Here is a 57,671-nt window from a genome sequence, read left to right as displayed (position 1 = left end):
AGAAGTTATTATAATTGACCTCTAGTTCTGAAACTTCAAATGTGACCGTGATAGCTTCAGATTCAGGGTTTGGACAGTTGTCATCAAATACAAAAAAGTCTACCACATAATTTTCTGAACTGAAATTGTCGCCCAAAAGGCTGCATTCGGGTGTCCAAACTAGTTTGGATGTAACTCGACCATTGCCTGTGCTTCTCCTCTCAAATGAGAAACCGGCCGAAGGAGGTGCGGAGTTGACTGATAGCAAGTCCAAGGTAAGCAGGTCATTGTTATTAGCATCTGTGGCCACTACATCGAGCTCAAATTCTTCATTGATGTTCAGGCTATAAAACTCTTCCACTTCGAATACCGGTTTGCTATTTTCCGGAACGACAATATTGAATTGTACTTCCAAAGTGTCTGAATTGGTCTCCTGACAATAGTCTTGATCATCGGATATGAAAAATATGGTATATGAAGTCGTGCGACTGATGTTCAGATTATCACAGCTCAAATCCCATGAGAAGGGTGAGTCAATACTACCGACACCATCCGAGTCTTCGAAGGTAATACCTCTACCACCAAGATCGAATCCATCTCCGATTGCTCGTAGTGAAATCTGATCTCCATCGTCATCAGTCGTACTAAGATCGAAACTCACGAGACCTTTGATCTCTCGATTGTATACCGCATTAGCTCCAGTGATTTCTGGTGAGGAGTTGGGCGGGAGTTCTACAGTGAGGTCATAGAAAAGGGTGTCGCCGTTGTCGAACGAGCAAGTGTCGTAGTCCTCCAAAACGATACCAAGTTCAAAAGTGTTTTTATCACCAAAGGAGTATGCTTGGCAGTCCGTATTCCAATTGAAGTTGACTCTCTTCTCACCTTCCTCGTCGAGGAGAGTGTCAAGCGACATGCCGTAGTCCTCTGGATCATAACCGTCCGCATAAAAGTAAAACCTGAGTGAATCCAAATCATCGTCCTTTCCGATGAGCAACTCATCCAGGGCTACGGATAGGCCTTCGGGTTGGGATCGAATAAGCGTGGCTCCAGACGATGGGCTATCGTAATAAGGGTCTGAATTAGGTGGGGCTTCGATGTTGAAAATCATCCGTACCGTATCTCGCTGAGGGAGTGGACAGGCATTATCAGAAGCAATGAGATCTATGATGTAAGGCTCATTTTGCAAATAGGGGCAATCGGCTATACATACCTCGACTCTCAGGGTGTCGCCATCTTCGTTGATAGGACCTGAGGTAAAATCAAAAATATCCGAACCCTCAATATTTTGATCAAAATTCACGCCCACTGCAGTTAGGGTTACATTTTCACCAGCATTGTCAACCACCAGATACTCAAAACATTTCTCCTCTGCAGCGGAGTAGTTGATGATATCGACCTCGTTGTAATACTCAGTCTCTCCTGGTAGTCGCACCTGCGCATTAGGCGGAGTAGGTGGATCACATCCATCCAATACCAGCATTTGAAAATCGCGCCTGAGTTCACCGATCTTTTCCTTGTTTCTAAATTCCTCTACCAGTACTGAGAAGACAAACAAGCCGGTGAAGCTGGGTTTCACGGTGAGGTAGCCTTCCGAGGTTATATTCAGCGATGGATTGCCAGGTATGATGTTTTCGAGACTGGTACCATTGGCGTAAATCAGCTCAATAAATGGTTTGGGCTGGGGTATAGGAAGGGCGGTCTGGGATGTACTATTGTATGGCAATTGCAGAGAATAAGCGATGGAGTCTCCATCCGGATCTTCTCCAGCGAAATCTGTGTAATAGGTCTGGTTGACACAAGCATAGTCGCTAAGTGGTGGAAACAGTTGTGGTGAAGAGTTGATAAAGGTTTTTCCATCTTTTACTACTGGTGGAAAATCTAATGTATAGGTCATTCCCTGGCTACCGGGGTTTACGATATTAGAGATGGAGGTATTTCTACAGCATCGTTCCCATACTACGTAGTACCCTTCTTCCTCATTGAAAATCTCTGGCTCAAGCGTAATTTCAGCGGTATAAAAAACACGAGAAGTCTGAAGTGACCCAATAGCACACTCTGGGTTGGAATATTCGACCTCAACGTCGCTGGCTTGAATCAGGGTTTCGGTTCGAATCAGTGAGTGGTCGCTATTTCTAAAGATGTATACGACTGCCGAAAAGTCTGGACCTGGGTTGCTGTTTTGAGCACGGTCAAAATATTGGATAAGGTTTAGGTTGTACCTAAATCCATCGATATGCACCAACTCAATCTCTCCACCCACGATATGAAAGCCCAAAGCGTGGAGGTTAGATAGAACCACAGCTAGAAATACAAAAAATAATTTTTTCATATCAAATGACAATTTAGCGACAACCCAGCAAATAATTGAGATAATACGAATGGTTTTGTTCATTCTGTCTTTATAAGTCTTTTGGTATTAAAAATTTGAGAATTGAAAGTTTACGATTCGAACGCCGAATTATCTACTTTTGCGGCCAATGGCAAGGAAGAAAAAAAATATCATTATCGAAGGTCTCAGTGTGGAGGCAGTGGCGGCAGAAGGTAAAAGTCTGGCTCGTAAAGATGGTCAGGTGATTTTCGTTGAAGGAGTAGTGCCCGGAGATGTAGTAGATGTGCAGATTAGAAAAAAACGAAAGGCTTATTCTGAAGGCTACCCAATAAAGTTTCACGAGTATTCAAACCTAAGAATCGAGCCAATTTGCGAGCATTTTGGAGTATGCGGTGGTTGTAAATGGCAGAATTTGGCTTACGCTTCTCAATTGGAATTTAAGCAGCAGCAGGTAACCGATCACTTGACAAGAATTGGAAAAGTGAACCTTCCCGAAATTGCTCCAATTATCGGTTCGGCCCGAACCGAAAGATATCGTAACAAGCTCGAGTTTACTTTCTCAAATAAAAAATGGCTCACCAAAGAGCAAATTGCCACCGAAGATAAGATTGAGCGAAATGCGCTGGGGTTTCATGTACCACGTCTTTTTGACAAAATTGTGGACATTGATACCTGCCATCTCATGGCTGATCCGGCCAACGCCATCAAGAATGAAATTCGCAGCTTCGCTCTGGCAAATGACTATTCATTCTTTGATATACGAGAGCAACACGGGTTACTGAGGATACTTATGATTCGATATACCGACGCCGGTGAGCTCATGGTACTGATTCAGTTTTTTGAACCAGATCAGAAAAAAATAGATCAGTTGATGAATCATCTGAAGGCTAAGTTCCCTGAGATTACTTCCTTACTATATGTGATCAATCAAAAGAAAAATGATACGATCTTCGATCAGGAGATCATCCTGTTTTCCGGCAAGGACCACATCATCGAAAAGATGGGAAATCTCGAATTCAAAATCGGGGCAAAGTCATTTTATCAAACCAATTCAGCTCAAGCCAAATTGTTATACGATAAGGTTTTAGAGTTTGCTGACTTTCAAGGAGATGAGCTGGTATATGATCTGTATACGGGTACAGGTACGATAGCCAACTACTGCGCTAGCCGGGTTGATAAAGTAATAGGGATTGAATACATAGAGGAAGCCATACAGGACGCTTTCGTAAATGCTGAAGTGAACAGTATCAACAACGCTGATTTTTTCGCCGGAGATATGAAAGACCTGCTCAATGATGATTTTATCGCTGCGCACGGCCAACCTGATGTAATCATTACTGATCCACCAAGAGCCGGCATGCATGAAAATGTAGTCAATATGATTTTGAAAGTGGCCCCTCAGAAAGTGGTCTACGTAAGTTGCAATCCAGCTACACAGGCCAGGGATATTGCCTTGATGGACGAGCAATATGAAGTGACCAAAGTGCAGCCTGTGGACATGTTTCCTCATACCCATCATGTGGAAAATATTGTGTTGTTGGAGTTGAAAATGTCAACAAAAAATTAAGTCAGAGTATTAATGAACTACTCCTAACTGGCAATAGCAACTAAATAAATTAAGAATCCCACAAAACAGATAGCCGTTCTGCCGTGATGAAGGCGGTCCCATTGTTTGATGTATTTCGACAGACCAATAGTGGATTTCGAGTGGAGCAAAACTTCATTTGTTTTGGCCAGTAACAACACAGTGTACGGAAGAATCAAAAAGAGAATAAGGGAACAGGCCAGCCACAGTACGTTTGAGGTAATGTACCAAACCACTAATGTCAGAACACAAGTAATTAATCCAGATGTTTTGGATAGCTTATGAGCTTTTTCAAATACCAACTTCCAATTTTTCATCTGCTCCTCTTCGCTCAATTGTTGACGAACAGGGATTTCCACCAGTGAAGAATACAGCGTACTTCCGCATAGAAATCCCGCAAGTAGTGTACAAGTTACTTTGAGTAGTACTAAAAACATAGATAAGTCATTCTGCAAAATTGGTTGGATCTGCATGCTTAATTTTGGAAGCAAAAACCACAATCGATAATCCACCAATTATCGTTACAATACCTGCAATTAATAGTCCTGTTAATGGATTAGAAATGGTATTAAGAAGCAATACAATCGCTGAGATGAAAGATGCCATTGCGGCGACAAAACGTGAGATAAGCATTCCCCAATTGATGACTTTTATTTTCATGTTTAATACCATGAAAGCAAAACTAAATTCAAGAAAGCCCGAAAGAAGTACAAAGTAAGCAATGTACGTTAGGAAATCTTCTAGCGATTGAGGCAACATGGCTACTAGCAGGCCACAAGTGGTTAATCCAATAGCCTGAATTAAATGATATTGCTTGGCTAATCTGAAGTGACTGTTTTTTGAACTAAACAGGTAAGAAAAAAAACCAGAGGCAATAATTAATACGGGCACAAGTACTTTTGCTGTTTCAACACTAATATTTTCTATTAAAATCATACTTAGTCCTGCTAATGCTAAAGCAATGCCGCTAATTCGTAAATAGTTTAAGTTCTTCATGTCTGTCTTTTTTAAATTGTTTTATAAATCTCCTTTTTCACCGTTGACCCATCTATTCATCACCACCATTTGCGCAGGCGTGGTGTGAGCTCCTCCTGCCAGAATATCCAATATTCTATCCCACAGGTTTTTCTTTTGATTGGCTTGCTGTTTCAACTCTTGATAAGCAGTTAAATATTCTTTTTCATATTGTTCAGCTTCATCTATAGAGTAATTCAAAGGAATATGCTTTAGTAGTGTTTGAGTAAAACCATCAATTTCTTCAGGCGCACAAGATTCAATAAGCGCTAAGCTAATCTTACAACTATCTGATATAGTTTCTATCTCATTGTATTCATCAAATATTCTCTGCCATTGCTCAGCCCATTTGAGGCTATGAGACTCTTGAAGATTACTTATACCTAGTTGAAACATAGAATTCAGACATGATTTAACCTCATTTGAGTGAGTAATATGCTTGTCCCATGTCGAGGTAAGATCCCTGGATTGACGTTCGTTAATTAAGTCAATGACCAAATTCAATATTGACTTTAGTTCTAAAACAGATTTTTTGTGTCTGTCTATTGTTTCAAGATATAGTTCATGAGATTCAGCACCCGTATGATCCATGAAAAAGCTAAGCGCATGCTCAACACCAACGTCAAGCTGTTTAGCAATTTCTCTCATTTGATCCGACTGATCTGCAATGCCTTGTACAGCTTTTCTGATTGAAATGACTGCTTTGATTTTTGGATTAATTGATTCTTGTGACATAGTTTATTGATTTATCTAAATGCAAACTCTTCGTCATAGATATGTGCATCTTTGACTCCTTCTTTTTTTAGCTGCTTAATCAAACTTCCCTTTAAGGCATTCGGACCACAGATAAGGTAGCCTTTGTTAAGATAGTTCTCCAGTTTCATTTTTTCTAGACTCAGATGGCCTTCTGCTTTAGATACCCATATTTTATAATCGAACTTCGGATTGATTGCTTTGATTTGATCGAGTTCATTCCGATAGACTGCTTCCTGTTCGTCATTCACACACCAATAGAGCATTACATCACTTGTATAAACATCATGACCCAGCGACAGGAAAGGAGTGATACCGATACCTCCTGCAATCCAAATTTGTTCTCTTTCTTTTATGTAAGCAGATGAGAAATGGCCATATGGGCCTTCCACAGAGGCCTTATCACCCACTTCTAGCTTTGAAAATTCACTGGTGTAGTCACCCAGGTTTTTGACGGTTATCCTTAAATGGTCATGATAAGGATGGCTACTGATAGTAAATGGGTGTTGTTCTCTAGTATTTACCTTTGGAAAGGTGAAAAAAGCAAACTGGCCAGCCAAATAATGAAGCCGGTTATCAAGCTGCTTAAGCGTAACTTCCATGATACTGTCTGACTTTTCAACAACTTCAACAACCTCGTATGGTAGCTTTTTGTTGAAAAGTCCAAATAAAAAGGCTCTGTAAAACCATGCGGTAATCCCTATAAGTGCCATTCCAAAAACATAAACCCTCACAATAGGAAGTTCTTGAATAAGGCTATGAACATTAAAAGCATGTACAATACCTATGACATAAAATACTCCCATAAGTTTGTGAATGTTAACCCATTTATGATAAGGGATTTTTCTCTTGAAAAAAGGTGCTGCTGAGATGATGACACCAATCAAAATAAGGTTAATCGCAATAATACCAAGAGGTTGTCCAATGCCAACTGAGGTCAGGTCTCTTGGAACTACCAAGGCATGAGCTATGAGTAAGACAACCGCTATTACCCCTGATCTTCTGTGGATTAGGTACATTTTATCTAATCCTCCGAAGAGGCGTTCTACCCAGGATAGTCTGGATGCCATCAAAAAATTGAAAGCAAAAACGGTAACAACCCAAGAGGAAAATATTTCACCAATGATTCGATGAGCATTTTGCCCGGATGTGTTTTCAATAGGACCGAATAATACTGTATGTGAGTCAATCTCGGTAAAAGGGCCTTGATAATTGTAAATGTCTACAGCCCAAAAAATCAAATGTATACCAACGACAATCGGAAAATAATGCTCTTGCTTAAGTATTCTCATCTTTGAAAAATCTTGTTGATAATCAAAGCTATTTCTTCAACGAATTTTAAAATTGTATAAAATGGTCTTTTTTTGACATCAACTATAATCTGAGTGAGCTAATTCAGCTATCTATTTTTGACTTTTTCTTATGTGCCTAAATATATCTCCATTGTTCTTGTAAATCTCTTTTGGAGAGACACCTGTATGTTCCTTGATTTCTCTGATGTAATGAGATTGATCGTAGTAATTTTTTGTTGGCGAAAAATCACCTTCCCGGATTTTAAAATAGGCTGAGTAGGATCTCTGAATTTTCAGATATGTTTTTAGGTTAATACCCAGATATTTATCAAAGTACCTATTTATTTGTCTAGTTGCCCAAAATGTTTGTTCTCCCACTTCCTTTACCGTCATTCCTCCTTCTGCCTGATACAAAAATTGAGAAAGTCTTATTTTATGGTTTTGAACTTCCACTTGTGGGAACACCTTGAGCAAACTATTTTCTAAATGTCGAATTGACTTTTCTACATTGATAAAGTCAATAAACCTTGCATCCAGGTAATCTAGGGGTAGCGATTCTTCACTATCTACTAAGTCACGGATACTTCTTTTGATCAAATACTCTGGAGCTAATATTTTGAACCGGCAACCTATACTTTCTGTTTTTGGAGGTACTATAAATTCTTGTGGTTTTGTCCACAAACCGGTCATAAAGTACCGAATGACTCTTTTGTCTTTTAATATTAAAATGATCTTGAAAAAACCATCTGGTACAATAATCATTTTTTCACCTTCTTCTGTTGTGTTTTCCGCCCACCAAAAGGAATGAATGAACTCGGATAGTATTGGAGATACATTAAAGTGTTTGTACATGGTATAATGCTCACTTTAAAGGATCGGCTTGATTTTAAAATCACAAACTTTCTGAAGTCTGTTAAATTAAATTTAACCACCCTAAATTCTTTGAAATGAAACGTTAATTAGTAAAATAAACAAAAGTACTTTTCCAGAAACTATAAGAATTGTAAAAAATGGTCTTTTTAATTATTTATCTCTGATTAAACTAACATTCTAAGCTAAATTTTCTGACTATCCTAATATCTGTCAAATGCGGAAAGCTATAGTCGATCAAGTACATCATCGCTGAAACATACGAGATTGTAAAACGGATGTGAAAACTCATAACATAATAAAGAAACCAAATTACAAAATCAGAAGAATAAAGAGTATGCATTATTATAGTATTAACCCATTCATTTCCTGATTTTGATAAATTAGATGAGAAATTTCCCATTCATTTCCCATCTTTTCAACAAATAGGAAGCATTTCCCTACTTTTTCTCAACTTTTCTGGGAAAAAGATGAGAAACGAACATGCTTTTGTCCGAATTTTGTCCGCGCAAGGACTTGATTAGCAAAAAAGTAGCTTCTACATCTTGAAAAGGCTGTTTTTCGGCCAAACAAACATATCATGTGGAGAATATTGTGTTGTTGGAGAAGAGAGGGTAGAAGGGAATTCCTTTGAAAAACTGAGAAAACCCTGCGTCAACTACTTATGAGTTCTATTAAACGTTGTTTGTGAGACTATAGGCAGTTTATGGGGCAGGAATGCGTATCCAGGAAAGTGGCAAAAATGTGGAATCCCTACATTTGTATTGTAAAAAAATCATTATTTGTTGCGAATGTCCTCTCATTCAGCTTATTCCTTTTTCTCGGGCAATGCGGATTAGATATTTCCTTCTTTTGCCTAGAGCATATCCTTTGCTGTTAACGTAATATTCATTCGAATTGCCACGCAATCTCGTAGCTGATGAAAGGTAAGTATATGATTTTCAACGGAGGATTTATTTCTACGGACTCAATATGTGGAGAAGTGGTCATTTCAGTTGAAAGAAATTACAAACAATCCAGAGCTAGCCCCAAAAGCAAGAAGAGTCGGAAGTTGATAAGTATTGACTTGATTGTTAGAAAAAAAATGATCAAATTGTATGAGTCCTAATTATAGATAGCTTGCTTATATCAATTAGATATGTCCTATCGGTATTCTTAATTCTTGCATGCACGTGTTCGTATTCGCAAGTCAATATTGACAGCTTGCTAGTTATTTGGAATGACACTTCACAGCCAGATACAAACAGGTTGGAAGCGATAAACACGATTAGTTGGGATGGGTATTTATTTACTCAGTCCGATAGCGCTTACTATTTTGCACAGAAGCAACTCGACTTTGCCAAGGAAAGAAATCTACAGAAGCAAATGTCGCAGGCTCTCAATACACAAGGCGTTTATTTTCACTTGCAAGGTGAATATACAGACTCACGTGAGGCTTACTTGAAATCATTACAGTTTAGAGAAGAAATAGATGATAAGAAGGGTGTTGGTGCATCGTGCAATAATCTTGGTCTTTCATACACAGCAACAGGCGACTATAATAAAGCCCTTGTCTACTTTTTAAGAAGCTTAAAAATTAGAGAGGAATTTGGTGATAAAAATGATATTTCTACAACTGTGAATAATATTGGAAATGTTTATTTACGTCAGGGCGATTATTCTAGTGCCCTCGATCACTACACCAGAGGTTTGGAACTCATTAAGCATACAACAGATAATAAAAGGCGAGCAACACTTTTAAACAATATTGGCATTATTTACAGCAAACAGGAGGAATATGAAACGGCATATGATTATTATAAAGAAGCCTTGAAAATAAGAGAGGAATTAGGTGATGCATATGACATTGCTGCTTCTCTTAGTAACATAGCAGACATCTATTCTATAAGGAACGACTATGAAAAAGCCATTGATTACTATCAGAAAAGTTTAAGAATTAGTGAAAAAATAGGTGACAAGAATGGCATTTCAGCATGCTTGAACAGCATTGGTGGGGATTTTCAATACCAGGAGAAGTATGATACAGCACTGTATTATTACCGCAGAGGGTTGCAGATCTCAGAAGAGATAGGGGACAGGAAAAGCATAGCGTTGCATCTTAACAATATTGGAGATATTTACTATGAAAGAAGTGATTATAAATCAGCACTAGAATTTAACCAGCGCTCTTTACGACTTGCTCAGGAAATAGGAGCAAATTTGGAAATCCAGCACTCAGCTGAGTCACTTTGGAAAATATACAAAAAACTGAATCGATTTAACGATGCTCTTATTATGCATGAATTAGCTGTGACTACTAAAGACAGTATCTATACCGAAGATTCTAAAAGGGGCATAATTCAGCTTAAGTATAAGTACGAGTACGAGAAAAAGGCAATTGCAGATAGTATTGCGTTTGCAAAACAACAGCAGATAACAAATCTCACCATTTCCAAACAGGAAGCTCAGTTAAAATACAGTCGCCTTTATTTGCTACTGCTCGGGACAATACTTCTTTTGGGAGGGTTATTTACGTTTTTCTTATACAAGAGCAATAAAAGGATCAGAAAGGCTCACAGGATCATCAAAGACCAAAAGCTATTGGTTGAAAGTGCAAATGAAAAAATCCAGACCATCAATGAATCACTGGAAGAGAAAGTGAGAGACCGAACAAAAAAAGTCCAATCCCAAAATGACAAGCTTACAGAATATGCATTTTCAATTTCCCATATCATTAGAGCTCCACTGGCCAATCTTTTGGGGTCAATTGAGTTGATACAATCAAAGGATATGAAGGAAGAAGAAAAAGCTGAGGTTTTTGGTTACATCTTGCAATCTGCCATGAAACTGGATGACGTGTTAAGAGATGTTAACAAGATGCTACATCAGGAAGGTGAGGTAGAATAGATTGATAGAAAATTAATTCCAGATTCAAGGTCAAATCCAAAGTATGGATGATATTGAGAATATTAGTCCAAACAGGTATGCTACTACTTGTGTTTCCATATTTTCCTTTCTTTTCAGAAACTAGGAAGGATTTCCCTGCTTTTTCCCAGCTTTTCTGAGAAAAAGATGAGAAATCCACACAACTTTGTCCGAATCTTGTCCGTAGAAAAGCCAGTACTCTTAAAAACATTCTATACGATCAATGTAGACTGTTTTTCAGGCCAATAAACCCATCATGTAGAGAATATCGTTTTGTTGGAAAAGAGAGGGTAGAAGAGAAGCTGGATGGGAGCTTTTACAATCTCAACCTAGAGGGGTTGTTTTCCTAGCTTCTTGGCTGTCTCAAAATGGCTACAGCTTTGATCTACAAAAGAGAATCGGAAAACTAATTGGCTACTATCTATTGGCTCATGTATTATAGTAAGAACCGGTGATGAGATTACCAACTAAGGTGCCTGACAGGACTGCAAAATCAAATTACGACACTCGCTTAGCTTTCAAAAAAAAAGGCCAACATTTTCATGTTAGCCTTCTTGTAGTAGCGGGAGCAGGACTCGAACCTGCGACCTTCGGGTTATGAGCCCGACGAGCTACCAACTGCTCCATCCCGCGATGTATTTTTGGTAGGCAATTTGAGAAGAGTAAGCCATAAAATCACTCCTTTTTCCCTCAATTGCGATGCAAAACTAGAAGCCCAATGATTAAAAAACAAGTACCTTTGGGTTTATTTTCTTTTATGAGCGAAACTAATTTTAAATCAGGCTTTGTAAGTATAATAGGCAAGCCAAACGTTGGAAAATCAACTTTAATGAATGCCCTGGTTGGCGACAATCTTTCGATTATTACATCGAAAGCCCAGACCACCAGACATCGAATCATGGGCATTTTGACCGGTGACAATTTTCAGATTATCTATTCGGATACTCCAGGCCTTCTTAAGCCTCAATATTCCCTGCAGGAGTCCATGATGAAATTTGTCAGCGCTTCCCTTGAAGACGCGGATCTTGTGCTTTACGTGGTTGATCTGATGGAAAAACACGATGATGAAGAAATGCTGGACCGATTGACGGCTAGCGACTCCAAAGTGATTCTTATCATCAATAAGACGGATCTAAACAAGGGTTCTCGACTGACAGACAAAATAGATTATTGGCAGCTGTTGTATCCTGAGGTAGAGATTATGACTGTCTCGGCATTGTCAAAAGAAAATGTAGATGTGTTGTTTGCCCGCATTTTGGAATTGCTTCCAACACATCCTGCTTATTTCCCTCAAGATACTTTAACAGACAAACCTGAGAAATTTTTTGCTTCGGAAATAATCAGAGAACAAATTTTTAAAAATTACAAACAGGAAGTGCCCTACAGTACTGAGGTAGAAATAGAATCATTCAAGGAAGATGAAGATATCATAAGACTACGTGCAGAAATATTCGTAGAACGCAAATCGCAAAAAGGGATCATCATAGGCAAGGGCGGTGAGGCAATCAAAAAAGTAGGGACTGAGGCTCGCTTGCAATTGGAACAGTTTTTTGGAAAAAAAGTATTTTTGGAAACTTTCGTTAAGGTGGCGCCCGATTGGCGAAAAAAGAGTAGTCTACTCAAAAAATTTGGTTACAAAGGGTAGTTTCATTTGATTTATCAATAGATAGCCCAGCAAGTAATTAGTAATAACAAGCTCCAAATTCTGAATATGAAAAATGCCCTAAGAAGGTGTTACTTAATTTATTCTATTGCCGTCTTTTTCGGCCTTTTCATCTTTTTTATACCTCTTTTTTCGATCGCCGCACTGTTTAATTTACAGTCATTTGCGGTTTCTGTTAATCGTTACTGGGGCAAACTATTCTATACTTTGATAGGCATTACTACGGCGGTTGAGAACAAGCAGTACCTCGACAGAAAAGCAACCTATATTTTTTGCCCCAATCATTTTTCCTTTCTCGATATCACACTCATGCCGATTTTGCCAGTCTCCTTCAAGTTTGTTGGCAAGGTATCGATCACCAACATTCCCATATTCGGGTATTTCTATAAGAAATTTCACATCACGGTCGATCGGGAGAAGTTGAAGGATCGATATGCCACCTATCACAAGAGTATTGAAGCGCTTAAAAATGGACATTCCATAACTATATTTCCGGAAGGCGGAATACACTCCGCGCATACCACTCAATTGAGCCGTTTCAAAGAGGGACCCTTCCGTATGGCGTTGGAAACGGGTGTTTTTATTGTGCCTATCACGATTGTTGACAACTGGGCTATTTTACCGGACGATGGGAAATTTTATATGCGTTGGAAAAGAAAAAGTCGACTTGTCATCCATCAGCCCATTGACCCAGCTAAATATTCGATGTCCAATCTAAAGGAATTTCAACAAGACGTGCGCGCAGTGATACAGCAAGAAATGAATAGATTAAATTCAATTACCTAATTCATGCCTAAAAGAGTAAAGGATTACTATATTTAAATTCTGTCAGGGTAGAGACCTGACGAAGACCTGATAATAACTAATATGATTGATTTAAGAAGCGATACCGTCACAAAACCTTCAGACGAGATGTTGGAAACCATGATGGCTGCGGAAGTGGGTGACGATGTTTTTGGCGAAGATCCTACGGTGATGATACTGGAAAACAAAATCGCTAAGTACTTTGGAAAGGAGGCAGCACTCTATTGCCCATCAGGGACGATGACCAATCAGATTGCTATCAGAATCAATACCCAACCGCAGGATGAAATATTGTGCGATCAAACCTCGCATATTTACAATTATGAAGGAGGCGGAGCTGCCTATAATTCAATGACCTCCATTAAATTACTTCATGGTGACCTAGGTCGATTTACTTCCGCCGATGTGCAAGACAACATCAATCCTGATGATATTCATTATGCACGGACTTCGATGGTAGCTGTAGAAAACACTGTAAACAAAGGTGGAGGTAGTGTATTTCCGTTAGAGACGATCAAGGAAATCACTAAAGTAGCTATCGACAATAAGCTAAAAATGCACCTCGACGGTGCGCGTATATTTAATGCCTTGGTAAAAACAGGAGACAATCCTCTGGATCATGGCAAATGCTTTCATACACTATCTGTCTGCTTCTCCAAAGGCTTGGGTGCACCCATAGGCTCAGCACTGTTGGGCTCCAAAGAAGCTATTGGCAGAGCCAAGAGAGTTCGAAAGGTCTTAGGAGGAGGGATGCGACAAGCCGGTTATTTGGCTGCTGCATGCATTTATGCTTTGGAAAACAACGTGCAAAGGCTAAAAGATGACCATCGCCGTGCAAATCAACTGGCCAATATGTTTGAAGATAAAATGTATGTGGAAAACATTATTTCTGCTGGTACCAATATTGTCATCATTTCTGTGGCGAAAGATAAACCAGTAAAAGAACTGTTAGCTGCCTGGAAGAAAAAAGGACTCTTGGCTGTGCCCTTCGGTCAAAACGACATTCGATTGGTCACTCATTTGAATTTTACCGATGACATGCTTCAAAAGACCACAGAAATTTTGGCTTGATCAGTTGTCTTCAGCAGTAGATTCTGCAAATGTCTTAAACTGATTCATAAACTGGAGAGTTTGTTTGGGAAAGGCACTTTTCATAAAGAATCCAATCAATATCATGAACCCAGAAAATTTGAACTCGTTTTCAGATGTCCACTTGGTTTGATTCTGGTTGATGGCTTCAAATCGATTGGATATTTCATTGTAGACCCCTTTAGTCTCATAGGTGCCAGCCATTTCATCAGGCAGGTTGTTTTTGGTCACTGTCTCGGTCATTACCACGTCACGTTTACCCATTTTATAGTGCAGAATAGACTTGGCTCCTGGCTGGCCCAGTGTTCCACTGACAGGCTCGAAGCTGACCAGATCCGGCTGCCATGCTTTCATATTATCGGGATTATCGAACAATTCGATCACCTTGGCCCTTGGAAGATTGATGGTAATGTCAACAGTATATTTCATGTGTATGTATTTGAATTTTACAATCACATGCTTCACCTCAGCAGAGGCATGAAATTCAGTCTGTTACTACTTCCAATGGAAGCATCAAGGGGAAGACTAATTTCAAAAGAAGCGCGTTTGAATTACCAATATAATGATTCAGCAATCAAAAAAAAAGATGACCATCTTTAGTATGTCATAGCACTACATTGATAATACGCTTTGGTACTATAATTACTTTTTTCGGAGGTTTTCCTTCCGTCCATTTCATGACAGCCTCATGAGCCAGTACCTGACTTTCAATATCCTCATTGCTCATGTCAATCGCGAAGGCAATCTTAGCTCTTACTTTTCCGTTGATTGAAATCGGATACTCGTGCGTGCTTTCAGTCAGATAACTCTCGTCATACGCAGGGTAGCTTGCTTTGCTTACCCCCTCACTATGACCCAGTAGCTGCCAAAGCTCTTCTGCCATATGCGGGGCAAAAGGAGAGAGAGTGATCACCAGCTTCTCCAACACTTCACGCTTATTACATTTCAAAGCCGTAAGCTCATTCACTGCTATCATCAAGGTACTCACCGATGTATTCAGTGACAGACTGTTAATATCCTCTTCCACCTTTTTGATTGTACGATGGATGATCTTTTGTTCATCTTTATTAGGACTTTCCTCCGAGACAGAAAACGCTTCTTCGTTTTCGTGGAATAGCCTCCAAAACTTTCTTAGAAACTTGTATACCCCATCGATCCCATGTGTATTCCAAGGTTTGAATTGCTCCAGAGGACCTAAGAACATCTCATACATACGAAGTGTGTCTGCACCGTATCTTTCGATAATGTCATCAGGATTCACTACGTTATATTTTGACTTAGACATCTTCTCCACTTCATAGTCGCAGATATATTTTCCATCTTCCAGGATAAACTCAGCATCTTTCAAATCTGGCCTCCAGGCTTTGAATGAATCCGTGTCTAATACATCATTGTCAACCAGGCCAACATCTACATGCATGGGCGACGTTTCGAATTGATCCTTGAGATTTAAGGATACAAATTCGTTGGTTCCTTTTTTTCTATATACAAAATTTGATCGTCCCTGAATCATGCCCTGATTCACCAATTTCTTGAATGGTTCTTCTTCGTTGGCGTAGCCTCTGTCACAAAGAAATTTGTTCCAAAACCTTGAATAGAGCAAATGCCCTGTAGCGTGTTCTGTACCTCCTATATACAAGTCCACATCTTTCCAATAATCTCTGGCTTCATCAGACACAAATGCATTTTCATTGCTAGCATCCATATACCTGTACCAGTACCAACTGGATCCGGCCCAGCCTGGCATTGTGCTTTGCTCGATAGGGTAGGACTCATTTGATCCTTTTGGTGTATAAGTGAAGTTCTCCGCTCGGGCGAGTGGCGGGTCACCATCAGCAGTGGGTAGATACTTATCCACTTCGGGTAGCACGATTGGCAAATCCTCGTCAGCAACCGGATAGGGGATTCCCTCCTTGAAATAAATCGGTACAGGCTCGCCCCAGTATCGCTGGCGAGCAAAGATGGCGTCACGAATTCTATAGTTTATTTTTTTACTTCCAATGCCTTTCTCTTCGAGGAAACTGATGGCCTTATTCGTGGCCTCCTCGTAAGTCAGTCCTTCGAGTATGCCAGGATTTATGATCATGCCTTCTTTTGTTGGATTGGCTTCTTCAGTAATGTCCATTCCTTCATAAATGGGCAATATGGGCAGGTCAAAATGTTTGGCAAAATCATAATCACGCTGATCGCCACCAGGTACAGCCATCACGGCCCCTGTGCCGTAGCCAGCCAGAACATAATCCGCCGCCCAGATTGGCAATTTCTCGCCACTGAATGGGTGTATCGCGTAGGCCCCGGTAAATACACCAGAAACCTTTTTGACGTGAGTCATTCGATCACGCTCAGATTTGTTTTTGGCTACTTCGATATAGGTCTCAACTGCTTCCTTTTGCTCCGAGGTGGTGATTTTTTGTATGATGTCTAGCTCAGGAGCCAGCACCATGAATGTAAGTCCATAAACCGTATCAATTCTGGTGGTAAATACAGTAATGGTATCCTCATACCCATCTATTTTCAAGGTCATCTCGGCGCCTATGGATTTACCTATCCAATTGCGCTGCATTTCCTTCAGTGGATCTGGCCAGTCAATCGAATCAAGACCCTCCAGCAAACGCTCAGCATAAGCCGTAATTCGCATGCTCCATTGACTCATTTGCTTTCTGACTACGGGAAATCCACCGCGCTCAGAATAGCCGTCTTTCACCTCATCATTAGAGAGTACAGTACCAAGCTCCGGACACCAGTTTACAGTGGTTTCAGATAAATAGGTCAATCGATATTTCAGTAGCATCTCATGCTGCTGTATTTCCGAAAAGGACTTCCACTCGTTGGCATCAAAACCTACTACATCTTCGTCGCAGGCCGCATTCAAACCGGCATTTCCATTTTTTTCAAAATGGGCAATCAGTTCATCGATATCGCGGGCTTTATTTGCTTCATGGTCATACCAGCTGTTGAATAGCTGAATAAAAATCCACTGCGTCCACTTGTAGTAGTTGGGATCGCAAGTCTGTACTTCTTTACTCCAGTCGAAGGAGAACCCAATGTTTTTTAGTTGCTCCTTATATCTTGCAATATTTTCCTGGGTGGTAATGGCTGGATGCTGTCCGGTCTGAATCGCATACTGCTCGGCTGGCAGTCCGAATGCATCAAAGCCCATTGGATGCAGTACATTGTAGCCTTTGGTTCGCTTGAAGCGGCAAACAATATCCGAGGCAATATAGCCAAGCGGATGCCCTACATGTAGCCCGGCCCCTGATGGATAGGGGAACATGTCCAGCGCATAAAACTTCGGTTTTTTATTGTCAACGGTCGCTTTAAAAGAGGACTTATCAGCCCAGTATTGCTGCCATTTTTTTTCAATGCTCTGAAAATCGTATGCTGCCATTTTTGTTTTGTACTATTTTAATAAGTGAGCAAAAATAATATGAATATTGAATTTATTGACTACATTATGGATGTTGCGATCGGATATATAATTGTAGGATTTGACCGCTCGAATATCACTGGCTAATAATGGACATTTTTTCCCTGGAACAAGTCGTAAAAACAAAAAAGGCAGTTGCCTGAAATCAGGAACTGCCTTGTGAATCTAGTAGCGAAGACGGGAGTTGAACCCGTGACCTCAGGGTTATGAATCCTGCGCTCTAACCAACTGAGCTACCTCGCCGTTTGATTTTTCGAGGTGCAAATCTAGGCATTGTTTGTTTATTCGCAAGTCTTTATAAAAACTTTTGATACATTCGAAGAAAATTCATACATTGAGCAAATTGGAAATCGATTTTTAGGATATGAGCAAATTCAAATTTGTAGGGGAATATGAGATCAGGGCGTCAAAAAAAATGCTTTATCCTTACTTGTCATCGGCAAGTGGATTAGCACAATGGTTTGCTGACGATGTCAACATTAATGAAGACAAAATATTCACCATTATTTGGGATGGTGAAGAGAACAAAGCAAAAATGGTTTCTCACCGAACCAATTCTCAGGTCAAATTCGAGTTTATCAGCGAAGAAGAGGATCCAAACTATGTAGAGTTTAAAATCGATATGAACGAATTGACTCAGTCAGTTTTCATTAGGGTCACAGATTACTCCGAAATGGATGACGAAAAAGAATTAGAAGAACTCTGGGACAGTTTGATGTCCGATTTAAGAGAGATTGTTGGCGGCTAAGATTTGGCAGGCCTTATGCATGCTCCAGCCTAACTACAATCCCTTCACATACACCACATTTTCCAGCAAATAATCCAGGCTTGCCATGCTCTTCATGACATTTAGCGCACCAGTATCTGCCGCAAGCGCGACAATGTAGGATAGCTCTTTTTTGACATTTGTTGCAACTGTGCATGGCTTTTCTTGTTTATCTAAATATAATAAATAATAGAATTACCTCATTTGTTTCTGTCAAGAGAATTCAATCGTTCATCGATTTTTTTGCAATATTCTGAACCAAATGAGTTTAATATTAGTATAGAATATGAGTCTCAGGCAAAAAACCTTATTTTTGTCTAACTCAGTAGCACAATTAATTTAAAGGTGATGACAAAAAAGACCCACACATTAGTTAGCTTCTATTTCTTGTCCGTTTTGTTAGCTTTTCAAGGTGTAAATGCTCAAGACAGCAAGAAGGATTTCGTCAATTCCGAGCACGAAGGATGGATGGTGAATGTCGAAGAAGCATATCAGTTGTCTGAAAAGACAAACAAACCAATTTTAGCAAATTTTACCGGAAGTGATTGGTGTGGCTGGTGTAAAAAACTAAATAGAGAGGTTTTCAGCCAGCCTGAATTCAAGGAGTGGGCTGCAGAAAACGTCATACTTTTGGAATTGGACTACCCACGCAGAACTGCATTACCAGCAGCTCAGAAACAGCAAAATGTTGAATTGCAACAGGCTTTTCGTGTCACAGGATTTCCTACCATATGGATGTTTGATCTCGATAAACCGGATGGCAAACGTTTTCAAATACAAGCCTACGGTAAGACAGGTTATGCAGCTGGCGGCGCTTCAGCATATATCAAGAATTTAGAGAAGATGATTGAGCTCAAAGAAAAGAGCGTGAATTAAAAATTTAAATCTTCATTTTATCTGGTATTAAACCCACGAAGTTTTATTTGAGTAAGCCTCTTCTTTGTATCCAAAGGAAAGTCGCCTTTCATCATCCAGTCGTAATACCCTGGCTCAGCTTTTAGAATGTCCTCGACTGGTTTGTGTCTGTGCTTACCAAAATTGAATACTTCCACTCCCTTATCATTCATTACAAACCTTCCGGCTAGATCTACCATGTTGGCTGCAGTGACCTCATGCAGATTTTTCATGTCATTTGCTATTGTACCCAGCTTCCGGCCCATAGCATCCACCACCGTCTGACCGTCATATCGCTCGACCTGCGCTTTGATAACTGCAGCAGTAGCCAATGTATCAGCCTCAGCACTATGCGCATCATCTAAAGACTTTCCGCAATAGAATTGATAAGCAGCGGTAAGTGTTCTTTTTTCCATCATATGAAAAATCTTCTGTGCATCTACAAACTTGCGGTTTGTAGTATCAAATTCAATATCAGCACGCAAAAATTCCTCAATGAGCAGCGGAATGTCAAATTTCAAACAGTTGAAGCCACCTAAATCACAGCCATTAAAGAACTCAACCAGGCTTTTTGATATTGATTTAAATGTAGGTGCGTCCTTTACGTCTTTATCATAAATGCCATGAATCATACTGGTCTCGACCGGAATGGGGATCGTAGGATTAATCTTCATGGTTTTTACAATTTCCTCACCATCAGGCATTATTTTGACTACCGAAATTTCAACAATTCGGTCTGTGGTAACATTAGTACCAGTCGTTTCCAGATCGAAAACAGCCAGTGGGTTCTTAAGGTGTAATTGCATTGAATATTTGCTTATTAGTGATGCCGTGCTATCCGTTATTGCACTATATGGTGAGCAATGGATGCCAGGTCGAGCCCTCCGAATGTACCGGAACTCATAAATATTAAATCTTGATCTTGCCATTGTTGACCCCTCAAGTAGGTCTCTAGTTCACCTGAGTCGGTAAAAACTTGAATATCCTTTCTCTTGAATGAGGATCTAATGTCCTCAAGAGTGATAGGCGCATAATTCTTCTCTTCAATAAGTTGGTTGTCATAATAGACAATAGCCGAGTCTGGTGATTTAAATGTTCCGGCGTAGTTTGCCAAAAAATCCTTGTTTAGGCTACTAAAAGTATGGAGCTCATAACAAGCGGTAAGTTTTCTTTTAGGATGCAATTCCTTTAAAGCCGCTGAGGTAGCGGCTAGCTTAGAGGGCGCATGCGCAAAATCGGTATATACCGCGGTAGAGGCATTCTCTGCCAATAGATTATTTCTTTTGTAAGCCCCTTTGAAGGAGGGAATGGCTTCGTAAAACTGCTCTTTTGTAATGCCAATTCTGTCCAAAACGATCCTGGCACCTTCCAGGTTTTGCATATTATGTCTACCAAACAAGGCTACCGGTATATCTCCATTAATAATAAATCGGCCATCTTTCACCTTATACTTTGGGGTTTCATAAGGTGTCGCCTTCACATCCTCTACTTCTTTCGAGGCGATTTTTTTTGCGTGTGAATCTTCGTTGCAGTAAATCAGTGAACCTGCCTTCGGTGTATTGTCAGCGAGCTTTTTAAACTGTCTCAGGTAACTATCTTCGGTAGGATACACGTTGATATGATCCCATGCAGTACCGCTGATCAAAGCAATATGGTGATCATATTTCAAGAATTTTGGTTCAGGGTCAAGAGGCGAAGTAAAGTACTCATCCCCTTCAATAATTATTATCGGAGCATCTGACAATTGAATGGTTTCGTCGATGCCTTCGATTTTGGCTCCGATGACATAGTCGAAGGAGCGGTTCCAATAATTCAAAACATGAATAATAATACCAGTGATAGTAGTTTTCCCATGACTCCCGGCAATTACTATTCGTTGTTTCTTTTCAGATTGAGATCTGATAAATTCAGGATAAGACCAAATTTTGAGCCCAAGAGCTTGTGCTTTCACCAGTTCGGGGTTGTCAGCTTTGGCATGCATGCCTACAATCACAGCATCGAGAGATTCATCTATATTGTCTGCTTGCCAACCCACCTGTTCTGGAAAGAGGTCATGCTTGCTCAGCAATGAGGCAGCGGGGTCATATATTTTGTCATCAGAACCAGTCACATACATTCCCTTCTTTTTAAGAGCTACGGCCAGACTGCTCATAACCGCTCCGCCGATGGCAATAATGTGTATTCTTTGATGGTTTTGGCTCATGCTGTTCTTGAATTTTTCCAAAAATAAGACAATTAGTAAGGTGTGCAAATTAAACCTGTGCTTAAAATTCGTGCAACAATAATATTGGGGATTCTCGTTTATTTATGTGTCGATTTTAGTGGATTAAATCTATTGTGGAAATGTTGTTATTAATCTACTAGAGATTTTGAAAAAATAGACCACCTGTTTGCATAAGTTTGTTCTTGAATTTGAGATAGTGATTCATCCAAAATATTACGTCTAGTACATTATGGCCAATATAGATTCTCCAGACCAGGGAAATTTTAAAAGCAAGGTGAGCGCAAGAAAAAGCACTCAGTCAAAGACTGCATTAGTACCATTGGGAAAAATGCAACCGCAGGCTGTCGAAATCGAAGAGACTGTACTTGGTGCGTTGATGCTTGAAAAAGATGCGTTGACCACAGTCGTTGATATCTTGAAACCACAGAGTTTTTATGATGATCGCCATTCCAAAATATACGAGGCTATAGTACAATTATTCAACAAGTCTGAGCCTGTTGATATTATGACCGTGACCGCCCAGCTGCGTAAAAATGGAACGTTGGAAATAGCTGGAGGTGCCTATCATATTGCCCATTTAACCACTCGGGTAAATTCAGCTGCTAACATTGAATATCATGCAAGAATAATCACTGAGCAAGCCATAAAACGTGATTTGATTAGAATCTCTGCTAAAATCCAGGAGGATGCCTTTGAAGATACTGAGGACGTTTTCGAATTGCTGGATCGAACGGAACAGGCCTTGTTTGAAATCTCAGAATCAAATATCAAAAGGAATTATGCTGGCATGCAGCAGCTCATGCACGAGGCTATTATGGAGATTGAGGCTCGAAAAGAGCACAAGGATGGACTGACCGGCGTACCAAGTGGATTTACAGAACTAGATCGTGTGACCGCAGGGTGGCAGTCGTCAGATTTGGTAATCATCGCTGCTCGACCCGCCATGGGTAAAACTGCCTTTGTAGTGTCGGCCATGAGAAATGCTGCCGTTGATTTTGGTGAAGCGGTGGCTATTTTTTCGCTGGAAATGTCTTCGATACAGCTAGTTAATAGATTGATCTCCGCAGAAGCAGAGTTAGAAAGTGATAAAATAAAAAAGGGAAATCTTGCTGAACATGAGTGGGAACAATTAGTCCATAAAACTGCCAGGCTCACGGAGGCGCCCATTTTTATAGATGATACGCCCGGCTTGAGTATTTTGGAGCTGCGTGCAAAGTGTAGAAGGTTGAAGGCCCAACATGATATCAAAATGATTATCATTGACTATTTGCAGTTGATGTCAGGTGATTCATCCAAATCAGGTGGAGGCAGTGGCAACAGAGAGCAGGAAATAGCATCAATTTCGCGCGCCCTAAAGGGCATAGCCAAAGAGTTGAACGTGCCGGTAATCGCACTGTCACAGTTAAGTAGAGCGGTAGAAACCAGAGGAGGAGACAAACGCCCACAGCTATCAGATTTGAGAGAATCAGGATCGATAGAGCAGGACGCAGATATGGTAATGTTTCTCTACCGACCAGAATATTACGATATCACAGAGGACGAAGATGGATTGCCAACAGCGGGGACAGGTGAGGTAATAATCGCAAAGCACAGAAATGGTTCTTTGGAAAATGTAAAACTAAAATTTATTGGACGCTTCACTAAATTCGCCAATCTGGATGGATCCATTATGGGCGGAGATTATAGCGGAGGTGGCTTTCCTTCCACGGGCGTACCTGCAGAATTTGACACCAGTCCAAATACGGTCACCTTCCCGTCAAGAGCTAATGAAGGCGGTGAGGCAAACTCACCTTCAGGTGAAGCACCATTTTAACCAGTAGAATTCTATGAAAGCTTTATTGTTAGTTGACGAAAGTCAAGATAAAATAGCCATTCGCGAGATGGAAATCCCGAAACCTGGAGCCAATGAGGCGCTGGTTCAAATAAAAGCAGCCGCTTTAAATCATCGCGATCAATGGTGCCGAATCGGGATGTATCCGGGTATAAAGTATGACACTGTATTAGGGTCGGATGGCTCCGGAGTAGTTACGCTATTGGGCGAAGGGGCAGATGCTGGCTGGATGAACAAAGAAGTAATTATTAATCCTAATATCGATTGGGGCCCTGATGAGGCTGCACAGCATACGGCCTATCATATATTGGGTATGCCTACGAACGGAACGTTCGCTGAGTATGTAGTAGTCAACACGGATCGGCTAATGGAAAAACCTGCGCATCTCGGTTTTACAGAAGCAGCGGCCTTGCCTTTGGGTGGACTTACTGCTTACAGAGCTGTATTCACGAAGGCAAAAATTGAAGAAAATCAAAAAGTACTGATCACTGGTATAGGAGGGGGCGTGGCTCAATTTGCCTATCAATTTACCGCCGCCACTGGAGCACAAGTCTACGTCACCTCGGGAAGTCAAAACAAAATAGATCAGATCATTAATCATGGAGCCACCGGCGGATTCAATTATAAAAATGATAATTGGGCCAAGGAGGCATTGAAAGAGACAGGAGGATTCGATGCAATCATTGATAGCGCCGGGGGCGAAAGTATGAATGATTATCTAAAGATAATTCGCCCGGGCGGAAGATTAGTACATTACGGATCTACTACTGGCGCGCCAAAAAAACTGGATATGTTTCGACTCTTTTGGAGTCAGGCAAGCATCCATGGGTCTACTATGGGATCAGATTCCGAATTTGTGAAGATGATCGAATTTGTTACTAGTCATTCTATAGTTCCAATTGTAGATTCTGTTAGAGGTTTTGATGATATCGTCTCTGCATTCGATGATATGCATGTGGGCAAGCAGCTGGGCAAGCTGGTCATCACTATTTAGTTTTCTAATATCACAAATTCCACTCGTCTATTGAGTGCTTGATTCTGAGGACTGTTGTTGGGTACTATAGGCCTCGAACTCCCAAGTCCTTTGTATTCCAAACGAAATTCGCTGAGCCCCTTGGCCACCAGATAGTCGACCACGGCTTTGGCTCTGGCCTTGGATAGTTTCATGTTGTAGTCGGCAGAGCCCACATTGTCTGTATGTCCCTCGATCTCAATTTTAACTCGTTTATATTTCTCAAGAAAAGCGAGTAGCTTATTTAGTTCTAAGTAGGAAGATCGTAGCAAAGTGGCCTTATCAAATTCAAAGTAGATATTTTGAAGGGTAAATTTTTTACCTACCTCGGCAGGACCGAAATAATCATCGACTGGATCTATTCCTGCGATAGCAGGATCAGGCAAGATCGATTCGTTTGGATCCACCGGGCGTACCAGCACGTCATCAACAAAGTAATAGGCAATCTGTGGCTGCAAATGCTTTGGAGTTCTTTTGTCCCTTACTTCTGAAAATTTACGTTTTGTCTTTTTTGCTCTAAGCGATGAGTCGGGATAGAAAGTACCGATAGTCAATGCCAGCTCATCTCCCTTGGCTATGAATGTACCAGAAATTTTGGTCCATCCTTCGATATCATCCAGTAGTAAGTCGGGAGGACTGGACACCTGAGGTTTGTAATGTTTGAAATTCATTACCTGCCAGTCGAATGTAGGCATATCTCGAGTGAAATACATTCCTAAATGATTGATCGCAAACTCGCAGTTGTCAGCTAGATTTACCCACATCTCAGCATAATATTCATTGCCGGCTACAAGAGGTTTTGAAAGTTGAACCATAGCAAACTCACGATGATTTTCGGGTATTCTCCAGCCACGACCACTTTTTGAGGTCAGATATGAGATCATACCAATATATCCGTCACCGCTATGGGATTCCTGATAGCCAAATATATTTTTGGGTACGCCCATCAGGTCGTTTTCACAACAGGCGTGAAAAAAATCTGGTGAAGGATCTGCGGTACCGAAGGGAAACCATGATTTTGTGAACTTCAACTGGTTCATGGAAAAAGGACATTCCCATACTTCTTCGAAGCCTGGGTTCACCACCATGTTCTGACTATAACCAGCGTGCGCCAGTATAATAAAATATAGACCCAGCCACTTGATTCTTTTGACCATAATTGCAATATACATTCCTGACACGATTTCTTTATGTCAGGAATGTATAATTCAAAAGAGAAGTGCTAGAATTTATTGTTAATTAGATTTCACACCACATAGAGGTAAAATCGGAATAGTTGTTAGCCTTGCAGTGAGAGCCTCAATGTTTATATTCTCAAATTCTGGTATTTTCTCATTTAGAAGTCTTGATGAAGGCAGGTCAAAATCAGCATATTGCCATGCCTTATCCAACTGTGCCTTGACAGCCTCAGCTTCAGTTTCTTTTTGCTGGCCTTCAAGGCTGAGAAGCAGCCCCTTGAGAGCCCAACCATTATTTGGGTAAATCTCGAGGTCTTCCTTAAAAACAGCCTCTGCATTTTCGAATTGATTGTTGTCCAGATACACCGCTCCTAAGGTATGACGCACGGAGAAAAACCAATCCGGTGGTTCGTTGTAGTTCAATTGGTCTTCTATGTCTACAGCTGAGATCAGTTTTTTGATTGCAGATTGATACTGACCTTGTCTATTCTCAATCTCTGCCTCTAAAATGAGTGTTGCGATTTCCACCAAGTGATCAACTGTATTTAATTCCCAAATGGAAATTTTCTTCAGCTCATCCTTCTCACCAATCTGTTTTAGAGACCAAAGCTCTTCTATAGAATTATCTATTTGATTGAGCCCAAGGTAGGCCATGCCACGGGCATAGTGCCTGATTGCCTTTGGATATAGCAAGTCTGATTCTGGCAATTCTAATATTTTGTCCCATTGCCCAAATTTGACCAGAATGTAATGTGGGGTAATATAATAGTGCTGTAGTGTAGCCCATTCTGGCTGATACATGAGTTGTGCGTCGGCATTTTGAGCGACTTTGAAAGCTGCATCTATGGCTTTTTCTCCTCGTCCCTCTAAAGTAGCCGTAGCTGCCAGAAAATGATAATTGTGCGGATAGTACGCCAGTGGATAGATGCCCTGGGCTTTGCAATTGGTGATGTAAATGCTATCAGCTTCTACAGAGAGTTCGCCTGCCATAGATCCAGCGTGGTAATCTCCGGTTCTGATGAAAATATGTGCCGGCATGTGTACGAGATGTCCAGCTCCAGGTACCAAATCGGTTAAAGTATGAGCTGCTTTTAATGCACGCGAAGGATTTTTTGAAGCTTCTATGGCATGGATATAATAGTGATTAGCCCCAGGGTGATTAGGGTCTCGATTTAGTGTGTGCTCTAGCATATCTAGTATCTCACCCGTCCAGGCTCGTGGATTGCCATCTATTGTATTCCAATAGTCCCACGGATGTAAATCCATTAGTGCTTCTGCGTATAAGGTGCTTATATCATTATTTTCAGGGAAATTAGATTGTATTGATTTCATCTCTTCAGCATATGCCTTATAGCAAGACGCCAATGATTGACTTTCCTTTTTTGGATACCTTTTGTCCAATGCCAGGATCATTTGTTGTTCATATTCCTGGGTATTACCCAAATATTCCTTCGCTTTTTCAATATAGCCATTGGCTTCGACCACCATCGTGGAGTCCATTGCACTATTGATATTTGGGCCCAGTACATATGCCATACCCCAATAGCACATGGCGCACTGATCGTCCAAACGAGCGGCCTCTTTGAATGAGCGCAGAGCTTCAGCATGGTTCAATCCATAAGTGAGGGTTAGACCCTGGTCGAAGAATTTTTGACTCCAGGGATTGTCAGTTGAGATTTTAAAATGATTGTTACCCAGATTGTCAAACAGTGGAGCTTCAAACTTTGGCTGCTTTTCTTGAGGAGTACATGCCACAATGGTCATTCCAAATAGAATAGCAATTGCGGATGATAATTTTCTTGTTGTCATATTATAAATTTTTGATCAGGACAAAATTAGAAAGAGGCAAGAGGCGTCATAAATTTGATAGGTGTACAAAATGTGAACAATTATGAATTTACATCGGATTGAATAACCAAAGCTAGAATGCTAAAAAAAATCTTTCATATGAACTAAGTTTGCAATATGACTAAGACATTTTTTTGGTTGAATAGAAAATCACTTGTACTCGTGGCTGGATGTCTGGTGGCCATGGCAACCCTTTGGGCTTGTGAAGAAGAGCAAGAACCTGTGGCAAGGGACCCTTCAGTTGGTATTTTCTTTTTGAATAAAGATAGCCTGGATCAGGTAAGCGTGATCATCGATTCGCTTGATACAGAGCTGGAAGAGTTTGATGAACTCATTTCAAGTCTTGAAGAAAGTGCAAATGATCTTGCTGATAGCCTGATTACACTCACTGACCTGATAGCCGACGGCAGTGATCTAACCGAAGAAAGGGATCAGGTAATCCATGATTTAGATACCTTGAATGTCTATATTGATGAGAAAGAATCAGAGGATTCTACAATTAGTGTCCGGCAAAGTGAATGGACATCAGTATCCACGGTGATAAATTCAGGCGAGGTATTGGTCACTTCAATAGAAAACAATAAAAATGGGCAGAGCGTGATGTACGAAGACAGCAGCGTTTCGTGGAATTTACCATTGGATATGCAATCAAATGATGTAGATGTAAATATTGCACTTGGCAATGAGGTGTATCGTTTGGTTGTACGATATGAGTTATCAACGCTAGCTGACGAAAAAAATAAAGTAATCATTAGAACATCAGACTTCGAAATTGAGGATACAAACTTCGATAATGTATCCTTGTCCTGTAGTGATTGTGATGATACAGAAACGACTATTTATGTTGAATTCTAAGTTTATATTTCTTCTAATTTTATTGCCTGTATTCTCAGCCAGATCTCAGGACTCACTTCAATTAGACGTCGAGTCAAAACCTATCTTGTCAGCATTTGCAATTGGAGTAGACTATGGCAAGTTAGCGGGGCAATTTCTGGATAGTGAATCCAAATTTGAATTGGGAGGTCAGCTTGAATTCAAAAATAGGATCATCTTTGTAAGCGAATTTGGTTTGGCCACGCTGACATCTAATGGAGCCTATCAAAACACCAACTATACTTCAGACGGCAACTACTTCCGATTTGGCCTTGGTTACAAAATAGACATGTCCGCCAAAAACAACATTTACTTTTCTCTAAGATATGCACGAGCGTCGTTTTCTGATCGAGGAGTTATTGATATCACAAGCAGCTCAGGTATTTATAATGACCTGGAAGAGCCGTTTAGCCGTGATGGACTCTCTGCTCAGTGGTACGAGGTGGTTGTGAGTTCGGAAACACGATTGTGGAAAGGTTTGTACGCAGGCTTTCATGTTAGACTTCGTATCATGGACAAATATGATGAACAACAACCACTGGATGTTTACACCATACCTGGATATGGTCGATCCTTTGATCGCACAATCCCTGCGCTCAATCTATATATAAAATACGCGATTGAGCGTTTTTAGAGGTGGCTGATAGCTCTCATTTCTATTCTTAAAATAAATCAAAAACTTAATTGCTCTGAGGACTTGCAGGTCTGTTAGGCTGTGTTAATTTTGCGCATGGCAGAAAAGATTATCATCCTTGATTTTGGTTCTCAGTATACACAGCTGATCGCTCGACGCGTGAGAGAACTAAATGTTTATTGTGAAATTCACCCTTTTAGCAAAATTCCGGAAATTGATGACAACGTGAAAGGATTGATCCTTTCGGGTAGCCCGTGCTCGGTTCGTCAGGAAGACCATCCCGATATCAATCTGGGGGCCCTAATAGGCGAAGTGCCAATACTTGGAGTATGCTACGGGGCGCAGCTAATCGCACAAAAATCTGGTGGTGATATTATGCCATCTAAAATTCGTGAGTACGGCAGAGCAAACCTTTCTAAGGTTGATACCACGAACGAATTGCTCAAAGAAGTCAACATAGATTCACAGGTGTGGATGTCTCATAGCGACACGATCAAGAGTATCCCGGACAATTTCGAGGTAATAGCAAGCACCCCGCAAGTTGAAGTAGCCGCCTTCCATAGCAAGACTCACCCGGTTTGGTGTATCCAGTTTCATCCAGAAGTCACCCATTCTACCGAAGGTAAAACTATCCTTAGAAATTTCGTGGTTCATATCTGTAAGTGTAGCCAGGATTGGACTCCGGATATTTTTGTCGATGCCACAGTATCGAGTCTAAAAGACCAACTGGGAGATGACCAGGTAGTACTAGGATTGTCAGGTGGAGTAGATTCTTCCGTTGCAGCTATGCTTATCCATCATGCCATAGGAAAAAATCTCCATTGCATCTTCGTGGACAATGGCCTGCTTAGAAAAGATGAATATACTGATGTCCTAAAATCATACGAAGGCATGGGACTCAATGTAAAAGGAGTAGATGCCGCTAAAGAGTTTTACAAAGCACTAGAGGGACTTACAGATCCTGAAGAGAAGAGAAAAGCTATTGGCCGGGTATTTATAGAAACCTTTGACAAAGAGGCTAAAAAAATTAAGAATGTAAAATGGCTTGGCCAGGGAACAATTTATCCTGATGTAATAGAGTCAGTATCAGTCAATGGTCCTTCGGTGACTATCAAATCACATCACAATGTAGGAGGCCTGCCAGCCAAGATGAATCTCAAAGTAGTGGAACCACTCAACACCTTGTTCAAAGATGAAGTAAGGAGAGTCGGTAGAGCATTAGACATTGATGAGAAAATTTTAGGCCGTCATCCATTTCCAGGACCCGGATTGGGTATCAGAATCCTCGGAGATATTACAGCAGAGAAAGTCGAAATTCTGCAAGAGGTAGATCACATTTTCATCAATGGTCTCAAGGATAGAGGATTGTACGACGACGTCTGGCAAGCTGGTGCTATGCTGCTGCCTATTCAGTCTGTGGGAGTCATGGGTGATGAGCGAACTTACGAACGAGTGGTCGCCCTCAGAGCGGTGTCCAGTGTGGATGGAATGACCGCCGATTGGTGTCATTTGCCCTATGAATTTCTGGCGGATATTTCCAATGAAATTATCAATAAAGTAAAAGGGGTCAACCGCGTGGTCTATGACATTAGCTCTAAACCACCAGCCACTATTGAATGGGAATAATCTAGAACTGATCCGACTCGATCAGTTTGTTCAATTCATCCAAAATCAAATCGCAGAACGCACGCAATTCTGCGATTTGACCAGGGATCAATTCGATGTTTTTTGGCGCCTTAGCATTGCTCTCCAGTTCCCTAATATGAGCAGAAAGGTTCTCAATATTTAATAGTAGAAGAGACGGCTTTAGCTTGTGCATTAGACGCCCAACAGCATACCAGTTTTCAGCCTTTCCTTCCTTTTCAATTTCATCTATCATCTCAGGCGTATTCTTCACTATCGTCATGATCATTTCATAAATGAATTCTCGATCATGGTCACTTATTTCATATAAGTAGGAGAGATCCAGTGGAAGCTTGATTTTGTCTGATGACATATTGACGTCTTTATTTATGGGTAATTTCAAAGCTCCAAAATAAAAAGAATTACTCATTTGTTTGCTACTATTTAGAAGAAATGAAAAGTTTTAAGGGAGTACATATTGCTGATAGATAAAATCTATGTGTCATGTTTATATTATTATAAATCAATTGCTTAACATGGTTTGCTTTAAGTATAAAATGAAACAAATTTCGAAACAACTATCGAAAACCTAGAATTGCATAGAAAAGTGGTGCCAGGGTAGAATCTGCTCGTTGCGGTTTTGGCTATCGAAGGCGAGATTAGTAATTGTATTAGCGGTACGAACGATTTAGTTAGCTTGAATTTGTATGATTAAAATTTTGCTTCCCGGATACGGACTCATATTAAAGCGCAGATTTATGGCCATGAAATAATCCTAATTGGTAAATTGCAAAAGGAAAAAAACAGCTCTTATGGACAAACCAGAATTCGACGACATCTATATGGAATTGGCAGTCAATCTCGCCAAGCGTTCTCACTGTATAAAACGACATGTCGGTGCCGTGCTGGTCAAAGACACTCGCATAATTTCTATTGGGTACAATGGTCCGCCTGCACACACTCACAATTGTGACGAAGAGTTTCCAGAAAAAGGCTGCGATAGAGATTCAAAAGGAAGCTGCACGCTGGCAATACATGCCGAGCAAAATGCTATACTCTATGCCGTAAAAAATAACGCCTCTGTAGAAGGGTCCAAATTATATGTGACACTTTCTCCCTGCTTATCCTGCGCAAGAATTATTTTTTCTATGGGAATCTCAGAGATCGTATACCTTAAATCTTATGCAGAATACAAAGGACTCAAATCTGATGAAGGGATAGATTTTCTTGAAAAGTTTGGAGTGCCTTGTAATAAGTATGAGGGTGATATTGCAGCAGCGACTTCTATGATATGATCTGAATTTGGTTGATTGAAAACTCCTCTCGTTGCAATATCTTAAAGGGGTAAAAAAAGGAAGGGGCTGCCTTTTGACGTGCAACCCCTAAACCAACCTAACCTAAACTTACCTCAACAACCTTAAATGTTGTAATTGAATGCTTATCTCAATATAACGATTATCGTGCCAAAAAGATATAGCGATTCGAAATATTTTTATAACAATACAAAGATAGTAAGCCGCAACTAGACAAGAAAGTATTGTGTCAAAAAAAGTAAAAATTACGGGTATTCTTTAATATTAGGGGAATTACCTAGTTGTGCGGAACTATATCCTCATTATTTTTATTTACCTCTTATAATTGACCTTTACAATCTATGCCAGACAACAAACACGTTGTAATAATTGGAAATGGAATTTCCGGTATCACTGCAGCAAGACATCTAAGAAAGCACAGTAAATGCCGCATAACGGTGATATCAGGAGAATCGGATTATTTCTACTCTCGTACAGCATTGATGTATGTCTACATGGGGCATATGAAATTTGAAAATACCAAACCTTACGAAGACTGGTTTTGGAAGAAAAATGAAATAGACTTGGTCAAAGCATGGGTGCAAGAGGTAGACACTAAAGAAAAGCGACTCAAACTTGATGGGGTTGAAGATATTACATATGACGTGCTGGTACTAGCAACTGGCTCAGTTTCCAATAAGTTTGGATGGCCCGGGCAAGAGGCCAAAGGCGTCAGTAGCCTCTATCATAAGCAGGACCTGGAGTACATCGAGGAATACTCCTCAAAAATGAATCGAGCAGTCATTGTTGGTGGTGGTCTAATAGGTATAGAACTCGCAGAAATGCTACATTCCAGGCAAATCGATGTGACTCTGTTGGTCAGAGAAGAAAACTTTTGGGATGTTGTGATGCCTCTCGAAGAAGCACAAATGATCAATCAGGAAATCAGAGATCACCACATAGACCTGAGATTGACCACTGAGCTGAAGGAGATTAAGATTGGTGAGGATGGCGCAGTAGTTGGGGTTGTGACCAACCAAGATGAACAAATAGAGTGTCAATTTGTAGGATTGACAGTCGGAGTGTCTCCAAACGTAAAATGGCTTGCCGCCAGTGGTCTAGAGATCAAAAGAGGTATTGTGGTAAACGAATTTCTTGAAACCAATATTGCGGACGTCTATGCCATCGGTGACTGCGCTGAGCACAATGTCCCTTCACCTGGAAGAAGGCCTGTAGAGCAGGTATGGTATACAGGTAGAATGATGGGAGAGGTGGTAGCACAAACTATACTTGGTAATCCTACAGCCTACAAACCCGGTATATGGTTCAATTCAGCAAAATTCTTCAATATCGAATATCAGACCTATGGTACCGTTACACCAACTCTCGCCGAAGGACATGATCAATTCTTCTGGCAGACCGATGACGGCAAAATAAGCTTTCGCGTGGTATTTGATGCCTCTGACCGATCTGTACTTGGGTTGAACGTTTTGGGCATTCGGATGCGTCACGAGGTCTGGGACGAATGGATCCGGAATGGGGAGAAAATAGAAGTGGTAATGGCGCAATTGGAAAGAGCCAATTTTGATCCCGAGTTTTTCAACAAATATGAATATGCCATTCGGGAGATTTTTAATCAGAAATTCGAACATCTGGCAATTGAAAACCAAAAACCTTCACTTCTTAAAAGAATATTTTCATGAGAATTAAAATCATCCAAAATATAGGACTTATCCTCTTTCTGATCGGGTTCGGTTTATTCGTAATGAGCTTTGCCTCTGAAAAATATGTTCTGACCCAATCCTCAATAGATAGGATGGTAGATGATTCGGCCAAAGCTGGGTTGATCAAAAGCTTTGGTGAAAAGCATTTGAATACTGAGCTTTCAAATGCTTTTGCCTTCAACAGTCTTTTGGATCAACTTTTTGCTGATATTAATAATTATCAGCTGGAGCGATTTGGGCTCAGCGATGATCGATTAGAGCGGATGGTCAAATCATTGTCCGGGACCGAATTCTCGATGGACAAAGCCAAAGCCGAGTTTGGTGAGTCCGATGCGCTGACCGCTTTCCAATGGGAAGCATTCACCTCCTATGGAGGCTGGTTGGAAGGGAAGACCTTTGGGTCAGAGCAAGAGCTCCGAGACGCCCTGCAAATCGTGCAGACCAACATAGCCAGCTATGGCGTACTCAACGAGAAAGGATTCAATGAATATGAAATAAAAGATCTGAAGTATGGTTTGACAAAGGCGTCATCTGTCGGACTGGTCTCATCGAGTCCCTTACAGGTAATGCTTGCGATTTATGCACTTATCATTTTTGGAGCGTTGATATATATTTTTCCAAACATAAAACTGTTGGGGCCCGCTGGAATAAAAAATGATGGGATTTTTCATAGCAAGGTCAAAAACAAAGGCTGGATTGGCATTCTACTGGGCAGCTTTCTGATTCTTTTTTACATCATTTTGTATTTCTATCCCGAATACATGACCACTTGGATCTTGATGGTAGACCCGGTTAGCCAATGGCTAAAAGGCTCTGATGCTGGGCGATTTTTCCTCTATGGCTTTATTTATACCTTAGCTATACTAGTGATGGGTGTTAGAATGATGATCAAATACCGTCATAGCAAATATCAACTCTGGCGTACCGCTTCAGTGATGTTTTTTCAGCTCTCGCTTGCTTTCCTGATTCCAGAAATATTGCTCAGACTAAATCAACCGTACTTCGATTTCAAAAATATCTGGCCTTTAGACTATGACTTCTTTTTTGATAATGAGCTAAATACCCTAATCAACCATGGAGGTATAGGACTATTTATGCTCGGCTGGGGAATAGGATTGACATTACTTGGAGTTCCGGTTATGGTTTACTTTTTTGGCAAACGCTGGTACTGCTCATGGGTATGCGGCTGCGGTGGCCTCGCCGAAACCTTAGGTGATCCTTTTAGACAACTGTCCGACAAATCTCTTAAAGCCTGGAAATTTGAGCGAATATCAATTCATAGCGTACTCGTGTTTGCTATAGTCATGACTGGAGCTGTCCTATACACCTACTGGACAGGTAATAGTGAGGTATTTGGCATAAGTTCGTATCATCTCAGATCTGTATATGGTGGCTGGATAGGTGCTGGATTTGCAGGTGTGGTAGGCACAGGTTTCTATCCCCTTATGGGTAATCGCGTGTGGTGCAGGTTTGGATGCCCGCTAGCCGCCTATTTAGGTTTAGTACAAAGGTTCAAATCCAGATTTAGAATAACTACCAACGGAGGACAGTGTATATCATGTGGCAACTGCTCCACTCATTGTGAAATGGGGATAGATGTACGCTGGTATGCTCAGCGAGGAGAGAATATCGTAAGATCTTCTTGCGTTGGCTGTGGCGTATGCTCTGCTGTGTGTCCAAGAGGAGTGCTCAACCTTGAAAACAGAAGTGATGATAATCGATTTGAGACTGCCGGCCTGATAGGCAATGATAGTTTCCCTGAAATTAAGAAATAGCCGTGAGTTTTTCACGGCTTTATGTTTCCGGTAAGGGGATTATTCTATACAGCGAAGCTTTCGCCACAACCACATGTGCGTGTGGCATTTGGGTTTACAAATTGAAAGCCCTTGCCATTCAATCCATCCGAAAAGTCCAAGGTTGTATCAAGTAGATAGAAAAGGCTTTTCTTGTCTACAATAACCTTCACGCCATTCTCACCTTCGAAAACGTCATCTTTTTCAGAAATCTGATCGTCAAAAGACAGGTCATACATTAGACCTGAACAGCCGCCACCTTTAACTGAAACTCGCAAATTGTGATTCTCAGTATGGCCTTCAGCCTTCTTTAATTCAACGATTCTGCTCTGTGCTTTTTCTGATACGTTCAGCATATATTTATTTTTCTATGGGTATTAAGAATACCTTATCGACGGTCAAATTTATAATAGTAGAAAACTCTTCGTGATCACGAAAAGTTTCACTTTTTTTGCAAATCTAACGATTTATTTAGAATCGGTTTAAATAATTACCTACCAAAATGAAACTAGAACACATCGGAATTGCAGTCAAAAACCTAAAGGATTCTAATCAACTATTCGAGCAGTTGTTTGGAAAACCTGGTTACAAGGTAGAGACAGTAGACTCAGAGCATGTATCTACCTCTTTTTTTCAAGTTGGAGAGTCCAAAGTAGAACTATTGGAAGCTACAAATGATGACAGTGCGATTGCAAAGTTCATTGCCAAGAAAGGAGAAGGCATTCATCATTTGGCATTTGAGGTTGATGATATTCATGCCGAAATGAAAAGGCTGGCAGGAGAGGGTTTTCAGCTTTTGAATAAAGAACCAAAAAAAGGAGCAGATAATAAGCTGGTCTGTTTCCTTCATCCGAAATCAAGCAACGGTGTATTAGTAGAATTATGTCAGGAAATCAAAGAATAATGTCGGAACAAAAAGATTCAAGAACAGAAATAGGAGAAATAGGAGAATTTGGATTAATCGACCGATTGAGTTCCAAATTTAGTACGAAAAACAGCTCCACTCTCAAAGGAATTGGGGATGACGCTGCCGTGATAGGCAATGGCGACGATCTCCGGTTGTACTCTACCGATATGCTACTCGAAGGAGTGCATTTCGACTTGTCTTATATGCCATTACAGCATTTGGGATACAAGGCTGTGGCAGTCAATGTATCAGACATCGCTGCTATGAATGGCATACCAAAGCAGATTACAATAAGTTTAGCCCTGAGCAACCGATTTTCAGTAGAGGCAGTGGAAGAATTGTACAAAGGCATTCACTTTGCTTGCGAAGATTTCTCAGTCGATTTGGTAGGCGGAGATACTGCAGCTTCTCCGTCAGGCCTGGTGATTTCAGTTGGTGTAATAGGAGAGGTGACTAAGGATAAGGTCGTTTACAGAAAAAATGCTGAGGAAAACGATATCATCTGTGTTACTGGAGACTTAGGCGGCGCATTCATGGGCCTACAGGTACTGGAAAGAGAAAAAGCAGTGTTCAAGGCCAATCCGGAAATGCAGCCAGAATTAGAAAAGTATGACTATATAGTCAAGCGGCAGCTCAAACCAACCGCACGAATGGACGTAATACACGAATTGAGAGATCTATCATTGGTGCCAACAGCAATGATCGACATATCTGATGGATTGGCCTCAGAGCTCTTTCATATCGCCAAACAATCTGATGTAGGAATTACTATCTATGAGGATAAACTACCGATTTCTAAAATGACCTACGACATGGCCGTGGAGTTTAACATGGACCCTATGACCTGTGCATTGAATGGAGGTGAGGATTATGAGCTTCTATTTACCATCAGTCAAAAGGACTTCGAGAAAATCAAAAATCATGCGGATATTGCTGCCATAGGATTTGTCAACAAGAAAGCTAATGGATTGAACATGATTACCAAAAACGATAATACGGTGGCAATTCAGGCGCAAGGTTGGAAACATTTTTAGCTATAAAATCTGACCTAACATTGTATTAATTTTTTAAATGATCTTATTTTTGTTGTAGGCGACAGTTTTGATCATTATCTAAAATGAATACTTCAATAGATATTCCCAAAAATTATAAGGTTTATTTGAATAAGCCCTATGTACAAGTATTCTGGAATCCTATCAATAAGATCCTTACAAGTCGGTGGACTGGGTTTTGTACATTCGATGAAATAAAGGCGGTGGCACAAAGGATAATTGATGCCGTGATTCTCGAAGGAGCAAAAAAAGTCCTCTATGATGCAAGGGGAATTGAAATGTTGGATGATGACTCACAGCGATACATTGCAGGTGATTTTACCAAAGAAATGATAAAAGTCGGGATCGAATATTCAGCCACTGTATCACCGACCGATGTATTCGCCAAATTTTCAGTAGATGATATTCAAAGCTCTATCAAAATTCCTGAAGCGTCTCACAACAAGTTCTTTAAGTCTGTAGATGAAGCCTTTGAATGGCTTGAAAAGCAAGTAGCTTAACAATCTTTAACAGCTCATTTTTAACTTCTCGATCAATCCTACGTAATTTTCTTCATAGAAACTAACGCATGAATTTGTATGTCTAAATTATTAAAAATCGGACTAGTAGCATTTTTGTCAGCCGGCCTGGGTGTGTGGGTGACCTTTGATTATCTGCAGGAGAATCATCCCCCACAACTGTCGTCTACAGAGTATGAAAAGGGAAAGGATAATCGGACGCAATTGATCAATGAGCGTAATTCCTTTGCAAACTTACTGCCTAATGAAAACTTTGTAGATGCCTCAGAACAATCCACTAATAGTGTGGTGTTTATAAAAAATCTGAGTGTGATTAACTACAGGACTGGCCATTGGATGGACTGGTTTTTTGAGCCACGCACCTCTCAACGCATGAGCACAGGTTCTGGGGTCATTCTATCGAGTGATGGTTATATTGTAACGAACAATCATGTAATAGAAGACGCTGACGAGATAGAAGTAGTACACAAAAAAAGGAGCTATAAAGGACGTATTATAGGTACTGATCCATCGACTGATTTGGCAGTGATAAAAGTGGATGTACCCAACCTGCCGGCCATTACTTTGGGCAACTCTTCCGATGTACAGGTGGGCGAATGGGTATTAGCCGTTGGAAACCCATTCAATTTGACCTCCACGGTCACAGCGGGTATTGTGTCAGCCAAAGGAAGAAATATTAATATACTCAAGGATAAATTCCCGATAGAATCGTTTATCCAGACCGATGCAGCCATTAATCCTGGAAACAGCGGAGGTGCCTTGGTCAATAGCAAAGGAGAACTGATAGGAATCAATACGGCTATTTTATCAATGACTGGGTCTTATGCAGGTTATGGATTTGCAGTACCGATCGATATTGTTAAGAAAGTGTTCAACGATATTGTGAAGTACGGTGAAGTTCAAAAGGCATTCTTCGGTGCTGAATTTGCAGATTTGGATAATGAAACTGCCGAGGAACTAAACATCAATGACCTCAATGGCGTGATCATTACTCACGTTCAAAAAGGCTGGGCGGCCGACAAAGCTGGTTTAGAAAAAGGAGATATTCTTACTGCTATCAACGGTGAGCCATTACAAGATAGATCCCAGTTAGAAGAAACGATAGGTTATAAATATCCAGGAGACCTGATTCAGCTCAATTTGAAACGTGGAAGTAAAGACCTGATCAAAACTTTAGAATTCACAAATAGAGAAGGGACCACTGAAGTTCTAAAGCGAATGGTTTATCAATCTCAGTCTTTGAAGGCATCATTTGAAGCTATTTCCAAGGCTGAGCGTGATTTGTTGGGCATTAGTTCAGGTATTAGAGTGGTTGGGGTTGAAAACGGATTTTTTAGGAAATTAGATATCCCCGAGGGATTTATCATCACAGAAATCAATCATAGTGTAATAGCCACCCCACAGGAACTGGAAGAAATTCTGCAAGGCATCAGAGGAAAGGTAATAATCTCAGGTATCACGACCAGAGGACGAAAAGTCTACTTTCCGTTCTTATTCTAGGGAATTAAAATAGAGGAGTTATAAAAATTAAATGAAAGCCTATATGGCTTTCATTTTAAATTTTTTCTTTAGCTCTGAAAAGGAGGACCTAAATCGGGCATCTGTATCGAGCATATCGTTTACCGATTGCAAGGCGTGTATGACTGTGCTGTGATCTCTTCCTCCAAAATGACTACCAATACTTTTGAGTGAGTGATTAGTATAATCTTTAGAGAAGTACATCGCCAACTGCCTGGCAATTACGATTTCTTTTTTACGAGTCTTGGCCTTTAGGTCATCAGAAGATACATTGAAATACTCCGAAACTGTTTTTTGGATATAGTCAATACCAACCTCAGACTCGATATTTTTCACAATAGACTTAAGCGTATGCTTAGCTAATTCCAGATCAATCTCTGTCTTATTGAGTGAGGAGTGAGCGACAAGTGATATGAGCACACCTTCCAGCTCTCTAATATTAGTATCTACACTATATGCGAGATATTCCAACACCTTGTCGTCGATAATCAACCCGTCGTCCTGAAGCTTCTTTTGAATAATTGCAAGACGAGTTTCAAAATCAGGATTTTGCAAATCAGCAGTCAGTCCCCATTTGAATCTGGATACAAGTCTTTCTTGTAACCCTTGCAATTCGGTAGGTGGTCTGTCACTTGACATTACAATCTGCTTGCCGTTTTGATGCAAGTGATTGAAAATGTGAAAGAATATTTCTTGTGTCTTTACCTTATCCTTAAAAAACTGAACATCGTCAATAATCAAGGTATCTACGTTGAGGTAGTAGTTGGTAAAATCTTGTAGGTTGTTATTTTTTAACGCCTCAATAAATTGGTTGGCAAATTTTTCAGAAGCTACATAGAGCACAAAGTTGTCTGGAGTTTGCTCCTTTATCTTATTTCCTATCGCCTGAACCAAATGTGTTTTGCCCAGCCCTACACCACCATAAATCATTAATGGATTAAATGAAGTCACCCCCGGCTTAGTTGACACGGCATATCCGGCAGAACGAGCCAGACGGTTACAATCTCCTTCTATATAAGTCTCGAAAGTATTTTCAGGGTTTAAATTGGATTTTTGATAGCATCCGTCGATTGCTTGAAGTGCAAAAGGACTCGCAAAACGCTGATTTTGATCCCCCTTGATTTGTCCAAATTTAGAAATACCGTTTTTTTGCGCCAAATTCACGGTATATGGCTGATTTAGAGAATTTCCCTGGTCAACAATCACAGAGTACTCTAATTTGCCTTCTTCGCCAATAGCGCCTTGAATCGCTGCTTTAAGTACTTGCACGTAATTGTCCTCTAACCACTCATAAAAGAACTGCGACGGAACCTGGATTGTAAGAACCGGATGCGTAAATTTTATCGGAATAATAGGCTCAAACCAAGTTTTGAAGCTTTGTTCTGGGATTTTGGACCCAATAAATTCTAAACACTTATCCCATATTTTTACGTGCATTCGTTTGAATTAGTTGGTGGTTAAAAACTGATTATTTTCAACATTTCTCTCTTAGCGGATATCAAATTTGATAAAAAAAAAATTAACAAAAAAATGAAATGTGTATTGACTTTTTGGATAATTGTTCTGGTCTGTATAGAGCTTCATTTTTTTTTAATATTCTTCAAAAAGTGCAATTTTTGATCGCAACCCAAAAAGTGGCTTTAAACAGCATTCTCGGCATTTATTAATTATTAGTAGCCATTTTTTCCTTGTTCGTGGCTAACTCCTTAAATTGCGAATACTACCCAAATAATATGATTAAAGACTATACTTTCGACGAGTTTGAGAAACCTTCTCGATTACAATGGATTGAGAAGCTCAATAAAGATCTCGGCGAGGATATCGCCAAACGAATTTCTACCTGGACGAGTGAAAGAAATTTAGACTTGTCTGCCTATTATGATAGAAATGATGTTACAGATATTAGCCCCGTTCCAACCCCACCAAACCTCTCTTGGAAATACCTTCAAACTTTTGATTCCAACGACACAAACGCAGAATTATTAGATGCACTAATGAATGGTGCAGATGGTGCTATTCTTGAGGAAAGTGTTATTCCCAGTCTGGATAAGATTTTGAACAAGGTTGCTCCAGAGCATTGTACCCTGGCCATCAGAACTTCTAATCTGGAATCTTATCAGACATACTGCAAATGGGTAGATGCAAATTTGGGTGAAAGCCAACAATCTGAAGTGCTGCTTTTTGGAGACTTCACAACTGTAGCTAGCCAAACAAGCCCTTCCAGGTTGAGTTTTCTTCTTGGTAGTTTCGTCAAAGGTCAGACTCGAAAACATAAAACTACTTGTCTTGATTCCGGATTGATTCAAAGCATGGGAGGCTCTGCGCAATTAGAGCTGAGTTACCTGCTATCACAGAGCACATATTATATTAATAGCCTGCTAGATCAGGGACATGATGTCGAGCAAGTGTTAGACAGTTTGTTTATTTCAACAGCAGTCGGAAGCAACTTCTTTCTCGAGCTAGCCAAGATTAGAGCTATGAGGATGCTGATGTCGCAAATCACCAAAGCTTATGGCGCGACTGATGTACACATACCCATCCATGCGAAGACCTCGCCTTTTACAAAATCGGCCATCGATGCCAATACTAATTTTCTAAGATGCTCTACTGAATCCATGTCAGCCGCATTGGCAGGAGTTGATTATTTATCCATTAATCCACATCACAACATAAAATCAGGAGAAAGAATAGCGCGAAATATCTCGAATCTTCTAAAAGAGGAGTCGCACTTTGCAAAGACTTTAGATCCATCCGCTGGATCATATTATGTAGAGCAACTCACTCAACAGTTGGCAAAAAAAGCCTGGCAAAGCTTTCAGGAATTAGAACGGAAAGGAGGATTTGAAGCTGCTATTACCAAAGAGTACTTCGAGAAAGAAATCATGGCTGATTTTGAATTTCAAAAAGCCAGAATTATTACTGGCAGCCGTAAGATGGTAGGAGTTAACGATTTTGGGAATCAAGACGAAAAAATTGACAAGGATCAACTGAGTTACGAATATCCGTCCATTGCAGAAGATTTCGAACATGTCCGAATGTGGGTAGAAACCTACGTCCAAAATAAAGGAGAGAATGATAGACCGCAAATCTACCTCGTAGGAGTGGGTACGAATGCTAAGATGATGAACGCCAGATTTACATTTGCTACCAATTTCTTTAATTGGTCTGGTATGAAAGTAAATAAGTATAACGGACAGCATTTAACCAAGAATGCTATTATAGTTTGTTGTGGTGCTGATGATGATTACTCCGAGGCGGTTATATTCAAAGCGCTAGAGAGTTTGCCTGCTGACACAGAGGTGCTGGCTGCCGGCAAAGAGCACGCCGAGGCGTCTGATCGAATTTCCGCCTGGATAAATGTGAAGTCCAATAGACTAGCTATGATAAAAGATATTTTGACCCGAATGGACATCACCCAAAACCTGCTATCGTTATGAGCAAACCTGATTTTTCAAACCTCGATTTTGAGCAGTTAGAATGGAATAAGGGAAAGAAGCGCCACAACGACGAAACCTATAGGTTCGCCGAAGGCATTCCGGTTTCCGAACAGTATGATGAAGAAGATATCAAAGACGCAAAGCATATTGGATTTAGTGCGGGACTCCCACCTTTTTTAAGAGGACCTTATTCTGCCATGTATGCTTCCAGACCCTGGACCATCAGGCAATATGCAGGGTTTTCGACCGCTGAGGAGTCAAATGCCTTTTATAGAAGAAATCTAGCCTCAGGGCAAAAGGGCTTATCCATTGCCTTTGATCTCGCCACTCACAGAGGATATGACTCGGATCACGAGCGCGTCTCCGGTGATGTGGGTAAAGCTGGTGTAGCGGTAGATTCCATTTTAGATATGGAAATTCTTTTTGATCAGATTCCTCTTGATCAGATGTCCGTCTCGATGACTATGAATGGAGCAGTATTGCCTATCATGGCTTTCTACATTGTAGCAGCAGAAGAACAGGGAGTGGATCGGTCGCAACTGAGTGGTACTATTCAGAATGATATTCTGAAGGAGTTTATGGTTAGGAATACATTTATATATCCGCCTAAACCATCAATGCGAATCATTTCTGATATTTTCAAGTACACCTCGGAACACATGCCCAAGTTCAATTCCATCAGTATCAGTGGCTACCATATGCAGGAGGCTGGAGCCACAGCGGATCTTGAGCTGGCTTTCACGTTAGCAGACGGCTTGGAATACCTACGAACCGGGGTGGAGGCTGGTATCGATGTAGATATATTAGCGCCAAGATTGTCATTTTTCTGGGCCATTGGAATGAATCATTTTATGGAAATAGCTAAAATGAGGGCGGCAAGAATCCTTTGGGCTAAAATCGTAAAGACTTTTAACCCAAAGAACCCTAAGTCGATGGCGCTGCGGACTCATAGTCAGACTTCCGGTTGGAGCCTTACCGCTCAGGATCCATACAACAATATAGGCCGAACCTGTATCGAAGCGATGGCGGCTGCTTTTGGCCATACTCAGTCCTTGCACACGAATGCTCTCGATGAGGCCATTGCCCTACCAACAGACTTCTCTGCAAGAATCGCCCGAAATACGCAAATCTACATACAAGAAGAGACTGATATTACCAAAGTAGTAGACCCATGGGCTGGTTCCTATTATGTAGAGTACCTTACCGATCAATTGGCCCGTAAGGCCTGGGAGATCATAAGTGAGATTGAAGAAATGGGAGGTATGGCGAAAGCCATAGAAACGGGCATGCCCAAACTCAAAATTGAAGAGGCTGCTGCAAGAAAACAAGCACGAATAGATACAGGCAAGGAGGTAATCGTAGGTATCAATAAGTACCAGACAGAAGAAGAAACTGACATTGAACTACTTGAGGTGGATAATGATGCGGTTAGAAGGTCGCAGATAGAAAGGTTGACGAAACTAAAAGCCGAACGAGACAATGAAGCAGTAGCCACTGCTCTGCAAGCCATCACCGAAAGTGCAAAAAGTGGTAAGGGTAACTTGTTGGATCTATCAGTGAATGCTGCCAGGCATCGTGCCTCATTAGGTGAGATATCTTCAGCAATGGAAACTGCTTTTGGACGGCATGTACCAAAAACTTCTGCTGTATCTGGTGTATTTGCCAAAGAAGTAAAAAATAATACTGAGATTTTGAAGGTGTTAGAATTGGTCAAAAAGTTCGAGGAACTGGACGGCCGTAGACCAAGAATAATGGTTGCGAAAATGGGCCAGGATGGTCATGATCGCGGCGCAAAAGTAATAGCTACCAGCTTTGCTGATCTAGGCTTTGACGTTGATATAGGCCCTCTTTTTCAGACGCCAGAAGAGGTGGCTAAGCAGGCTACAGAAAACGATGTCCACATTATTGGTGCATCTAGCTTAGCCGCAGGGCACAAAACACTTGTGCCAGCCTTGATTGCCGAACTCAAAAGATTGGATCGCGCTGATATCATGGTAATAGCGGGTGGCGTCATTCCACCCAAAGATTACCAGTTTTTGTATGATGCGGGGGTCTCAGGAGTATTTGGTCCTGGTACAAAAATAGCAGATGCAGCTACCGATATTCTGGAAAAGCTAATGCAGCAGGAGTAGTTTATACTACTTCTGAATGTACATGATTTCTTTTACGGCCTTTACTGTTCTTGATACGTTAGGAAGGATTTCTTCGATCAGCGTAGGTGCATATGGTAGTGGTACGTCTCTATTCGTGATTCTATGGATCGGAGCATCGAGATAATCAAAGGCTCTACGTTGTACAGAATGACTGATTTCAGAGGATATGGAAGCCAAAGGCCACGCTTCCTCTACCACAACCAAACGATTAGTTTTCTTTACCGATTCTATGATCGTATCATAGTCAATTGGTCTCACGGTTTTTAGATCTATTACCTCGGCATTGATACCTTCTTTAGCCAGTTCTTCAGCAGAGTTGAGTGCAACTTTCATAAATTTACCGAATGAGACAATGGTCACGTCAGACCCTTGCTTTACTACTTCAGCAACGCCGATAGGAGTAAGGTATTCGCCCTCAGGCACCATTCCTTTCTCTCCATACATCAACTCTGACTCCATGAAAATGACTGGGTCATTGTCACGAATAGAGGATTTTAGTAGGCCCTTAGCATCTGCCGGATTGGATGGAACTACTACTTTTAGTCCAGGGGTATTAGCGAACCAATTTTCAAAATTTTGAGAATGTTGAGAACTCAGCATGCCAGCATTACCTGTAGGACCTCTGAATACAATAGGAATATTGAATTGACCCCCTGACATTGACATCATTTTTGCTGCCCCATTAATGATCTGATCGATCGCAACCAGCGAAAAGTTGAAAGTCATAAATTCAATGATTGGTCTTAGACCATTCATGCCTGCACCAACACCAATTCCTGCAAACCCAAGCTCAGCAATCGGTGTATCTATCACTCTTTTCGCACCGAATTCATCGAGCATACCCTGACTGACTTTGTAGGCGCCATTATATTCGGCTACTTCTTCTCCCATTAGAAATACAGACTCATCGCGTCGCATTTCTTCGTTCATGGCTTCTCTTAGGGCTTCTCTGAATTGTAATTCTTTCATCTGTTGAATTTGTTTTCTTCCTCCTGATGAAATCTCAATGAATTGGATTCATATTGATTGCATCATAAAGTAATATTAAAATGATACAGCTTGGGTGCGTCGTTCAGTTCGCTTTCTATCAATCGCATGGCGATTTAAGACCGCTAAATTATGATAATGCCAGCAATATCGCAATCAAACCGGCATAAAGTAGGTGGGGCCTAAAATAAAAAAAGTCTAGCCCATAGGAGGACTAGACTTTCCATTCAAATGATTTCTATTCTCTTAGTTCAGAGCCTCAGCAACTTGCGCCGCGTAGTTAGAGAACTCAAGGTCAGTAAGAGCTTTTTCTTTCATTTCAGGATCTTTTTCGATAGCCATTTTCAAGCTTGATAGCATGTCGGCATCGTTTCTCAATCGAGCTGATGCTACAGCAGAAGCGTAATAAGCTTTTGCAAAGTCAGCATCTTGCTCAGCAGCATTGCCAAATCCTGTTACAGCATTTTCATAATCTTTGTTTAGCAATAGAGCCAATCCTCTGTTGAATGCAACAGTCTTAGACTCTTTTGCTGCTTTCAATGATTCGAAAGCTGCATCGTACTCACCTCTTTTGATTTCCAATGAACCTTTAACAGCGCTCATTCCTGAAGCGTGATCTGCTGATGGGCTTTTTGCCAATCCAGCTACAACCGCATCGTATGCTTGAGCTTTGTCTCCTTGCAGTGCATAAGCCGTAGCCATGTTAGCTAGAACTTCAGCAGCTTGGTTTTTGTTAGCAGCGATCTCTAATTGAGTGATAGCCAATTCAACATTAGAATTTCTATCAGCTCCTTCAGCAGCAGCGGCCATTTCTAAATAAACAGCTCCTAAGTTGTTATGCGCTTCCCAGCTACCATCTTTCTTAGTAGCAGCTTTGTAGATTCCTTCTTTTTCAGCCAATGATGGAGTAAGTGTTCCTGCAAACATCAATTCTTGACTAGACAAAGTATCAGCACTTGCAGTGCCTTCAGCTACTTGCTTAGCCAAAACAGCGATCTCAGCATTTGTTTTCTTTTCCTTAACTGTGAGTACTTCAGTTTTAGCAGCTCTCAATCCAGGGTAGATATCCTTGAAGATGGACTTGTAAGAATCCAGTTTCTGAAGAGCTTTTTCTTTGTCTTCGAATAGACCAGCACCATTTACAACTTTTAGTACTTCTGATTTCTGAGCGTCAGATGCACCTTCGTATGCGTTCAAAGCATCTTTGAAAGCAGTCCAATCTTCTACTACAGGCTTAAGGATGAAGTTGATCGAATCAGCCATATCCTTATAATCGTATTTTCTCATTTGGCTTCTGTAGTACTTCTCAATTGCTTTCGCTCTTGCTTCAGATAGACCTGAGTTGATAGTTTCAGTACCTTCTGGAGAGTGAGTACCTGTGATAGTCACGGTTTTAGTAACATTTTTGTCAGCAATGAATGCTGCAAATTCTTTACCTTTTTCGCTTCTAGTCTCAGAGCTTTTCAAAACAGAACTACCTTGATCGAAATAGAAATCCACATTTGTTGGGACTAGTTCTTCCTGATCATTGTATCCATGAAAAGCATATGCACTATAGAATTCATCTTCTACTAATCTTGAAGTAGTGATGATCCCCTTAGCGGCATCATATCTTGGAGTTTCGGCGGTTTTTCCATTCTGATCTACAGCAGTACCTTGTACTTGAAGTACACCCTCACTCATTGCAGGGTCGTATGCAAAGCTATAAGAGTCACTTTTTCTAGAGGTAGTTGTTTTACTATCTGGAAAGTCAGTTGCATCAAAAACCATTTTTCCTACTTCTACATCGTTATCACCAGATTTATAATAGGTGGCTAGATTATATACATATTTTTGTGGAAGCATTTTCGCGGGTAGTACCACAGACATGTCGGCCTTTACAGAGTCTCCATGCAGTTCAAGTGGATTAGGTACTACGTCTACCTGCTGTGTTGCAGCAAGCTTCACCATGTTGTTCAAGGCACTACAGCCTGATAACATTGTTAAGCCTACAAGAAAGGCTATTACAACATTCGATTTTCTCATTTGAATAATTGTTTTATTAAAATTGATATAACTTTTGTACTTATTTTCGGAATAATTGCAATAATACGGAAAAAATAAATATATCCTAAACTTATATAAGACAAATAAATTCAGCGTTTTACGTTAATTTTGCATCATTATGAAAGGAGTACAAGATTTTTTTGAGAAATATGCATTTGGGGTTTGCACTAAGCTGGGTGAGAAGCTGCGTATTCCTACGTCCAGTATTAGAATATTCTTTATCTATACCTCATTTTTAACTTTCGGATCACCTGTGCTGGTTTACCTCATGCTGGCCTTTGTCATGAACTTCCGGAAGCATTTGAGAAGGAGAAACTCTCTCTGGTATTATTAGTAGATAAATCTACCGCTTGAATTTATAGTTATAAACTGATTCAGGCTTCGTGTCAATTAGGAATTTATTTTTAGGTTTGCATTTCAAATTTCATCATTAATCTATGCTATTAGAATTTGAAAAGCCCATAGCTGAGCTTGAAGAAAAATTGGCCGATATGAAAATGCTTGCGTCTAGCAACGAAGTGGACGTAATAGAAGCAGTCAAATCGCTTGAGAAAAAAATCAAATCCCTTAAGAAGGAAACCTTTGACAACCTGACCCGGTGGCAGCGCGTACAGCTGTCTCGTCATCCAGACCGACCATATACTCTTGATTATGTCTATGAGATCACTGACGAGTTCATAGAGATTCATGGAGATCGTACCGTTAAGGATGATAAAGCCATGATAGGCGGATTGGGATCGATCAATGGCCAGTCCGTGATGATCATTGGTCAGCAAAAAGGCCGTAATACAAAAGATCGACAAAAGCGAAATTTTGGAATGGCTAACCCTGAAGGGTACAGAAAGGCTTTGCGCCTGATGAAGATGGCTGAGAAATTTAACAAGCCTATCGTATGTCTGATTGATACTCCTGGTGCTTTCCCAGGACTAGAGGCAGAGGAGCGTGGTCAGGGTGAGGCCATTGCTAGAAACCTCAAAGAGATGTTTATGCTTAAGGTGCCTGTGATATGTGTGATTATTGGAGAAGGGGCATCAGGTGGTGCACTTGGAATCGGAATTGGTGATCGTGTGCTCATGATGGAAAATTCTTGGTACTCTGTAATCTCGCCTGAGAACTGCTCTACCATTCTATGGAGGAGTTGGGATTACAAAGAGCAGGCGGCAGAAGCGCTGAAACCTACAGCCAAAGATATGAAAGGCAACGGCATGGTTGATGGAATAATCAAGGAGCCCCTTGGTGGAGCACATGTAGATACAAGTGCTGCAGCTAAAGAGCTCAAAAAAGTGTTGCTTGATAACCTCAAGGAGTTGAATAAAATATCTGCTGAAGACAGAATATCTCAAAGAATAGATAAGTTCGGTCAAATGGGAGTGGTTGCCTCCTTATCATAGCATATGATCAAATTCTTCGCAAAGCTTATATTTCTAAGAATCCTGGGCTGGAAGATCATCGGCAGTATCTCAGAAAAGACCAAAAAATGCGTAATTGTGGTGGCGCCGCATACTAGCTATTGGGACTTTTTCATTGGTATTGCGGTCAGACCAATCAAGAATCTTCGATCCTCCTTTTTAGTCAAAAAAGAAGTATTCAAGTATTCGCTAGTTGCATGGGCAGTCAAAGGCATGGGGGGCATCGCCGTAGATCGCGGTAATAAAAATAGCAATCTAATCGAGCAGGTGGTTAAGGTATTCAATGAGCGCGAAGTGATGCGCCTGGCAATCACACCAGAGGGAACGCGATCCAAAGTAGGAGAGTGGAAGACTGGCTTTTACAGAATAGCGATAGCAGCCAAGGTCCCAATTGTCATAGTTAGCTTCAATTTTGCTAAAAAAGAAGTTAAGTTCGTAGAGGAATTTATCCCTACGGGTAATTTGAAAGAAGATATTGCATATGTCAGAAGCAGATATATCGGAATTCCCGGCAAACATCCTGAACTCGGAGTAGACTAAATCAGTATATAATACCAAACAAATTGGTATGACTCTAATTATTATTTTTTTGGTAATAGCGGCAGGGCTTCAAGTGAGCATTTTCCTTTATTCTAGAAATTTGAAAAAAAAGTGGAAGGATGACGATGTACTTTCCAAATATGACATCCAATCAAGAAGCGACCTTTTTGCCACACTCAATCGAACGGATATTCCCGAAGAAGACATGGCCAAACTAAATGATTTGTATCATCAGGAGGAGCAATGAGAGGGTTAATAAAAAAAATATTTCTTTTTCCAATCTGGATTTATCAGTACAGCATTTCTCCACTATTCCCTTCATCATGCAGATTTTCGCCGACATGCTCTCAATACACCAAGGAGGCGATCGAAAAGCATGGAGTATGGAAAGGTCTATCTCTGGGTGTAAAGAGAATTAGTAAATGCCATCCCTGGGGATCAAGTGGCTACGATCCGGTGCCATGATTAAGAGTTCCGATATATCTAAGCTCATTATTTTCATGAAGTAAAAACAACCCTTATCTTTGCGGGACAAATAAACGGTAGGACATTGGAAAAGAAAAAAGGATTTTATTGGTCTGACGAACGTGAACCCCACTTTAAAAGACGAAAAGAAATAATAGCCAAGCATCCTGAAGTAAAAGAACTTTACGGTATAGACAAAGGGTTGAAATATAAAACCCTGGGACTAGTTATTTTTCAATTAGCCTCTGCTCCGTTTATTGCTGAGCTGGCTTGGTATTGGTATCTGCCAATAGCCTATGTTTTTGGAGCCTCAGTTAGTCATACCATTTTCTTGGCTATCCATGAATTGAGTCATGATTTGGCATTCAAAAAGAAGGTCTATAATAACTGGCTTTCACTCGTAGCCAATATTCCAATTGTGGTACCCTATGCTATTTCGTTTAAGACTTATCATTTGAAACACCATTGGGAGCAGGGGGATGAATACAATGATACCGATTTGCCTACTCAGGCGGAGGCGAAAATATTTCGTGGGTACGTTGGAAAAATTCTATGGGCTACTAATCAAATTCTTTTTTATGCCTTCAGACCTATGTTCGTACATCCGATTAAGCTCGAAAAATGGCATATTTACAATATCATCTTTCAGTTTGCTGCCATGGCGGTCTATTGGTATTTCTTCGGTTTCGGAGCTATTCTATACCTTCTTGTATCGATATTCCTTGCCGGTAGCCTTCACCCACTCGCAGCTCATTTTATTGCGGAGCACTATGTCTTCAAAGAAGGCCAGGAAACCTACAGCTACTACGGGTTCCTTAATAAGTTTGCTTTGAATGTGGGATATCACAACGAACATCACGATTTCCCAAATATCCCAGGTACCAGATTACCTAAATTAAAAGAGACGGCACCAAGCTTCTATGACAATCTATTTGTGCATAAATCTTGGGTCAATGTGATCGTTCAGTTCATTTTCAATCCAAAAATTGGATTGAGTAGTAGGATTAAGAGAAACAATAGTATTTAGTCTTCAATATTCTTGAAGCTACCATAGAAATTTTCCCCTATTCCAAGTAATTTCGGACATTCAATCAATACACGATTTATGCGGATAGTTTTTATGGGTACCCCTGAATTTGCGGTTCCAAGTCTCCAGATACTTCATGAAAATGGATATGAGATAGTCGGAGTGGTGACTGCCCCAGACAAGCCTAAGGGCAGAGGCAAAAAGATGCAGGGCACGCCAGTGAAAGAATACGCAGAACAGGTCGGGCTAAATATTCTTCAGCCTACTAACCTGAAGTCAAAGGAATTTATTAACGATTTAAGGTCATTGAAGGCCGATTTACAGGTCGTTGTGGCCTTTCGTATGTTGCCTGAAGTGGTATGGAGCATGCCCGAGCTGGGTACCTTCAACCTTCATGGTTCGCTGTTGCCTCAATATAGAGGTGCCGCTCCCATCAACTGGGCTATCATCAATGGCGAAACAGAAACCGGTGTAACCACTTTTTTTCTTAAGCACGAAATCGACACTGGACATGTAATCATGCAGGAAAAAGAACCCATTCATAAGATGGATAATGTCGGCGATGTCTATGAGAGATTGATGAATAAAGGCGCTGGACTCGTCCTAAAGACAACACAGGCCATTGAGAAAGGGGAAATACATCTGATACCCCAAGAAGAATCTACAGAGATGCAGTCCGCTCCCAAAATCCATAAGGAAACTTGCCAAATCAATTGGGATCAGGACAGCGAGGCGATAAGAAATTTTGTTCGCGGGTTGGCTCCATATCCTGTGGCCTGGACTACTATAGCTGGTAAAAAATTTAAAATCTATCGAGTGGCTCCTGCAGACTTGCTCCCAGAAGTGACTCGAAAGGTGGGGGAGTATTTCACCGACAACAAAACCAGACTATCCATCAAAACAAAGGATGGATGGCTTGACCTATGTGAACTTCAAATGGAGGGAAAAAAAAGGATGGCTGCTGAAGATTTATTGAGGGGGTATAAATTTGACTGATATGAAAATAGCACTGATTGCGGCCATGTCTAAAAATCGAGTAATCGGTATCAACAATGACCTGCCATGGCACTTGCCAGATGATATGAAGTACTTCATGGAGACTACGAAAGGTCACGTGGTAATCATGGGAAGAAAAAATTATGATTCGTTGCCTAAAAAATTTAAACCACTGCCCAATCGAACCAACTTGATTTTGACTCGCCAGCATGGTTATAAGATTGATGGATGTACAGTTTTTAATGATATTGATCAGGCGTACGATTTTGCGCAGTCCTTGGGCGAGCAAGAGCTATTTGTAATAGGTGGAGGCCAAATTTATGAAATGGCTATGGAGAGGGCAGATGTTATTTTTCTTACAGAGATAAATGCTGAGATAGAAAACGGCGAAGTATTCTTCCCAAAGATGGGAGCAGAGTGGAAGGAGATTTCCAGAATACATCATACCGCAGATGACAGGCATAAGTACTCGTTTGACTTTGTAAAATACGAAAAGGAAAAAGATTAAAACCAAGGTAGCAGTTCAGATTTATGCAGTTTTGAATTTGGATTGGCTCCGGTCATCCGTCTGGAAATGTTAAGCCTTACATTTAAAGAAATATTATGAAATACTTTGAGAACAGGACGATTTGGGTGACAGGTGCTTCTAGCGGTATAGGAGAAGGGCTAGTACAACACTTAAGCAAGATTAAATGTAACCTGATCATTTCTGCCAGAAGGAAGGAAGAGTTGGATCGAGTAAAGTCTGAAAACCAACATCTTGCTCATATTGAAGTACTGCCTCTGGACTTGGCAGATGGGCCCTCTCTCGAAGCCAAAGTGAGAGAAGCCGAGGCTATTTTTGGAGGTGTAGATATACTATTCAATAATGGAGGCATTAGTCAACGAGACAAAGTGATTAATACCTCTATGGAGGTCCAGCGACAGATTATGGAGGTCAATTATTTCGGTACCATTGCTCTGTCCAAGTATGTATTGCCTGGCATGCTAGAGCGAGGGTTTGGACATCATGTTGCGGTTACGAGTGCCGTTGGAATCATCAGTACTCCACTGCGCTCGGGGTACTCTGCATCTAAGCATGCTGTGCATGGGTTTTATGATGCTCTACGAGCTGAGCATCACGATAATGGGATCAAGGTGACATTAATCTTACCTGGATATGTAAATACCAAAATCTCTTATAATGCACTGATGGGTGATGGTTCTAAGCAGAACACCCTTGATAAGGCTCAAGCCGCTGGGTTGACTGTGGACCAGCTGGTGCGCAGACTCCTAAGGAGCGTGGCAAAACAAAAGGAGGAAAGCTATATTGGCGGATTAAAAGAAGTATTTGGTATTTATATGAAAAGGTTTTTCCCAGGTATCTTCTCGATTTTGGTTAGGAAAATGCCAGTGACCTAAATGTAGCCATTCATTTTATAAGCCAGTATTCCAAGCCATTCTTTTGTCAGTATTGTCCAGATATTGAGTGCGTATAATGATGGGATCAGTATATCGTCGGGGGTGAAGAATAACTCACGACCATAGTGGTCAGTCGGGAACGTATCGACTTCCAGTACTAGTTTTTCAAAGCACCCCTGAGCCCTATACATATGAAAGGCCGAAGTAATCACCAGTATTCTTCCGGGATCATGCGATGAGATAAGTCTGGAGGAGTACAGCGCATTCTCGTGCGTGTTTCTTGCCTGATCTTCAAGTATGATATCGTCTGAAGGGACACCACTCTGGATCGCAAAATTCATCAGTTGATGGCTTTCCTTTTTTCCGTCGAAGGTCAGCACTCCTGACCCACCTGTTATGATCAATTTCTTGACGATTCCTCTTTTGTACAGGTCTATAGCATGTACAATTCTATCTGCCCCTTTGTTGAATTGTATTCTATCGAAAGGGGGTCGATTGGGGTTGGTGATACCTGATAAAACTATACCGTACTGGTAAGTGTCTTCTATCTCATCATATCGCTCGTAGGCAGGCTCCCATGCATTGATTATCAATGTTGATATCATAGGGTTGGTGAAAAACAGAAAAAAGCCTATGGTTGTCCTTCTGAGAATCTTTTTCAGCTTCACGGATTTAACCAAGGTGGAGGCTAGTCCTACCCAAACAATCAAACTGATCGGCATCACCAGCCAGTACACTATTTTGGAAAGGACGAAGAACATAGAATTGGCCTATTTACCGAAGCTATTTACCACCTTTCTAAACCAGTCAAAGTAAAGCGAAATCACCAGGAATAAAGACATTACCCAAATCACCACAACATTGAAATATAGGGTGTCATAGTAGTTGCCCATGAAATGCTTCTGAGGAGCATAGAAGTGAGAACGAATGTCAAAACTATGCTGTGGTATGGGTATGTTATAAATAGGGTAAATCTTTTGGATCAGCTCAGTTCTTGTTTCCAACAACCTATTTTCTGCTGTACTATTTTTCAGGAAAAAGACTATGGCTTCATTTTCATTATCACTCCTGACTTGTGCGAAAGCTTTGGCCTTCTCTTCGGTGTCGGTCATTGATTTCTTCAGTCCGTCTCGTTTTTCTGAAGCTTGTTTCAATCTGTTGTTATAAATCTTTCGCATGATCTTGACAAATCTTTCAGTTTCATCAAATGTCGCCTTGTCAAATTTACTTGGAGTTAGATTCTCAAGTGCTTGGAATTTATCCATTGGGATTCCACCCAATTCCATTTCTTTTCTTAATTCATTCTGAATGAGTTTCAGCTTGTCAGTTACTTTTTGTTTTTTTTCTGCATCAGTGCTGCCAAAGTTGGAGTGCACATAATCTAAATTAGCTTCTATGGCAGAGTAATAGTATACGCTCTTGAATTCGGAATTGGCGATAGTTTGATCATACTCAAAGAAGTTTCGCTCAAATTCATTGTCTTTAAACTGTGTCACAGCAAGCGCCTCATAGCCCCATTTGGATGCCATCAATTCACCAATGACCGGTACTTTCTTAGAATTACTAAGTATAGGGTGAAGTTTGTCAAAGTTGACGACTATTCCACTCAGAATGAGCTGCGGGATAATTAGCAGTGGAATTAAGATATATATCGTGACAGCAGAGTTAAAAGCGGATGAAATATTCAATCCCATGATATTAGCAAAGCAAGACACGCTAAACATGACCAGCCAAAAGGAAAGGGTCATGCCATTGATACCGAGGACAAAATCTCCAATGAGAACAAACATCAGCGACTGTACTGCAGACAACCCAAAGAGAATAACCATTTTGGATACCAAATAGCTCAATCGGCTAAGGTTTAGAAATGATTCTCGTTTAAGTATTTTTCTGTCTTTGAATATTTCTTCGGCACTCACGGTCAGTCCCATGAATAGTGAAACGATGATAGCCATAAAGAAGAAAGCCGGAATATTCGGATTTTCTTTGAAAATATATTCAGCCGATCCTTCAGGGACATATCTGATAATAAACGCAAGAATAAGCGCCAATAATGGTGCCTCGAGTAGGTTGATAGCCAGGTATTGTTTGTTACTGAATTTAGAGGCAATGTCTCGACTCGAAAAAATCATCAACTGCTTTAGGCGGCTAGGAATTTTTAAAGTTTTCTCAGGCGTATCGGTCGATTCAGTAGCTGGTTTTATGGCTACCCGCTCTGTGAAATAACTATTCCAATCCTGCGGAGAGATTTTTCTCTGATCAGTCAGTTTTCCATATTCATCGACTACTTTGGTTTCAATGATATTGAATATTTGCTCTGAATTGACATTGCCACACTCGATACAAGAGCCAGCATCCTTGTCGATGAGATCTACGATATTTTTGAAGTAGATAACGGCTTCCACTGGGTTGCCATAATAGATTTGATAGCCACCTACATCCAGAATAACGAGTTTGTCAAACATTTTGAAAATCTCGGATGAAGGTTGGTGAATGACAACAAATATCATCTTGCCTTTCAGTGAGAGCTCCTTGAGGAGATCCATGATGTTTTCGGAGTCTCTGGATGACAAACCAGAGGTGGGTTCATCTACGAAAAGAACCGAAGGTTCCCTTAGAAGTTCAAGCCCGATGTTGAGTCTTTTTCTTTGCCCACCACTAATCGTCTTCTGCAGTGGAGATCCTACTTTTAGGTGGCGTGTTTCGCTCAACCCAAGTGCAGAAAGTGTTTTGTCTACAAGCGCATGGAGTTCCTCATTATTCTTATCTGCAAAGCACAGTTTGGCAGCATAGTATAAGTTTTCGGCAACTGTAAGCTCTTCTACAAGTAAATCATCCTGAGGCACATATCCGATTACCCCTTCGATCTTGCTTTTTTCTTTGTTTATATCAATGCCATTGATTCTGACAGTTCCTTGTGAGGGAATCTCATTTCCGTTGAGTACATTGAGTAGAGTAGATTTTCCTGCTCCACTTCCACCCATCAATCCGATCAGCTTTCCCGAGCTTTCAGCAATAGTAATGTCTCTCAAGCCTTGGTGGCCATTAGGGAATGTGAAGCCTATATTGTCGGCTACAAAGGATATTTTTGAGTCTGTACTCTCTTCTCTAAATGCCGATACTACGTCACTGTAGTAGATTGGATCTATTTTAGTGCCTCTGATGGTGCTTCCAGCAGAGAATACTATAATCTTATTTTTTCTAACAGGAATGCCGTTAAGAGTAAGGGCAGAGTCGCCTATGTATTTCATGAAATACATTTCCAAAGCGGGCAACCTAAAGAATGCTGTATAGCCTGAGAGGAAAGATCTTTTCAGGTGTTTGGCCTCAGAGTTGGCTCCACCAGAATTGCTATCGTCTATGATCAGTATGTTTTCTGCGTTGAGCTGCGATCTTTCCTTGGTGATCACAAAGGCTTTGATATGATCTACGGCCTTTGTTGAGAAATTGAATGATTCACCAATTAGATGAAGAAGCTCCAGTTCTCGGTCTGAAATCTCGCCATCTGCCATGATTACTTCCAGCACCTTCAGGATTACTACGATCTTTTGTTGTTGAGTCAGCTCTTGGTTGACTTGCTTAGATAAGATCGTTATTTCTTTTTGCTCACCAAATGATACTTCCCGATCTCCTGACATGTTGCTCGTCATATGATCGAATAACTGCATGTACTTGATGCTTTCGTCTTTGCTTAGATTTTCTAGTAAAAAATCTTCAATCGCATTTCTCTCATCTTCAGTTACATCGTCCTCCTTTGCCACAATTGCCAGGAGGTGTATAATGGCTTTTAACAGTTGTTCGCTCATAGTTTAGA

General features: G+C 40.7%; 50 protein-coding genes and 2 tRNA genes (1 of these 52 cut by a window edge). 31 read left to right on the top strand and 21 right to left on the bottom strand.

The features are described from left to right. Nucleotides 1-2,308, bottom strand: partial view of a gliding motility-associated C-terminal domain-containing protein gene (locus ABJF11_RS18410; RefSeq protein WP_348121631.1) — the 5' portion only. Its footprint begins 272 nt before the window's first position; the window shows 2,308 of its 2,580 coding nt (coding positions 1-2,308); the start codon lies at nucleotides 2,306-2,308; the stop codon falls past the left edge of the window. A gap of 148 nt (nucleotides 2,309-2,456) precedes the next feature. Between ABJF11_RS18410 and rlmD the strand changes: the two genes are divergently transcribed. Continuing rightward, a complete protein-coding gene (gene rlmD, locus ABJF11_RS18405; RefSeq protein WP_348121630.1) occupies nucleotides 2,457-3,875 on the top strand; it encodes a 23S rRNA (uracil(1939)-C(5))-methyltransferase RlmD in 1,419 nt (472 codons plus the stop codon). A gap of 23 nt (nucleotides 3,876-3,898) precedes the next feature. Here the strand turns inward: rlmD and ABJF11_RS18400 are convergent, their stop codons facing one another. The 5 genes from ABJF11_RS18400 to ABJF11_RS18380 all read right to left on the bottom strand — a co-directional run bounded on the left by ABJF11_RS18400 (nucleotide 3,899) and on the right by ABJF11_RS18380 (nucleotide 7,804). Continuing rightward, a complete protein-coding gene (locus ABJF11_RS18400) occupies nucleotides 3,899-4,330 on the bottom strand; it encodes a DUF1772 domain-containing protein (RefSeq protein WP_348121629.1) in 432 nt (143 codons plus the stop codon). Nucleotides 4,331-4,337: 7 nt separating this feature from the next. Continuing rightward, nucleotides 4,338-4,889, bottom strand: coding sequence for a hypothetical protein (locus tag ABJF11_RS18395; protein WP_348121627.1), 552 nt, complete (start codon nucleotides 4,887-4,889; stop codon nucleotides 4,338-4,340). Nucleotides 4,890-4,910: 21 nt separating this feature from the next. Continuing rightward, complete coding sequence (locus ABJF11_RS18390) at nucleotides 4,911-5,642, bottom strand: hypothetical protein (protein WP_348121625.1); 732 nt, start codon at nucleotides 5,640-5,642, stop codon at nucleotides 4,911-4,913. An 11-nt stretch (nucleotides 5,643-5,653) separates the two neighbouring features. Then, the gene (locus ABJF11_RS18385; protein WP_348121623.1) at nucleotides 5,654-6,952 is read right to left on the bottom strand and encodes a ferric reductase-like transmembrane domain-containing protein; all 1,299 of its coding nucleotides are present in this window, start codon (nucleotides 6,950-6,952) and stop codon (nucleotides 5,654-5,656) included. A gap of 111 nt (nucleotides 6,953-7,063) precedes the next feature. After that, a complete protein-coding gene (locus tag ABJF11_RS18380; protein WP_348121621.1) occupies nucleotides 7,064-7,804 on the bottom strand; it encodes a DUF6597 domain-containing transcriptional factor in 741 nt (246 codons plus the stop codon). A gap of 937 nt (nucleotides 7,805-8,741) precedes the next feature. On the opposite strand from ABJF11_RS18380, the gene ABJF11_RS18375 reads away from it, so the two are divergent. Together ABJF11_RS18375 and ABJF11_RS18370 are read left to right on the top strand one after the other, a co-directional pair. After that, nucleotides 8,742-8,930: a hypothetical protein gene (locus ABJF11_RS18375; RefSeq protein WP_348121620.1), complete on the top strand. Its 189-nt coding sequence runs from the start codon at nucleotides 8,742-8,744 to the stop codon at nucleotides 8,928-8,930. Nucleotides 8,931-9,025: 95 nt separating this feature from the next. Then, complete coding sequence (locus ABJF11_RS18370) at nucleotides 9,026-10,708, top strand: tetratricopeptide repeat protein (protein WP_348121619.1); 1,683 nt, start codon at nucleotides 9,026-9,028, stop codon at nucleotides 10,706-10,708. A gap of 578 nt (nucleotides 10,709-11,286) precedes the next feature. Here the strand turns inward: ABJF11_RS18370 and ABJF11_RS18365 are convergent. Then, nucleotides 11,287-11,359: transfer RNA gene (locus ABJF11_RS18365), tRNA-Met, on the bottom strand. 85 nt (nucleotides 11,360-11,444) lie between these two features. Here ABJF11_RS18365 and era point away from each other — a divergent pair. The 3 genes from era to ABJF11_RS18350 all read left to right on the top strand — a co-directional run bounded on the left by era (nucleotide 11,445) and on the right by ABJF11_RS18350 (nucleotide 14,264). Then, nucleotides 11,445-12,371, top strand: a complete 927-nt coding sequence (gene era, locus ABJF11_RS18360; protein ID WP_348121618.1) for a GTPase Era — start codon at nucleotides 11,445-11,447, stop codon at nucleotides 12,369-12,371. A gap of 66 nt (nucleotides 12,372-12,437) precedes the next feature. Then, complete coding sequence (locus ABJF11_RS18355) at nucleotides 12,438-13,175, top strand: lysophospholipid acyltransferase family protein (RefSeq protein WP_348121617.1); 738 nt, start codon at nucleotides 12,438-12,440, stop codon at nucleotides 13,173-13,175. A gap of 81 nt (nucleotides 13,176-13,256) precedes the next feature. Continuing rightward, nucleotides 13,257-14,264: a GntG family PLP-dependent aldolase gene (locus ABJF11_RS18350; RefSeq protein ID WP_348121616.1), complete on the top strand. Its 1,008-nt coding sequence runs from the start codon at nucleotides 13,257-13,259 to the stop codon at nucleotides 14,262-14,264. Here ABJF11_RS18350 and ABJF11_RS18345 read toward each other — a convergent pair whose 3' ends face one another. The 3 genes from ABJF11_RS18345 to ABJF11_RS18335 form a co-directional block, all read right to left on the bottom strand. Further along, entirely contained in the window at nucleotides 14,265-14,711 is a 447-nt protein-coding gene (locus tag ABJF11_RS18345) for an SRPBCC family protein (protein ID WP_348121615.1), read from the bottom strand. Between the two features lie 175 nt (nucleotides 14,712-14,886). Continuing rightward, a complete protein-coding gene (leuS, locus tag ABJF11_RS18340; protein WP_348121613.1) occupies nucleotides 14,887-17,670 on the bottom strand; it encodes a leucine--tRNA ligase in 2,784 nt (927 codons plus the stop codon). 208 nt (nucleotides 17,671-17,878) lie between these two features. Continuing rightward, nucleotides 17,879-17,952: transfer RNA gene (locus ABJF11_RS18335), tRNA-Met, on the bottom strand. 121 nt (nucleotides 17,953-18,073) lie between these two features. Between ABJF11_RS18335 and ABJF11_RS18330 the strand changes: the two genes are divergently transcribed. Together ABJF11_RS18330 and ABJF11_RS18325 are read left to right on the top strand one after the other, a co-directional pair. Continuing rightward, nucleotides 18,074-18,457: an START-like domain-containing protein gene (locus ABJF11_RS18330; protein ID WP_348121611.1), complete on the top strand. Its 384-nt coding sequence runs from the start codon at nucleotides 18,074-18,076 to the stop codon at nucleotides 18,455-18,457. Between the two features lie 366 nt (nucleotides 18,458-18,823). Then, nucleotides 18,824-19,351: a thioredoxin family protein gene (locus ABJF11_RS18325; RefSeq protein WP_348121610.1), complete on the top strand. Its 528-nt coding sequence runs from the start codon at nucleotides 18,824-18,826 to the stop codon at nucleotides 19,349-19,351. A gap of 17 nt (nucleotides 19,352-19,368) precedes the next feature. Here ABJF11_RS18325 and ABJF11_RS18320 read toward each other — a convergent pair whose 3' ends face one another. Together ABJF11_RS18320 and ABJF11_RS18315 are read right to left on the bottom strand one after the other, a co-directional pair. After that, the gene (locus ABJF11_RS18320; RefSeq protein WP_348121609.1) at nucleotides 19,369-20,175 is read right to left on the bottom strand and encodes a 3'-5' exonuclease; all 807 of its coding nucleotides are present in this window, start codon (nucleotides 20,173-20,175) and stop codon (nucleotides 19,369-19,371) included. 35 nt (nucleotides 20,176-20,210) lie between these two features. Next, nucleotides 20,211-21,572, bottom strand: coding sequence for a Mur ligase domain-containing protein (locus ABJF11_RS18315; RefSeq protein WP_348121608.1), 1,362 nt, complete (start codon nucleotides 21,570-21,572; stop codon nucleotides 20,211-20,213). Between the two features lie 250 nt (nucleotides 21,573-21,822). Here ABJF11_RS18315 and dnaB point away from each other — a divergent pair, with 250 nt between their 5' ends. Together dnaB and ABJF11_RS18305 are read left to right on the top strand one after the other, a co-directional pair. Next, nucleotides 21,823-23,406, top strand: coding sequence for a replicative DNA helicase (gene dnaB / locus ABJF11_RS18310; RefSeq protein WP_348121607.1), 1,584 nt, complete (start codon nucleotides 21,823-21,825; stop codon nucleotides 23,404-23,406). Nucleotides 23,407-23,419: 13 nt separating this feature from the next. Next, entirely contained in the window at nucleotides 23,420-24,418 is a 999-nt protein-coding gene (locus ABJF11_RS18305; RefSeq protein ID WP_348121605.1) for a zinc-binding dehydrogenase, read from the top strand. Here the strand turns inward: ABJF11_RS18305 and ABJF11_RS18300 are convergent. Together ABJF11_RS18300 and ABJF11_RS18295 are read right to left on the bottom strand one after the other, a co-directional pair. Continuing rightward, nucleotides 24,415-25,608 (bottom strand): OmpA family protein, encoded by a 1,194-nt coding sequence (locus tag ABJF11_RS18300; RefSeq protein WP_348121603.1) that lies wholly within the window; start codon nucleotides 25,606-25,608, stop codon nucleotides 24,415-24,417. The two genes, ABJF11_RS18305 and ABJF11_RS18300, sit on opposite strands and share 4 nt — an antisense overlap. Nucleotides 25,609-25,671: 63 nt before the next feature. Continuing rightward, nucleotides 25,672-27,423: a hypothetical protein gene (locus ABJF11_RS18295; RefSeq protein WP_348121602.1), complete on the bottom strand. Its 1,752-nt coding sequence runs from the start codon at nucleotides 27,421-27,423 to the stop codon at nucleotides 25,672-25,674. A gap of 156 nt (nucleotides 27,424-27,579) precedes the next feature. Here ABJF11_RS18295 and ABJF11_RS18290 point away from each other — a divergent pair, with 156 nt between their 5' ends. From ABJF11_RS18290 to guaA, 3 genes are all read left to right on the top strand, one after another. Continuing rightward, nucleotides 27,580-28,317: a hypothetical protein gene (locus ABJF11_RS18290; protein ID WP_348121601.1), complete on the top strand. Its 738-nt coding sequence runs from the start codon at nucleotides 27,580-27,582 to the stop codon at nucleotides 28,315-28,317. Continuing rightward, complete coding sequence (locus tag ABJF11_RS18285; protein WP_348121600.1) at nucleotides 28,304-28,969, top strand: DUF6048 family protein; 666 nt, start codon at nucleotides 28,304-28,306, stop codon at nucleotides 28,967-28,969. The genes ABJF11_RS18290 and ABJF11_RS18285 overlap by 14 nt, the downstream gene beginning before the upstream one ends. Nucleotides 28,970-29,065: 96 nt before the next feature. Then, nucleotides 29,066-30,595, top strand: coding sequence for a glutamine-hydrolyzing GMP synthase (guaA, locus tag ABJF11_RS18280; protein ID WP_348121599.1), 1,530 nt, complete (start codon nucleotides 29,066-29,068; stop codon nucleotides 30,593-30,595). Between the two features lies 1 nt (nucleotide 30,596). On the opposite strand, the gene ABJF11_RS18275 is transcribed toward guaA, so the two are convergent. After that, nucleotides 30,597-31,022, bottom strand: a complete 426-nt coding sequence (locus ABJF11_RS18275) for a hypothetical protein (protein WP_348121598.1) — start codon at nucleotides 31,020-31,022, stop codon at nucleotides 30,597-30,599. 382 nt (nucleotides 31,023-31,404) lie between these two features. Between ABJF11_RS18275 and ABJF11_RS18270 the strand changes: the two genes are divergently transcribed. From ABJF11_RS18270 to ABJF11_RS18260, 3 genes are all read left to right on the top strand, one after another. Beyond that, a complete protein-coding gene (locus tag ABJF11_RS18270) occupies nucleotides 31,405-31,887 on the top strand; it encodes a dCMP deaminase family protein (RefSeq protein ID WP_348121597.1) in 483 nt (160 codons plus the stop codon). Nucleotides 31,888-32,246: 359 nt separating this feature from the next. Next, nucleotides 32,247-33,587, top strand: coding sequence for an FAD/NAD(P)-binding oxidoreductase (locus ABJF11_RS18265; protein ID WP_348121596.1), 1,341 nt, complete (start codon nucleotides 32,247-32,249; stop codon nucleotides 33,585-33,587). Further along, nucleotides 33,584-35,383, top strand: coding sequence for a 4Fe-4S dicluster domain-containing protein (locus ABJF11_RS18260; RefSeq protein ID WP_348121595.1), 1,800 nt, complete (start codon nucleotides 33,584-33,586; stop codon nucleotides 35,381-35,383). Before ABJF11_RS18265 ends, ABJF11_RS18260 begins: the two co-directional genes overlap by 4 nt. Before the next feature lie 44 nt (nucleotides 35,384-35,427). On the opposite strand, the gene ABJF11_RS18255 is transcribed toward ABJF11_RS18260, so the two are convergent. Beyond that, nucleotides 35,428-35,757, bottom strand: a complete 330-nt coding sequence (locus tag ABJF11_RS18255) for an iron-sulfur cluster assembly accessory protein (protein WP_348121594.1) — start codon at nucleotides 35,755-35,757, stop codon at nucleotides 35,428-35,430. Nucleotides 35,758-35,903: 146 nt separating this feature from the next. On the opposite strand from ABJF11_RS18255, the gene mce reads away from it, so the two are divergent. The 4 genes from mce to ABJF11_RS18235 all read left to right on the top strand — a co-directional run bounded on the left by mce (nucleotide 35,904) and on the right by ABJF11_RS18235 (nucleotide 39,378). Then, on the top strand, nucleotides 35,904-36,305 hold the full coding sequence (mce, locus tag ABJF11_RS18250; protein ID WP_348121593.1) for a methylmalonyl-CoA epimerase: 402 nt from the start codon (nucleotides 35,904-35,906) through the stop codon (nucleotides 36,303-36,305). Continuing rightward, complete coding sequence (gene thiL, locus ABJF11_RS18245) at nucleotides 36,305-37,342, top strand: thiamine-phosphate kinase (RefSeq protein WP_348121592.1); 1,038 nt, start codon at nucleotides 36,305-36,307, stop codon at nucleotides 37,340-37,342. The genes mce and thiL overlap by 1 nt, the downstream gene beginning before the upstream one ends. 83 nt (nucleotides 37,343-37,425) lie before the next feature. Beyond that, nucleotides 37,426-37,860: a hypothetical protein gene (locus tag ABJF11_RS18240; protein ID WP_348121590.1), complete on the top strand. Its 435-nt coding sequence runs from the start codon at nucleotides 37,426-37,428 to the stop codon at nucleotides 37,858-37,860. A gap of 78 nt (nucleotides 37,861-37,938) precedes the next feature. Further along, nucleotides 37,939-39,378 (top strand): trypsin-like peptidase domain-containing protein, encoded by a 1,440-nt coding sequence (locus ABJF11_RS18235; protein WP_348121589.1) that lies wholly within the window; start codon nucleotides 37,939-37,941, stop codon nucleotides 39,376-39,378. Nucleotides 39,379-39,417: 39 nt separating this feature from the next. On the opposite strand, the gene dnaA is transcribed toward ABJF11_RS18235, so the two are convergent. Then, entirely contained in the window at nucleotides 39,418-40,833 is a 1,416-nt protein-coding gene (gene dnaA, locus ABJF11_RS18230; RefSeq protein WP_348121587.1) for a chromosomal replication initiator protein DnaA, read from the bottom strand. Nucleotides 40,834-41,129: 296 nt separating this feature from the next. On the opposite strand from dnaA, the gene ABJF11_RS18225 reads away from it, so the two are divergent. Beyond that, a complete protein-coding gene (locus tag ABJF11_RS18225; protein WP_348121585.1) occupies nucleotides 41,130-42,833 on the top strand; it encodes a methylmalonyl-CoA mutase family protein in 1,704 nt (567 codons plus the stop codon). Then, nucleotides 42,830-44,965: a methylmalonyl-CoA mutase gene (gene scpA, locus ABJF11_RS18220; RefSeq protein WP_348121584.1), complete on the top strand. Its 2,136-nt coding sequence runs from the start codon at nucleotides 42,830-42,832 to the stop codon at nucleotides 44,963-44,965. Before ABJF11_RS18225 ends, scpA begins: the two co-directional genes overlap by 4 nt. 6 nt (nucleotides 44,966-44,971) lie before the next feature. Here the strand turns inward: scpA and ABJF11_RS18215 are convergent, their stop codons facing one another. Together ABJF11_RS18215 and ABJF11_RS18210 are read right to left on the bottom strand one after the other, a co-directional pair. Next, complete coding sequence (locus ABJF11_RS18215) at nucleotides 44,972-45,964, bottom strand: pyruvate dehydrogenase complex E1 component subunit beta (RefSeq protein WP_348121993.1); 993 nt, start codon at nucleotides 45,962-45,964, stop codon at nucleotides 44,972-44,974. Between the two features lie 255 nt (nucleotides 45,965-46,219). Beyond that, a complete protein-coding gene (locus tag ABJF11_RS18210) occupies nucleotides 46,220-47,998 on the bottom strand; it encodes an OmpA family protein (RefSeq protein WP_348121582.1) in 1,779 nt (592 codons plus the stop codon). A 139-nt stretch (nucleotides 47,999-48,137) separates the two neighbouring features. Between ABJF11_RS18210 and ABJF11_RS18205 the strand changes: the two genes are divergently transcribed. The 9 genes from ABJF11_RS18205 to ABJF11_RS18165 all read left to right on the top strand — a co-directional run bounded on the left by ABJF11_RS18205 (nucleotide 48,138) and on the right by ABJF11_RS18165 (nucleotide 53,857). After that, nucleotides 48,138-48,353 (top strand): PspC domain-containing protein, encoded by a 216-nt coding sequence (locus ABJF11_RS18205; RefSeq protein WP_348121581.1) that lies wholly within the window; start codon nucleotides 48,138-48,140, stop codon nucleotides 48,351-48,353. A 103-nt stretch (nucleotides 48,354-48,456) separates the two neighbouring features. After that, complete coding sequence (locus ABJF11_RS18200) at nucleotides 48,457-49,410, top strand: acetyl-CoA carboxylase carboxyltransferase subunit alpha (RefSeq protein ID WP_348121579.1); 954 nt, start codon at nucleotides 48,457-48,459, stop codon at nucleotides 49,408-49,410. Nucleotides 49,411-49,413: 3 nt separating this feature from the next. After that, complete coding sequence (locus ABJF11_RS18195; RefSeq protein WP_348121578.1) at nucleotides 49,414-49,968, top strand: 1-acyl-sn-glycerol-3-phosphate acyltransferase; 555 nt, start codon at nucleotides 49,414-49,416, stop codon at nucleotides 49,966-49,968. Nucleotides 49,969-49,996: 28 nt separating this feature from the next. Then, on the top strand, nucleotides 49,997-50,215 hold the full coding sequence (locus ABJF11_RS18190) for a hypothetical protein (protein ID WP_348121576.1): 219 nt from the start codon (nucleotides 49,997-49,999) through the stop codon (nucleotides 50,213-50,215). Continuing rightward, nucleotides 50,212-50,433, top strand: coding sequence for a membrane protein insertion efficiency factor YidD (gene yidD / locus ABJF11_RS18185; RefSeq protein ID WP_348121575.1), 222 nt, complete (start codon nucleotides 50,212-50,214; stop codon nucleotides 50,431-50,433). The genes ABJF11_RS18190 and yidD overlap by 4 nt, the downstream gene beginning before the upstream one ends. A gap of 85 nt (nucleotides 50,434-50,518) precedes the next feature. Further along, nucleotides 50,519-51,460 carry a fatty acid desaturase gene (locus tag ABJF11_RS18180; RefSeq protein ID WP_348121574.1) on the top strand — a complete coding sequence of 314 codons (942 nt, stop codon included), beginning with the start codon at nucleotides 50,519-50,521 and terminating at the stop codon, nucleotides 51,458-51,460. A gap of 78 nt (nucleotides 51,461-51,538) precedes the next feature. Then, nucleotides 51,539-52,456, top strand: a complete 918-nt coding sequence (fmt, locus tag ABJF11_RS18175) for a methionyl-tRNA formyltransferase (protein WP_348121573.1) — start codon at nucleotides 51,539-51,541, stop codon at nucleotides 52,454-52,456. Nucleotide 52,457: 1 nt separating this feature from the next. Then, nucleotides 52,458-52,964 carry a dihydrofolate reductase gene (locus ABJF11_RS18170; protein WP_348121572.1) on the top strand — a complete coding sequence of 169 codons (507 nt, stop codon included), beginning with the start codon at nucleotides 52,458-52,460 and terminating at the stop codon, nucleotides 52,962-52,964. Between the two features lie 95 nt (nucleotides 52,965-53,059). Continuing rightward, nucleotides 53,060-53,857 carry an SDR family NAD(P)-dependent oxidoreductase gene (locus ABJF11_RS18165; protein WP_348121571.1) on the top strand — a complete coding sequence of 266 codons (798 nt, stop codon included), beginning with the start codon at nucleotides 53,060-53,062 and terminating at the stop codon, nucleotides 53,855-53,857. Here the strand turns inward: ABJF11_RS18165 and ABJF11_RS18160 are convergent. Together ABJF11_RS18160 and ABJF11_RS18155 are read right to left on the bottom strand one after the other, a co-directional pair. Then, nucleotides 53,854-54,618 (bottom strand): YdcF family protein, encoded by a 765-nt coding sequence (locus ABJF11_RS18160; protein ID WP_348121569.1) that lies wholly within the window; start codon nucleotides 54,616-54,618, stop codon nucleotides 53,854-53,856. The genes ABJF11_RS18165 and ABJF11_RS18160 overlap by 4 nt on opposite strands. Nucleotides 54,619-54,627: 9 nt before the next feature. Next, nucleotides 54,628-57,663: an ATP-binding cassette domain-containing protein gene (locus ABJF11_RS18155; RefSeq protein ID WP_348121568.1), complete on the bottom strand. Its 3,036-nt coding sequence runs from the start codon at nucleotides 57,661-57,663 to the stop codon at nucleotides 54,628-54,630. Between the last annotated feature and the right edge of the window lie 8 nt (nucleotides 57,664-57,671).

Source organism: Reichenbachiella sp. (assembly GCF_039941815.1).
In the GTDB taxonomy this organism is placed as follows: Bacteria; Bacteroidota; Bacteroidia; order Cytophagales; family Cyclobacteriaceae; genus Reichenbachiella.
The sequence above is the reverse complement of the archived record's forward strand: the minus strand, read 5'-3'. Positions and strand labels throughout refer to the sequence as shown.

Excerpts from the sequence above, each read along its gene's own strand:
- rlmD (WP_348121630.1), top strand. The coding sequence starts at position 2,457 with ATGGCAAGGAAGAAAAAAAATATCATTATCGAAGGTCTCAGTGTGGAG.
- ABJF11_RS18400 (WP_348121629.1), bottom strand. The coding sequence starts at position 4,330 with ATGTTTTTAGTACTACTCAAAGTAACTTGTACACTACTTGCGGGATTT.
- ABJF11_RS18395 (WP_348121627.1), bottom strand. The coding sequence starts at position 4,889 with ATGAAGAACTTAAACTATTTACGAATTAGCGGCATTGCTTTAGCATTA.
- ABJF11_RS18390 (WP_348121625.1), bottom strand. The coding sequence starts at position 5,642 with ATGTCACAAGAATCAATTAATCCAAAAATCAAAGCAGTCATTTCAATC.
- ABJF11_RS18385 (WP_348121623.1), bottom strand. The coding sequence starts at position 6,952 with ATGAGAATACTTAAGCAAGAGCATTATTTTCCGATTGTCGTTGGTATA.
- ABJF11_RS18380 (WP_348121621.1), bottom strand. The coding sequence starts at position 7,804 with ATGTACAAACACTTTAATGTATCTCCAATACTATCCGAGTTCATTCAT.
- ABJF11_RS18375 (WP_348121620.1), top strand. The coding sequence starts at position 8,742 with ATGAAAGGTAAGTATATGATTTTCAACGGAGGATTTATTTCTACGGAC.
- era (WP_348121618.1), top strand. The coding sequence starts at position 11,445 with ATGATTAAAAAACAAGTACCTTTGGGTTTATTTTCTTTTATGAGCGAA.
- ABJF11_RS18355 (WP_348121617.1), top strand. The coding sequence starts at position 12,438 with ATGAAAAATGCCCTAAGAAGGTGTTACTTAATTTATTCTATTGCCGTC.
- ABJF11_RS18350 (WP_348121616.1), top strand. The coding sequence starts at position 13,257 with ATGATTGATTTAAGAAGCGATACCGTCACAAAACCTTCAGACGAGATG.
- ABJF11_RS18345 (WP_348121615.1), bottom strand. The coding sequence starts at position 14,711 with ATGAAATATACTGTTGACATTACCATCAATCTTCCAAGGGCCAAGGTG.
- leuS (WP_348121613.1), bottom strand. The coding sequence starts at position 17,670 with ATGGCAGCATACGATTTTCAGAGCATTGAAAAAAAATGGCAGCAATAC.
- ABJF11_RS18330 (WP_348121611.1), top strand. The coding sequence starts at position 18,074 with ATGAGCAAATTCAAATTTGTAGGGGAATATGAGATCAGGGCGTCAAAA.
- ABJF11_RS18325 (WP_348121610.1), top strand. The coding sequence starts at position 18,824 with ATGACAAAAAAGACCCACACATTAGTTAGCTTCTATTTCTTGTCCGTT.
- ABJF11_RS18320 (WP_348121609.1), bottom strand. The coding sequence starts at position 20,175 with ATGCAATTACACCTTAAGAACCCACTGGCTGTTTTCGATCTGGAAACG.
- ABJF11_RS18315 (WP_348121608.1), bottom strand. The coding sequence starts at position 21,572 with ATGAGCCAAAACCATCAAAGAATACACATTATTGCCATCGGCGGAGCG.
- dnaB (WP_348121607.1), top strand. The coding sequence starts at position 21,823 with ATGGCCAATATAGATTCTCCAGACCAGGGAAATTTTAAAAGCAAGGTG.
- ABJF11_RS18305 (WP_348121605.1), top strand. The coding sequence starts at position 23,420 with ATGAAAGCTTTATTGTTAGTTGACGAAAGTCAAGATAAAATAGCCATT.
- ABJF11_RS18300 (WP_348121603.1), bottom strand. The coding sequence starts at position 25,608 with ATGTATATTGCAATTATGGTCAAAAGAATCAAGTGGCTGGGTCTATAT.
- ABJF11_RS18295 (WP_348121602.1), bottom strand. The coding sequence starts at position 27,423 with ATGACAACAAGAAAATTATCATCCGCAATTGCTATTCTATTTGGAATG.
- ABJF11_RS18290 (WP_348121601.1), top strand. The coding sequence starts at position 27,580 with ATGACTAAGACATTTTTTTGGTTGAATAGAAAATCACTTGTACTCGTG.
- ABJF11_RS18285 (WP_348121600.1), top strand. The coding sequence starts at position 28,304 with ATGTTGAATTCTAAGTTTATATTTCTTCTAATTTTATTGCCTGTATTC.
- guaA (WP_348121599.1), top strand. The coding sequence starts at position 29,066 with ATGGCAGAAAAGATTATCATCCTTGATTTTGGTTCTCAGTATACACAG.
- ABJF11_RS18275 (WP_348121598.1), bottom strand. The coding sequence starts at position 31,022 with ATGAGTAATTCTTTTTATTTTGGAGCTTTGAAATTACCCATAAATAAA.
- ABJF11_RS18270 (WP_348121597.1), top strand. The coding sequence starts at position 31,405 with ATGGACAAACCAGAATTCGACGACATCTATATGGAATTGGCAGTCAAT.
- ABJF11_RS18265 (WP_348121596.1), top strand. The coding sequence starts at position 32,247 with ATGCCAGACAACAAACACGTTGTAATAATTGGAAATGGAATTTCCGGT.
- ABJF11_RS18260 (WP_348121595.1), top strand. The coding sequence starts at position 33,584 with ATGAGAATTAAAATCATCCAAAATATAGGACTTATCCTCTTTCTGATC.
- ABJF11_RS18255 (WP_348121594.1), bottom strand. The coding sequence starts at position 35,757 with ATGCTGAACGTATCAGAAAAAGCACAGAGCAGAATCGTTGAATTAAAG.
- mce (WP_348121593.1), top strand. The coding sequence starts at position 35,904 with ATGAAACTAGAACACATCGGAATTGCAGTCAAAAACCTAAAGGATTCT.
- thiL (WP_348121592.1), top strand. The coding sequence starts at position 36,305 with ATGTCGGAACAAAAAGATTCAAGAACAGAAATAGGAGAAATAGGAGAA.
- ABJF11_RS18240 (WP_348121590.1), top strand. The coding sequence starts at position 37,426 with ATGAATACTTCAATAGATATTCCCAAAAATTATAAGGTTTATTTGAAT.
- ABJF11_RS18235 (WP_348121589.1), top strand. The coding sequence starts at position 37,939 with ATGTCTAAATTATTAAAAATCGGACTAGTAGCATTTTTGTCAGCCGGC.
- dnaA (WP_348121587.1), bottom strand. The coding sequence starts at position 40,833 with ATGCACGTAAAAATATGGGATAAGTGTTTAGAATTTATTGGGTCCAAA.
- ABJF11_RS18225 (WP_348121585.1), top strand. The coding sequence starts at position 41,130 with ATGATTAAAGACTATACTTTCGACGAGTTTGAGAAACCTTCTCGATTA.
- scpA (WP_348121584.1), top strand. The coding sequence starts at position 42,830 with ATGAGCAAACCTGATTTTTCAAACCTCGATTTTGAGCAGTTAGAATGG.
- ABJF11_RS18210 (WP_348121582.1), bottom strand. The coding sequence starts at position 47,998 with ATGAGAAAATCGAATGTTGTAATAGCCTTTCTTGTAGGCTTAACAATG.
- ABJF11_RS18205 (WP_348121581.1), top strand. The coding sequence starts at position 48,138 with ATGAAAGGAGTACAAGATTTTTTTGAGAAATATGCATTTGGGGTTTGC.
- ABJF11_RS18200 (WP_348121579.1), top strand. The coding sequence starts at position 48,457 with ATGCTATTAGAATTTGAAAAGCCCATAGCTGAGCTTGAAGAAAAATTG.
- ABJF11_RS18195 (WP_348121578.1), top strand. The coding sequence starts at position 49,414 with ATGATCAAATTCTTCGCAAAGCTTATATTTCTAAGAATCCTGGGCTGG.
- ABJF11_RS18190 (WP_348121576.1), top strand. The coding sequence starts at position 49,997 with ATGACTCTAATTATTATTTTTTTGGTAATAGCGGCAGGGCTTCAAGTG.
- yidD (WP_348121575.1), top strand. The coding sequence starts at position 50,212 with ATGAGAGGGTTAATAAAAAAAATATTTCTTTTTCCAATCTGGATTTAT.
- fmt (WP_348121573.1), top strand. The coding sequence starts at position 51,539 with ATGCGGATAGTTTTTATGGGTACCCCTGAATTTGCGGTTCCAAGTCTC.
- ABJF11_RS18170 (WP_348121572.1), top strand. The coding sequence starts at position 52,458 with ATGAAAATAGCACTGATTGCGGCCATGTCTAAAAATCGAGTAATCGGT.
- ABJF11_RS18165 (WP_348121571.1), top strand. The coding sequence starts at position 53,060 with ATGAAATACTTTGAGAACAGGACGATTTGGGTGACAGGTGCTTCTAGC.
- ABJF11_RS18160 (WP_348121569.1), bottom strand. The coding sequence starts at position 54,618 with ATGTTCTTCGTCCTTTCCAAAATAGTGTACTGGCTGGTGATGCCGATC.
- ABJF11_RS18155 (WP_348121568.1), bottom strand. The coding sequence starts at position 57,663 with ATGAGCGAACAACTGTTAAAAGCCATTATACACCTCCTGGCAATTGTG.